This window comes from Kitasatospora sp. NPDC058115 (assembly GCF_042884635.1).
Taxonomy (GTDB): Bacteria; Actinomycetota; Actinomycetes; order Streptomycetales; family Streptomycetaceae; genus Kitasatospora.
In genome coordinates this window covers 41665-98601 of sequence record NZ_JBHVTL010000009.1, presented here as the reverse complement: position 1 = coordinate 98601, position 56937 = coordinate 41665, and the positions used below count along the sequence as shown (strand labels likewise).

47 protein-coding genes and 2 pseudogenes (1 of these 49 only partly in view) are annotated in these 56937 nt (G+C 73.4%); 28 read left to right on the top strand and 21 right to left on the bottom strand.

Annotation, left to right across the window (positions count from 1 at the left end; all coding sequences use genetic code 11):
* The 3 genes from ACFVVL_RS12040 to pepN form a co-directional block, all read left to right on the top strand.
* Nucleotides 1-290, top strand: partial view of a serine/threonine-protein kinase gene (locus tag ACFVVL_RS12040; RefSeq protein ID WP_387673755.1) — the end only. The gene continues 1597 nt to the left of window position 1, outside the view; 290 of the gene's 1887 nt are visible here — the last part of the coding sequence; its start codon lies beyond the left edge, outside the window; its stop codon occupies nt 288-290.
* A 232-nt stretch (nt 291-522) separates the two neighbouring features.
* On the top strand, nt 523-1008 hold the full coding sequence (locus tag ACFVVL_RS12035) for a histidine kinase (protein ID WP_380297223.1): 486 nt from the start codon (nt 523-525) through the stop codon (nt 1006-1008).
* Nucleotides 1009-1079: 71 nt separating this feature from the next.
* Entirely contained in the window at nt 1080-3566 is a 2487-nt protein-coding gene (gene pepN, locus ACFVVL_RS12030; protein ID WP_387673752.1) for an aminopeptidase N, read from the top strand.
* Between the two features lie 100 nt (nt 3567-3666).
* On the opposite strand, the gene ACFVVL_RS12025 is transcribed toward pepN, so the two are convergent.
* The gene (locus ACFVVL_RS12025; protein ID WP_387673750.1) at nt 3667-4701 is read right to left on the bottom strand and encodes an ArsR family transcriptional regulator; all 1035 of its coding nucleotides are present in this window, start codon (nt 4699-4701) and stop codon (nt 3667-3669) included.
* A gap of 77 nt (nt 4702-4778) precedes the next feature.
* On the opposite strand from ACFVVL_RS12025, the gene ACFVVL_RS12020 reads away from it, so the two are divergent.
* The 11 genes and pseudogenes from ACFVVL_RS12020 (at nt 4779) to ACFVVL_RS11970 (ending at nt 14865) form a co-directional block, all read left to right on the top strand.
* Nucleotides 4779-5963, top strand: a complete 1185-nt coding sequence (locus ACFVVL_RS12020; RefSeq protein ID WP_387673747.1) for an MFS transporter — start codon at nt 4779-4781, stop codon at nt 5961-5963.
* A gap of 57 nt (nt 5964-6020) precedes the next feature.
* Nucleotides 6021-6776, top strand: a complete 756-nt coding sequence (locus tag ACFVVL_RS12015) for a hypothetical protein (RefSeq protein ID WP_387673744.1) — start codon at nt 6021-6023, stop codon at nt 6774-6776.
* 120 nt (nt 6777-6896) lie between these two features.
* Nucleotides 6897-7205: a GNAT family N-acetyltransferase gene (locus tag ACFVVL_RS12010; protein WP_380298628.1), complete on the top strand. Its 309-nt coding sequence runs from the start codon at nt 6897-6899 to the stop codon at nt 7203-7205.
* The gene (locus tag ACFVVL_RS12005; RefSeq protein WP_380298626.1) at nt 7202-7696 is read left to right on the top strand and encodes an OsmC family protein; all 495 of its coding nucleotides are present in this window, start codon (nt 7202-7204) and stop codon (nt 7694-7696) included. The genes ACFVVL_RS12010 and ACFVVL_RS12005 overlap by 4 nt, the downstream gene beginning before the upstream one ends.
* Nucleotides 7689-8651, top strand: a complete 963-nt coding sequence (locus tag ACFVVL_RS12000) for a pirin family protein (RefSeq protein ID WP_387673741.1) — start codon at nt 7689-7691, stop codon at nt 8649-8651. Before ACFVVL_RS12005 ends, ACFVVL_RS12000 begins: the two co-directional genes overlap by 8 nt.
* Before the next feature lie 432 nt (nt 8652-9083).
* A pseudogene (locus ACFVVL_RS11995) lies at nt 9084-9449 on the top strand (major capsid protein); the annotation flags it as partial.
* A 113-nt stretch (nt 9450-9562) separates the two neighbouring features.
* Entirely contained in the window at nt 9563-9739 is a 177-nt protein-coding gene (locus ACFVVL_RS11990; protein WP_380292376.1) for a hypothetical protein, read from the top strand.
* Between the two features lie 592 nt (nt 9740-10331).
* Complete coding sequence (locus ACFVVL_RS11985) at nt 10332-10769, top strand: hypothetical protein (RefSeq protein ID WP_387673739.1); 438 nt, start codon at nt 10332-10334, stop codon at nt 10767-10769.
* On the top strand, nt 10766-12436 hold the full coding sequence (locus tag ACFVVL_RS11980; protein WP_387673736.1) for a transporter substrate-binding domain-containing protein: 1671 nt from the start codon (nt 10766-10768) through the stop codon (nt 12434-12436). The genes ACFVVL_RS11985 and ACFVVL_RS11980 overlap by 4 nt, the downstream gene beginning before the upstream one ends.
* Before the next feature lie 253 nt (nt 12437-12689).
* Nucleotides 12690-13127, top strand: a complete 438-nt coding sequence (locus ACFVVL_RS11975) for a hypothetical protein (protein ID WP_387673733.1) — start codon at nt 12690-12692, stop codon at nt 13125-13127.
* A 415-nt stretch (nt 13128-13542) separates the two neighbouring features.
* Nucleotides 13543-14865, top strand: a complete 1323-nt coding sequence (locus ACFVVL_RS11970) for a glycoside hydrolase family 18 protein (RefSeq protein ID WP_387673730.1) — start codon at nt 13543-13545, stop codon at nt 14863-14865.
* A 632-nt stretch (nt 14866-15497) separates the two neighbouring features.
* Here the strand turns inward: ACFVVL_RS11970 and ACFVVL_RS11965 are convergent.
* The 9 genes from ACFVVL_RS11965 to ACFVVL_RS11925 form a co-directional block, all read right to left on the bottom strand.
* Nucleotides 15498-16406, bottom strand: a complete 909-nt coding sequence (locus ACFVVL_RS11965; protein ID WP_387673727.1) for an MBL fold metallo-hydrolase — start codon at nt 16404-16406, stop codon at nt 15498-15500.
* An 11-nt stretch (nt 16407-16417) separates the two neighbouring features.
* Entirely contained in the window at nt 16418-16729 is a 312-nt protein-coding gene (locus ACFVVL_RS11960) for an alpha/beta fold hydrolase (protein WP_380292362.1), read from the bottom strand.
* A gap of 184 nt (nt 16730-16913) precedes the next feature.
* Nucleotides 16914-17897, bottom strand: a complete 984-nt coding sequence (locus ACFVVL_RS11955) for a GNAT family N-acetyltransferase (RefSeq protein WP_387673724.1) — start codon at nt 17895-17897, stop codon at nt 16914-16916.
* A 150-nt stretch (nt 17898-18047) separates the two neighbouring features.
* On the bottom strand, nt 18048-18272 hold the full coding sequence (locus ACFVVL_RS11950) for an NUDIX domain-containing protein (protein ID WP_387673721.1): 225 nt from the start codon (nt 18270-18272) through the stop codon (nt 18048-18050).
* Nucleotides 18273-18328: 56 nt separating this feature from the next.
* Nucleotides 18329-19732, bottom strand: a complete 1404-nt coding sequence (locus tag ACFVVL_RS11945; protein ID WP_387673719.1) for an MATE family efflux transporter — start codon at nt 19730-19732, stop codon at nt 18329-18331.
* Between the two features lie 8 nt (nt 19733-19740).
* Entirely contained in the window at nt 19741-20772 is a 1032-nt protein-coding gene (locus ACFVVL_RS11940; protein WP_387673716.1) for a cysteine synthase family protein, read from the bottom strand.
* Between the two features lie 79 nt (nt 20773-20851).
* The gene (locus tag ACFVVL_RS11935; RefSeq protein ID WP_387673713.1) at nt 20852-22186 is read right to left on the bottom strand and encodes a Y4yA family PLP-dependent enzyme; all 1335 of its coding nucleotides are present in this window, start codon (nt 22184-22186) and stop codon (nt 20852-20854) included.
* Complete coding sequence (locus ACFVVL_RS11930; RefSeq protein ID WP_387673710.1) at nt 22177-23166, bottom strand: ornithine cyclodeaminase family protein; 990 nt, start codon at nt 23164-23166, stop codon at nt 22177-22179. The genes ACFVVL_RS11935 and ACFVVL_RS11930 overlap by 10 nt, the downstream gene beginning before the upstream one ends.
* A gap of 45 nt (nt 23167-23211) precedes the next feature.
* Nucleotides 23212-24201 (bottom strand): TauD/TfdA family dioxygenase, encoded by a 990-nt coding sequence (locus ACFVVL_RS11925; protein ID WP_387673707.1) that lies wholly within the window; start codon nt 24199-24201, stop codon nt 23212-23214.
* A 377-nt stretch (nt 24202-24578) separates the two neighbouring features.
* Here ACFVVL_RS11925 and ACFVVL_RS11920 point away from each other — a divergent pair, with 377 nt between their 5' ends.
* The 4 genes from ACFVVL_RS11920 to ACFVVL_RS11905 are packed head-to-tail and all read left to right on the top strand — an operon-like array spanning nt 24579 to nt 29432.
* Nucleotides 24579-26138, top strand: coding sequence for an ABC transporter substrate-binding protein (locus ACFVVL_RS11920; protein ID WP_387673704.1), 1560 nt, complete (start codon nt 24579-24581; stop codon nt 26136-26138).
* The gene (locus ACFVVL_RS11915; RefSeq protein ID WP_387673701.1) at nt 26135-27133 is read left to right on the top strand and encodes an ABC transporter permease; all 999 of its coding nucleotides are present in this window, start codon (nt 26135-26137) and stop codon (nt 27131-27133) included. The genes ACFVVL_RS11920 and ACFVVL_RS11915 overlap by 4 nt, the downstream gene beginning before the upstream one ends.
* On the top strand, nt 27130-27975 hold the full coding sequence (locus ACFVVL_RS11910) for an ABC transporter permease (RefSeq protein ID WP_387673698.1): 846 nt from the start codon (nt 27130-27132) through the stop codon (nt 27973-27975). The genes ACFVVL_RS11915 and ACFVVL_RS11910 overlap by 4 nt, the downstream gene beginning before the upstream one ends.
* On the top strand, nt 27972-29432 hold the full coding sequence (locus tag ACFVVL_RS11905; protein ID WP_387673695.1) for an ABC transporter ATP-binding protein: 1461 nt from the start codon (nt 27972-27974) through the stop codon (nt 29430-29432). Before ACFVVL_RS11910 ends, ACFVVL_RS11905 begins: the two co-directional genes overlap by 4 nt.
* Nucleotides 29433-29446: 14 nt before the next feature.
* Here the strand turns inward: ACFVVL_RS11905 and ACFVVL_RS11900 are convergent, their stop codons facing one another.
* The 4 genes from ACFVVL_RS11900 to ACFVVL_RS11885 form a co-directional block, all read right to left on the bottom strand.
* On the bottom strand, nt 29447-30061 hold the full coding sequence (locus tag ACFVVL_RS11900) for a MarR family winged helix-turn-helix transcriptional regulator (protein ID WP_387673692.1): 615 nt from the start codon (nt 30059-30061) through the stop codon (nt 29447-29449).
* 110 nt (nt 30062-30171) lie between these two features.
* Nucleotides 30172-31113: a M56 family metallopeptidase gene (locus ACFVVL_RS11895; protein WP_387673689.1), complete on the bottom strand. Its 942-nt coding sequence runs from the start codon at nt 31111-31113 to the stop codon at nt 30172-30174.
* Nucleotides 31110-31532, bottom strand: coding sequence for a BlaI/MecI/CopY family transcriptional regulator (locus ACFVVL_RS11890; RefSeq protein WP_380292337.1), 423 nt, complete (start codon nt 31530-31532; stop codon nt 31110-31112). Before ACFVVL_RS11890 ends, ACFVVL_RS11895 begins: the two co-directional genes overlap by 4 nt.
* 436 nt (nt 31533-31968) lie before the next feature.
* The gene (locus tag ACFVVL_RS11885) at nt 31969-33159 is read right to left on the bottom strand and encodes a TetR/AcrR family transcriptional regulator (protein WP_387673685.1); all 1191 of its coding nucleotides are present in this window, start codon (nt 33157-33159) and stop codon (nt 31969-31971) included.
* 91 nt (nt 33160-33250) lie between these two features.
* Between ACFVVL_RS11885 and ACFVVL_RS11880 the strand changes: the two genes are divergently transcribed.
* The 4 genes from ACFVVL_RS11880 to ACFVVL_RS11865 all read left to right on the top strand — a co-directional run bounded on the left by ACFVVL_RS11880 (nt 33251) and on the right by ACFVVL_RS11865 (nt 40092).
* A complete protein-coding gene (locus tag ACFVVL_RS11880; protein WP_387673682.1) occupies nt 33251-34453 on the top strand; it encodes a glycoside hydrolase family 1 protein in 1203 nt (400 codons plus the stop codon).
* A 26-nt stretch (nt 34454-34479) separates the two neighbouring features.
* On the top strand, nt 34480-35787 hold the full coding sequence (locus ACFVVL_RS11875; protein WP_387673679.1) for an MFS transporter: 1308 nt from the start codon (nt 34480-34482) through the stop codon (nt 35785-35787).
* Between the two features lie 64 nt (nt 35788-35851).
* Nucleotides 35852-38308, top strand: a complete 2457-nt coding sequence (locus tag ACFVVL_RS11870) for a beta-glucosidase (RefSeq protein WP_387673676.1) — start codon at nt 35852-35854, stop codon at nt 38306-38308.
* A gap of 143 nt (nt 38309-38451) precedes the next feature.
* Nucleotides 38452-40092, top strand: coding sequence for a family 20 glycosylhydrolase (locus tag ACFVVL_RS11865; protein WP_387673673.1), 1641 nt, complete (start codon nt 38452-38454; stop codon nt 40090-40092).
* A gap of 560 nt (nt 40093-40652) precedes the next feature.
* Here ACFVVL_RS11865 and ACFVVL_RS11860 read toward each other — a convergent pair.
* Nucleotides 40653-41282, bottom strand: a complete 630-nt coding sequence (locus ACFVVL_RS11860; protein WP_387673670.1) for a hypothetical protein — start codon at nt 41280-41282, stop codon at nt 40653-40655.
* Between the two features lie 445 nt (nt 41283-41727).
* Here ACFVVL_RS11860 and ACFVVL_RS11855 point away from each other — a divergent pair, with 445 nt between their 5' ends.
* Nucleotides 41728-42423 carry a hypothetical protein gene (locus ACFVVL_RS11855; RefSeq protein ID WP_387673667.1) on the top strand — a complete coding sequence of 232 codons (696 nt, stop codon included), beginning with the start codon at nt 41728-41730 and terminating at the stop codon, nt 42421-42423.
* Between the two features lie 153 nt (nt 42424-42576).
* Here ACFVVL_RS11855 and ACFVVL_RS11850 read toward each other — a convergent pair whose 3' ends face one another.
* Complete coding sequence (locus ACFVVL_RS11850; protein WP_387673664.1) at nt 42577-42804, bottom strand: hypothetical protein; 228 nt, start codon at nt 42802-42804, stop codon at nt 42577-42579.
* Between the two features lie 454 nt (nt 42805-43258).
* Between ACFVVL_RS11850 and ACFVVL_RS11845 the strand changes: the two genes are divergently transcribed.
* Together ACFVVL_RS11845 and ACFVVL_RS11840 are read left to right on the top strand one after the other, a co-directional pair.
* Nucleotides 43259-43462 (top strand): cold-shock protein, encoded by a 204-nt coding sequence (locus ACFVVL_RS11845; RefSeq protein WP_045694210.1) that lies wholly within the window; start codon nt 43259-43261, stop codon nt 43460-43462.
* Between the two features lie 370 nt (nt 43463-43832).
* Nucleotides 43833-45329, top strand: coding sequence for a DEAD/DEAH box helicase (locus ACFVVL_RS11840; protein WP_387673661.1), 1497 nt, complete (start codon nt 43833-43835; stop codon nt 45327-45329).
* Between the two features lie 472 nt (nt 45330-45801).
* On the opposite strand, the gene ACFVVL_RS11835 is transcribed toward ACFVVL_RS11840, so the two are convergent.
* The 3 genes from ACFVVL_RS11835 to ACFVVL_RS11825 all read right to left on the bottom strand — a co-directional run bounded on the left by ACFVVL_RS11835 (nt 45802) and on the right by ACFVVL_RS11825 (nt 50214).
* Nucleotides 45802-47154 carry an MFS transporter gene (locus ACFVVL_RS11835; RefSeq protein WP_387673658.1) on the bottom strand — a complete coding sequence of 451 codons (1353 nt, stop codon included), beginning with the start codon at nt 47152-47154 and terminating at the stop codon, nt 45802-45804.
* A gap of 277 nt (nt 47155-47431) precedes the next feature.
* Nucleotides 47432-48601, bottom strand: coding sequence for an acyl-CoA dehydrogenase family protein (locus ACFVVL_RS11830; protein ID WP_387673655.1), 1170 nt, complete (start codon nt 48599-48601; stop codon nt 47432-47434).
* Between the two features lie 56 nt (nt 48602-48657).
* Nucleotides 48658-50214 (bottom strand): long-chain fatty acid--CoA ligase, encoded by a 1557-nt coding sequence (locus ACFVVL_RS11825; RefSeq protein ID WP_387673652.1) that lies wholly within the window; start codon nt 50212-50214, stop codon nt 48658-48660.
* Nucleotides 50215-50325: 111 nt separating this feature from the next.
* Between ACFVVL_RS11825 and ACFVVL_RS11820 the strand changes: the two genes are divergently transcribed.
* On the top strand, nt 50326-50958 hold the full coding sequence (locus ACFVVL_RS11820; protein ID WP_380294688.1) for a TetR/AcrR family transcriptional regulator: 633 nt from the start codon (nt 50326-50328) through the stop codon (nt 50956-50958).
* Nucleotides 50959-51062: 104 nt separating this feature from the next.
* A complete protein-coding gene (locus ACFVVL_RS11815; protein ID WP_387673649.1) occupies nt 51063-52250 on the top strand; it encodes a serine hydrolase domain-containing protein in 1188 nt (395 codons plus the stop codon).
* 125 nt (nt 52251-52375) lie between these two features.
* Here the strand turns inward: ACFVVL_RS11815 and ACFVVL_RS11810 are convergent, their stop codons facing one another.
* Nucleotides 52376-53779 (bottom strand): alpha/beta fold hydrolase, encoded by a 1404-nt coding sequence (locus ACFVVL_RS11810; protein ID WP_387673646.1) that lies wholly within the window; start codon nt 53777-53779, stop codon nt 52376-52378.
* A gap of 358 nt (nt 53780-54137) precedes the next feature.
* On the opposite strand from ACFVVL_RS11810, the gene ACFVVL_RS11805 reads away from it, so the two are divergent.
* On the top strand, nt 54138-54524 hold the full coding sequence (locus ACFVVL_RS11805; RefSeq protein WP_387673643.1) for a hypothetical protein: 387 nt from the start codon (nt 54138-54140) through the stop codon (nt 54522-54524).
* Between the two features lie 318 nt (nt 54525-54842).
* On the opposite strand, the pseudogene ACFVVL_RS11800 reads toward ACFVVL_RS11805, so the two are convergent.
* Nucleotides 54843-56937 (bottom strand): annotated as a pseudogene (locus ACFVVL_RS11800) (hypothetical protein); the annotation flags it as partial.

Here is a 56937-nt window from a genome sequence, read left to right as displayed (position 1 = left end):
GGTACGACTACCGGGACGGCAAGGTCACCAAGCGCGCCGGGGGGTCGATGGGCAAGGACAAGCCCGTGGACCTCGCCCAGTACGACTGGGACGTCGTCCCCGCGCTGCTGAAGAAGGCCGAGGAGACCCTCAACGTCAAGGACCCGACCAACCGTTACCTGGTCATCGACATGTTCCCGCTCGACAACGTGGCGACCATCCGGGTCTACCTCTCCAACGAGTACCACAACAGCGGGTACCTGGTGGCGGACACCAAGGGGAACCTCCGCCACACCTACCCCTCCGACTGAGCCGTGCCGCGGCGGTCCCGGACGCGGCCCGCGCGGCACGGACGGGGCACCACCGCAGGGCGGGCGCCCGCTCCCGGGCCCAAGCTGGACTGGTCCCGCGGCGGCGCCGACCCGCCCGGGACCGACCGGCCGCTCAGGCCGTCCGACCATCAGTCCGACCGACCGACCGACCGACCGACCGCCTGACCGCCTGGACCGGCCGGCCGGCCGACGAGCGAGGAGCCGTCACCAGATGAGCGAGAACCACCACGTCCTGCTGCTCGACTTCACCGACCTCGCCGCCTGCCGGGCCGCCTTCGACGAGGCCGCCCACCTGCCCGGCCTGCGCCAGTCCGCGATCGTCGAGCGCCTGGCCGACGGCACCCTGGACTTCCCGGCGTCCCAGGTGCGCGGGGCGGGCGCGCCGACCGTGGGCGCGGGCGTGGCCGGCGGCCTCGCCGGGCTGCTCGGCGGCCCGATCGGCGTCCTGCTGGGCTGGGCGGCCGGAACGGCGATCGGCAACGCCGCCGAGACCTGGCGCGACCACGAGGGCGGCGCCGCGCTGATCGTGCTGAGCGAGGAGGTCGACGAGGGCCACTGCCTGCTGGTGCTCGACCTCGCCGAGGCCTCGCCGGAACCCGCCGAGGAGCTGGCGGCCCGCCACGGCGTCACCCTCCGCCGCCTCCCGGCCGCCGAGCTGGCCGATCGCGTCAAGGCGGCCCGCCGCGCCGCCGGCTAGCGGAGGTCCCGCACTGCGGAGGTCCCGGAAAGCGGATGCCGCCCGCCCGCCGATGGCGCAGCATGATCCGTATGCCTGATTCCTCGGTCCTCACCCGCGCTGAGGCCGTCGAGCGCCGCCGGCTGCTCGACGTCCGCGCCGTCCGCCTCGACCTCGACCTGACCCGCGGCCCGGAGGTGTTCGGCTCCACGACGGTGATCCGCTTCGGCTGCACCGCCCCCGGCGCCGGGACGCACGTGGACGTCGAACCGTCGAGCCTCCGCCGGGTGGTGCTGAACGGCCGCGCGCTGGACGTCGGCGCGCTGCGGGCCGGGCGCTTCCCGCTGACCGGCCTGGCGGCCGAGAACGAACTCACCGTCGAGGCGGACATGGCCTACTCGCACACCGGCGAGGGCATGCACCGCTTCACCGACCCCGCCGACGGCGAGGACTACGTCTACACCCAGTCCTTCCTCGACGACGGCCCCCGGGTGTTCGCCTCCTTCGACCAGCCCGACCTCAAGGCGCCCTACACGGTGTCCGTCACCGCGCCGCCGCAGTGGACCGTGGTCGGCAACGGCGCGGGCCGCCAGGTCGCGCCCGGCCGCTGGGAGTTCACGCCCACCCCGGCGATCAGCAGCTACCTGGTCGCGGTGGTGGCCGGCCCGCTGCACTCCGTGCGCGCCGACCACGACGGGATCCCGCTCGGCCTGCACTGCCGCCGCTCGCTCGCCGCCCACCTGGACGCCGAGGCCGCCGAGCTGCTGGAGATCACCCGGCAGGGCTTCGACCACTACCACCGGATCTTCCGGCGCCGCTACGCCTTCGACAGCTACGACCAGTGCTTCGTCCCGGAGTTCAACCTCGGCGCGATGGAGAACCCGGGCTGCGTCACGCTGCGCGACGACTACGTCTTCCGCTCCGCCGTGACCGACACCCAGCGCGAGCACCGTGCCCTGGTGGTGGTGCACGAGATGGCGCACATGTGGTTCGGCGACCTCGTCACCATGACGTGGTGGGACGACCTGTGGCTCAACGAGTCCTTCGCCGAGTACATGGCCCACGAGGTCACGGCCGCCGCCACCCGCTTCACCGGCGCCTGGACCGCCTTCGCCGCCGACGGGAAGACCTGGGGCTACGACGCCGACCAGCGCCCCTCCACCCACCCGGTGGCACCGACCACGGTGGACGACACCGCCGAGGCGCTGCAGAACTTCGACGGCATCTCCTACGCCAAGGGCGCCGCCGCGCTGCGCCAGCTGGTCGCCTGGCTCGGCGAGGAGGCCTTCCTGGCGGGCGTCAACGACCACGTCGACGCGCACGCCTTCGGCAACGCCACCCTCGACGACCTGCTCCGGGCCCTGACGGCGGCCAGTGGGCGCGACGTCCACGGCTGGGCCGACCGCTGGCTGCGCACCACCGGCGTGGACACCCTGCGGGTGACCGACGGCCGGATCGCGCACACCTCCGCCGACGGCGTGCTGCGCCCGCACCGGCTGACCGTGGGCCACTACCGGCGCACCGCCGACGGCGCCCTGGAGCTGTCCGACCGCGTACCGCTCGACCTGCCCGCCGACGGCACCGGGGCACCGGTGAACGGCGCCGAGCTGACGCTGCCCAATGACACCGACCTCGGCTTTGCCAAGATCCGGCTCGACCCCGGCTCCTGGCGGACCGTGCGCTCCTCGCTCGGCGCCGTGCCCGAGGAGCTGGCCCGGGCCGTGCTCTGGGGCTCCGCCCGGGACCAGGTGCTGGACGGCGAGCTCGCGCCGGGCGCGTACCTGGAGCTGGTCGCGGCCCACCTGCCCGGCGAGACCTCGGTGCACCTGGTGGACGCGGTGCTCTCCTTCGCCCGCACCTTCGTCGCGGACCGCGCCGTGCCGCCCACCGGCCGTCCGGCGGCGCTGGCCGTACTGGCGCAGGTCTGCCGGGCCCTGCTGCGCCGCACCGGGGGCGAGCCCGACCGCACCGGCCTGCGTCTGGTGGCCGTCCGCGGGGCGATCGCCGCCGCCGACGCGTCGCAGGCCGCCGAACTCCGCGACTGGCTGGCGGCCGGGACGGTGCCCGGCGGACCGGCGCTCGACCCGGACCTGCGCTGGCACCTGCTGCTGCGGCTGTGCGTGCTCGGCGCGGCGGGCGAGCCGGAGATCGCCGCCGAGCTGGCCGCCGACCCCAGCGACACCAGCGAGGAGGGCGCCGCCCGCTGCCGCGCCGCGCTGCCCGACCCGGCGGCCAAGGAGGCCGCCTGGCGGGCGCTGTTCCACGGCGACCTCTCCAACTACCTGGCGTCCGCCACCGCCGCCGGTCTCTGGCAGCCCGAGCAGGCGCAGCTGCTGGACGGGCTGGTCGCGCGCTACTTCGAGGAACTGGGGCCGGCCGCCGCCCGCCGCGGCCCCGCCCTGGCCCGGGTGCTCACCAGGGAGGGCTTCCCCGCCTTCGCCGCGACCGGGCGGACGGCGCGGGCGGCCGAGGCCTGTCTGGCCGACCCGGACCTCACCGCGGCGACCCGGCGCGGGCTGGTGGACCAGCTGGACACGCTGCGCCGCGCGGTCCGGGCGCGGGCGCTGGGCGGGCAGTAGCCCCACCCGGGCGCGGGCGCGGGCGCGGGGTGCAGGGGAGGGCGCGCGGGGCGGGCGGCGGGCGCGCGGGTGGGCGGCCCGGCGCCCGGCGCGCGGGGGCTCAGTACCGCTCGCCCCGGCCCGTCCCCGCCTCCAGGAGGACCTGGCCCGCCGGGGTGCGGTGGTACAACACCGAACGGCCGGCCCGGCGGCGCAGCGCGAGCCCGGACTCGCGCAGGATCCGCAGGTGGCGGCCCACCGACCCGAGCGGCAGCCCGGTCAGGGCCACCAGCTGACTGGTGGTCTTCGGCGCCTCCAGCAGGGCGAGCAACTCGGCGCGGCCGGGCCCCAGCAGGGCGGCCAGCGCCTGCGGCACCGGGGGGCGGTCATCCTCGGCCAGCACCCCCGAGCACGGGTAGACCACCGCGTACCGGCGGCCCGGTGCCGCGCGCCGCCGCCCGTCGACCGGCGGCACGTCCCAGCAGAGCCAGCTCTGCTGCGGGGTGACCGGGACGAACAGCAGGTGCACGCCGGTGAGGTCCATCGGCTGCGGCCCGGCGTCCCGGAGACCGATCCCCAGCCGGTCGCCGCCGAGCCAGCCCATCCCGGGGCGCAGACCGCTCAGCGCGTCCGCCCAGCCGCCCGCCCCGAGCCGGGCGGTGCGGGCCAGCACGTCCGCCTCGATGACCCGCCGGCGCCGGGCCCACGTCGGCTCCACGGTCTCCGCCCACACCCAGGCCAGCAGGTCGGCGGCGCGCCCGGCCAGGTCGTCGCGCTCCAGCAGGGGCGGGGGCGCGGTGCCCAGGGTCTCGGCCAGGTCCGCCCGGGCGACGGCGGGCGGCGTCGCCCGGACCTCCGCCAGCTCCCGGGCGAACAGCGCCCCGTCCGCGCGGTGCTGCTCGGCGCCCGGCGTCGGAGTGAGGAAGGTGGCGTTCCAGCGCGGGCCGAGCGCGGCCCGGACCAGGGCGGCGGTCACCGGGTCGGCCGCCAGCCGCTCCCGGTAGCGGGGGAGTGCCGCATCCAGCCACCGCCGCTCGCCCGGGTGGGCGCCGCCGCCGCGGTGCAGGGTCTTCAGCGCGGCGACCGTCTCGGCCAGCGGGGAGAGCGCGAACCGGCTCCCCGCGAGGGTGTCCGCGTCCAGCCGCCACCACCCCATGCCCCCGCCCTCCGTCAGGTTTCGCCGCCGCGCGAAAACCTAACGCCGTGCCGATCGCGGCGGAAAGACTCCGTCGCATGCGCACCTACCGAGAGCTGTTCCGCGACCGCGGGTTCACCGCCCTGTTCCTGTACTCCGCCGCCCAGACGGCGGCCCAGACGGTCGCCGGACTGGCACTGGGCGTGCTGGTGTACCGGCGCACCGACTCGCCGCTGCTCGCCTCGCTCGCCATGTTCGGCCCGGCGTTCGCCCAACTGCTCGGCGCGGTCACTGTGCTCTCGGCCGCCGACCGGCTCCCGCCGCGCGCCGCGCTGACCGGGCTCGGCCTGCTGCTCGCCCTCGGCACCGGCCTCCAGGCGCTGCCCGGGCTGCCGGTGGCGGCGCTGTTCCCGGTGCTGCTCGCCCTCGGGGTGGCCGGCGCGGCGGGCGGGGGAGTGCGCTACGGGCTGCTCCAGGAACTCCTGGGCCGTGACGGCTACCTGCTGGGGCGCTCCGCCCTCGGCCTGGCGGCGGGCCTGGTCCAGATCGGCGGGTTCGCGCTCGGCGGCGCGCTGGTGGCCGCCCTCGCCCCGTCCGGCGCGCTGCTCACGGCCGCCGCCCTGCACCTGCTGTCCGCCGGCACGGCCCGCGCCGGCCTGCTCCGCCGCCCGCCCCGGGCGGCCGGACGGCCGTCGGTCGCCGGCACCTGGCGGGCCGACGTCCGGCTCTGGTCGTCCGCGCCGCGCCGGACCGTCTACCTGGCGCTGTGGGTGCCCAACGGCCTGGTCGTCGGCGTCGAGTCGCTCTACGTCCCGTACCGCCCGGACGCGGCCGGCCTGCTGTTCGCCACCGGGGCGCTCGGCATGCTGGCCGGGGACGTGCTCGCCGGACGGCTGCTGCCGGCCCGCCGTCGGGAGCAGGTGGTGGTGCCGCTCTGCGCGCTGCTCGCCGCGCCGTACCTGGGCTTCGCGCTGGAGCCCGCGCTGCCGCTCGCGGCGGCACTGGTCGCGGTGGCCACCGTCGGGTACGGGGCGGGACTGCTGCTCCAGGAGCGGCTGGTGGCGCTGACGCCGCCCGAGTTGAGCGGGCAGGCGTTCGGCCTGCACGGCTCCGGGATGCTCGCACTGCAGGGCGTCGGCGCGGCGGCCGCGGGCGCGCTGGCGGAGGCGACCTCGGCCGCCACCGCCATGGCGGGGACCGCCGCCGCCTCACTGGCCGTCACCGCGCTGCTCGCGCCGGGACTGCGGCGCGGGTCCGGCGCCGCCCCGGGGCCGGGGGACTGACGGTGCGTGGTGCTAGCATCCGCGCCATCCGAACGAAGATCGAACAGGGTGGGCGCGGTGCAGGACGACCAGCTGCGGAAGCAGGAGCACGAGCAGGAGCAGGAGCAGGATCCGGAGGGGAGAGCCGGGGCCCGGCGCCGCCGCATCGCCATCGGCGTCGCGGCGGGCGTGTGCACCCTGGCGCTGGTGGGCGCGGGCGGCTGGGCGATGACCGGGTCGGACGCCGCGGAGCCGGCACCGGCCCCGTCGGGCTCGCCGTCCGCGTCGCCGTCCGCCGCGCCGTCCCCGACGGCGGAGAGCCCGACGCCCTCCGCTCCGGTGGAGACCCCGGCGCCGTCGGACACCCCGGCCGCCCCGGCGCCGTCCGACATCCCGGCCGCCCCTCCCGCCCTGCCCGCCCTGCCCGCCCTGCCCGTCCCCGAGCCGCAGACCCCGGCGGCCGCCGAGCCGACGCCGGCCCGCCCGGCCTCGCGGGCCCCGGCCCCGGCGACCCCGCGCCCGACCACTCCGCCGAAGGCCGCCCCGACCGTGCCCCCCGAGGCCGCCCAGCCCACCCCGCCACCGGCTGCCCCACCGGCCGCGCCCGCCCAGCCGCCTGCCGCTCCACCCGCCCAGCCGGCGCCCCCGCCCGCCGCCCCCAAGCCGGCTCCCGCACCGACCGACTACCCGCCCGAGGGCCCCGGCCCGGACCAGGGGCCCGTGCCGCCGCGCCCGGTCCCCACCCTGCCGTCGCGCCCCACCTCCTGCCCGCCCGGCCAGAGCGCGTCCTGGGGCGGCTGCCACCCGCTCCCGCCCCCGATCACCCTCTCCTGACCTCCCGGAACCCCCGTCCCCACCCCCACCGCCCGGTTCGCGCCGGGCGGTCCTTGATCCACGGTTAGTTGAATGCTAAATTACCTCTGACGCCAGGGCCCGACACCCCAGGAGGACGAGATGACGACGACCGCCGTTGCCGACAACCCCGAGAAGTCCCGCTACGAGATCACCTCCGACGGTGAACTCGCCGGCTTTGCCGAGTATCACCGCCACGAGGGCGAAATCGCCTTCATCCACACCGAGATCGACCCGCGCTTCGGCGGCCAGGGCCTCGGCGGCATCCTCGCCCGCGCCGTGCTCGACGACGCCCGCGCCCACGACCTCGCCGTGCTCCCGTACTGCCCCTTCATCCGCGGCTGGCTGACCAAGCACCCGGAGTACCACGACCTCGTCCCGGCCGCCCAGCACGAGCGGTTCGGCCTGTGACCGCCGCGACGACCGGCGGAGCCCCGGACACGACGGGCACCGGCGCCGACACCGGCTTCGTCCGCGCCGCGGCCGCCGTCGCCACCAGCACCGCCGACGACTACCGCGTCGACATCCGCTCCGGCCGCCACCAGCTGTCCGCCGACGAGCCCGAATCGGCCGGCGGCGCCGACACCGCCACCACCCCGGTCGGCCTGCTGCTCTCCGCCCTCGGCTCCTGCACCGCGATCACCCTGCGGATGTACGCCCAGCGCAAGCAGTGGCCGCTGACCACCGTGCGCGTCCACCTCGGCTACGAGAAGGGCCCGGAGAAGGCCGTCCGCATCACCCGCCGGATCGACCTCGTCGGCGACCTCGACGACGCCCAGCGCGCCCGCCTGCTCGACATCGCCGAACGGACCCCGGTCACCCGCGCCGTCTCCGCCGGCACCCCCATCGTCCCGGCCGCCCCGCGCGCCTCGACCTCCGGAAACGGGGCCCACCATGGCTGAACCCGAGCTCGCCACCCCGACCGTGCGCGGCGGCCGCGCCGACACCCCGGGCGGCCCCGTCCACGAACTCCTCGCCCCGCGCGAGACCGCCCTCGGCGGCAGCACCGTCGTCCGCCGTCTCCTCCCGAACCTGGGGCGGCGGATGGTGGGGGCGTGGTGCTTCGTGGACCACTACGGCCCGGACGACGTCGCGGACGAGCCGGGCATGCAGGTGCCCCCGCACCCGCACATGGGCCTGCAGACGGTCAGCTGGCTGCACGCGGGCGAGGTCCTGCACCGCGACAGCCTCGGCAGCCTGCAGACCGTGCGCCCGCGCGAACTGGGCCTGATGACCTCCGGCCGGGCGATCTCCCACTCCGAGGAGTCCCCCCGCCCGCACGCCCGCTACCTGCACGGCGCCCAGCTCTGGGTCGCCCTCCCCGACGCCCACCGCCACCGCGCCCCCGCCTTCGAGCACCACCCCGACCTGCCCACCGTCACCGCCCCCGGTCTCACCGCCACCGTCATCCTCGGCACCCTCGACGGCACCACCTCCCCCGGCACCACCCACACCCCCCTCGTCGGCGCCGACCTCACCCTCACCGCCGGCACCACCCTCGACCTCCCCCTCGACCCCGACTTCGAATACGCCGTCCTCACCATGTCCGGCCAGACCGACGTCGACGGCGTCCGCCTCGACCCGGGCTCCATGCTCTACCTCGGCACCGGCCGCCCCCACCTCCCCCTCCACGCCCCCACCGACGCCACCTTCCTCCTCCTCGGCGGCGAACCCTTCGACGAGAAGCTCGTCATGTGGTGGAACTTCATCGGCCGCACCGGCGACGAGATCCTCCAGGCCCGCAACGACTGGGAGCAGGGCACCCGCTTCGGCCAGGTCCACGGCTACGACGGCGCCCGCCTCCACGCCCCAGCCCTCCCCGACATCCCCCTGAAGGCGCGTGGACGGGTGCGCTGAGCTGCGAAGATGAATCGATGGTCGCCTTCGTGCTCGCCGTTGCCGACAGGACTGTGTGGGCATCTGAAGGTCCATGGCAGAACGATTTCCGCTTCGCGTACTCGCCCCCTTGGGAGGCAAAGTGCAGGGCCTGTTGATTCTCAGGTCCACGCGTCTGTCGCAAGGTTTGCCCGTATCGATGCTGACCTGTTGCTGACTCTTCTGATGACTCACCAGCTTGAATTTGATTGCGGAGGAGAGGGGCAGGGCCTCCGGCGGTTGGTGCTCGGCGAAGGGCCCCACCAGGCGGCGCCGACCGGCTGATCAGGACAGGGCCGGGGCCGCTCGGATTGCCGGCGGCCGGTATCGGTGTCCTACTTCCTCACCGCCAGGCGTCAGGTCCACGCCGCGCCGCGACACGCTGCCGGACAGCCGCAGCGCCGTGCACCATCAATGGGTGCACGGCGCGCGTATCAAGAGCAACGGCCACCGGGTCAACACCGCGAAGTATCGCGCCTTCGACGCCAGTGTGGAGTTGGCCGAGCGGACCGCGTGGGAGACACCCGCGAGGGTCTGCTGCCTGCCCTGGGACAGAAGCTCATCGTCGGCGAGCAGCAGCAGATCCTGCTGGAGCAGTCGCACGGCGCCGACCAGGACCGGCTGGTCGAGTTGCTGTTCGATGATGCCGAGCGGCACATCGAGGCGATCCGTTCCCGCCTCGAACTCGCCGCCGGCGACGTCCTGCTGGACGGCCGCTTCACCCTTGACGCGGCCACCGAGAACGGCCTGAGCATCGAGGTGGACTTCGGCGTTCCCTCCGGGAACATGCCGATGGCGCCGAAGCCATGGTCCGACCCGACCTCGGACCCGCTCGCCGACGAACTCGGCAGGCTCCAGCACACCTGGATGACCTCGGCGCCCCCGAGTCGGAGATGGTTCTCACCTCCAAGCGCGCGTTCTCCCAGCTGGCCCGTAACAACGCCTACCGGGCCGCGTACTACCGCTCCGTCAACCCGTCCACCACCCCGACCCGTACCCTCACCCTGTCCGAGGTCACCGCGGTGCCCAACGACTACGGTCTGCCGTCGGTGACCCCGTACAAGGCGTAGGTCAGCGTCGACGGAACGGCGACCAAGTTCCTTCCCGCCGACCGGTGGCCGGCGCGCTCGCCGTCGCCCGCGAGCACGGCATCAGCCACGTCGAGGTGTCGGACGGGTACGACTGCGGGTGGACCAGCCACCCCGATCCCGACAGGCCGCGCGCACCCTGCGGAGCGTGGACGAAGCCGCGGACTGGCCGATCTCCCACCCCAGACGCAGTCGCACCTTCAACCTCCACCGCGCCCCGAGAGAGTAGGCCGTCGGCCAGGGAGCATTGGCCGGAGTCCACGGCGGGAGCCCGGCCAGGCTAGGCCGCCCCCTGAGGATCATCTGATTGTTGGTTGGTGTGTCGTTGACCGATGCGCCGTGGGCGCGGACAGAGTCGTTGTTGCCGGACCGGACGCCGAGGAGGGGCGGGCGATGGCGTGATCACCGGCGGGTACTTCGATGCGGGCGTCGACGTACCGTACGGCGGCGCCGTGGATGGCAGTGCCACCGGAGTTCGGGTCGCGGAAGGGCGTCCAGAACCGGTTGTGGACATGGGCGGCGGACGGGACCTGGGAGGTGGAGTATCTTGGGGCCGGCGCGACTCCTGCGTGCCATGACGACTCGGTCAAGTGCCATCAATTTTAGGGGGGTTGCGGTGCCAGGAATGCCCGCTGGAGCGGAACTGAGAGTGGCTTTCGAGGGTTTGGGGGAGTCGGGAGCCGAGCCGCACGTGATCGCGCTGCGCGACTGGCTGGCTTCTGAGGATGATCTGCGCGGCCGGGTGCGGCTCCAGCGACAGCCTCCCCTCCCTGGCCACATGGGTTCCGCCATGGAACTGCTGACGGTGACCCTCGGCTCCGGCGGCATCCTGGCCGTGCTCATCCAATCGGTGTGCTCCTGGCTCACCTCTCGCGGCACCGACATCAAAATCACGATCAGTGCTGAGGACGGGCGTCGGATCGAGGTGGACGTTCGGCGCGCAGCCGACCCGCAGGCACTCCTGCGGGAGATCGCGGAACAGTTTCCGGCGCCAGGGTCACAGTCTCGGTGACTGGCCCACGTTTCCCGGAGCGTGCGACGAGCCGGGCGGTACTCATCGGGGCTGGTACGTTCCGCGACCCCGAGTTGCCTGACATCCCCGCCGTGCAGGCAAACCTGGACGCGCTGCGGCGAACCCTCACCGACCCGGTTCATGGTGCGCTCGCGCCCGAACACTGCTTGGTGGTGGCCGACCCGAAGGACCAGGCCACCGTCGGCACCGCGCTGTCCCAAGCGGTTCGGGAGGCCGAGGACCTGCTGCTCGTCTACTACTGCGGACACGGCCTGCTCGACGAAGCCGGGATGCTCCACTTCGCCCTTACCGGAACCGACAACCAGAACGTCAGCTGGTCCGCGATCCATCTCGACCTTGTGAAACGGATGGTCGGCGGAGCTCGCGCCAAGGCCCGGGTGCTCGTGCTGGATTGCTGCTTTGCCGGCAAGGCGATCTCCGCCATGGCCGGACCAAGTGGACTTACCTTGGGGCAGCTGAACCTGACTGGTACCTACACCCTGACTTCCACCACGGCCACCGCCCCCTCCCACGCGCCGCCCGACGCCGCCCACACGTCGTTCACCGGGTCGATGCTCCAAGCCCTGACAGTTCCCGGCCCACTCACCCTGGACGAGGTACACCACCACATCGACCAAGAGCTGGCCGGGCTCGGGCTCCCCCGCCCGCAGCGGCGCTCCGTCGGCGCCGTAGGAAGACTCTCCCTCGTCCGAGGGCCGGCCAGAGAGCCGGAGGCGCCATCCACGCCTGACGCGCAGACCTCGACTGGCGCGGACAATAGCTCAACAGCAACTCCAGCCTCCATCCGCCGAAAATGGGCATGGAGAACCGTCCCGGCCGTAGCAGTGCTGTCCGCCATGGCGGTATTGGGGAATCAACTGTGGGGCGGCCCGCATGCCAGTCCAAGCCTTTTCAGTGGCGACAGTGTGCGGGTCGGGCTGGAGACCAACACAGACAAATCCCTCTTCCCAATCCCCGCGTGGGGAAGATTCTCGGCCTTCGCCATGGAGACGGTAAAGGGGGTGCTGGAAGAGGCGAACATCAAATCGAGACCGACCCGCGTCGAGGTCCCGATGCTAGATCGACTTTCATCTGTGGAGCGCCATGAGGTCGACCTGAATGCCGCTCTCACCATCACGTCGGAGCGCATGGAACATGTCGAATTCGTGGGGCCTGTCGCTTCCGATGTGCTGGGCATATTGGTCCGAGGTGAGGACATGGCGCAGATCCGGACGATAGCCGACCTCAAAGGCAAGACGGTCTGCATGCCGGCGGGTTCAACGGCGAAAGAAACCATTGCGAGCGTAACATCTGAACCAATCCGCATGCTGGAGGAGTCGGACTTCCCTTCCTGTATCGAAGCCCTGAAGGGTGGGCGCGCCGATGCGACTACCGGAGGCATTTTGCCGCTCTCCGCATTTACGCTGGAGAACGTTGAACTCGCGGTTGTCCCGGGTCTCGAGATCGGTAGTCGCAGCCAATACGGAATCGCCCTGCCTAAGGGGTACGGCAAGGATTGCACACGCCTTCGTGACGCCCTGGTGAAGTACGTTGAGAGTGGTAAGTGGAAAGAAGAGTTCCGTTTCTGGCTATCCCACTCATCCCAGCCGGCGGAAAGGCTCCAGCCCGACACGGCCGAAATTGCCAGGTTGTCCTGCCGCGGTTGAGAACGGTCGCCCATGCTCCCCTCCTTCGAGGAGGAAGAGCACGCCTGGAGTGATTCGATGCTACCGGCGATGGTTCAGGCCGGTCCGATCCGGCACCCGTGCGGTGTTGCCGAACGGGCGCGCCCGAACGTTTGAAGCTCAGCCGAGTGGACGCGCGACTGTGGACTCGGCCGGCACGCCGTAGAGGGTGAATTGTGCGGGGGGCTTCACGGACGCCGTGTCTGCCGGATCCATGCCGGTAATCGTCAGAGGCATGAAGAAGCCCCTTCCGGCCGCCCTGGTCGCCATGGCTGTTGTTCTGGCTCTGCCGTCCCCGGCCGCGGCCTTTCCGACCTCCCCCGCCGACACGCCGGCGCTGGCGTGCAGCAGAGGCACGGTCGACCTGGCGCACCCGCCGGTCGACGTACCGGTCGACCAGCTCTACGAGGTTGCCAGGAGGCTGGGGATGACCGAGACGCCTGACCATGCCGGATACGGATGTGACCAGGCCATTCGGGTCTACCCGGACGGTCCCGTCCACGACTACCCCGGGTACGGCCCGGTCGTGCTCCGCAGCAACGAGAAGTCCCCGTCCCAGGTGTACTGCACCAACTCGGTCAGCGCCGTCGGCCTTCTCGACCCCGTCACGCCGGTGCGTGTCGTGATCGGAGCAGGGTGCGTCGTGGAGACCAACCCGTTCGTCATCGATTGACCGCACATACCACCAGACGTACCGCGCTGTTCGAGGGCTCGGACGCCGGCGTCACAGCTGCCGGCGTCCGAGCCCTTCCCGGTTCTCGGTCGCAGGCTCCGGCCGGCGAGCGCCGCTCCCGCGCCGGTCCGTCCCGCAGGCCTCACCGGCGGCCAGTGGTTGCCCGCCCGGCCGGCCGGTAGGGCTCGGCGGCTGCCACTGTGTCAGCAGACCGCTGCCACCTGGCCGGTGAGAATCGCGTCACGCGTTCTCCACCGCGTGCTGCGCCGCCTGATCAGCTGATGACCCACCAGTTCCCGGGAGGACTGGGCCACTTCACGCGATCGGACCCTCTTGTGCGCGCCCCCGGCATGGACTAGATCTCTACTCGCGATTGGTACAGACCATCTGACCCCACTCGGACAAGGCCACCAGCATGTTCAGACGCACCTCCGCGTTCCTGGCGACGGCTCTGCTCGCCTCGCTCGTCGCGGGCCCCGCGACCGCTCACGCCGATGACGACGACAGCCGCCGGCTGCCCGGCCACCGGGTGGCCTACTTCACCGCGTGGAGTGCCTACAGCGGCTTCTCCGCCAAGAAGGTCCAGGATTCGGGCCAGGCGGCGAAGCTGACCGTGATCAACTACGCCTTCGGCAACATCTCCCCCGAGGGCACCTGCTTCGAGGAGAACCTGGCCGACCAGGCCGACGCCTGGGCCGACTACCAGCGCCCGATCGCCGCGGCCGACTCGGTGGACGGCGTCGCCGACACCGAGGACCAGCCGCTGAAGGGCAGCTTCAACCAGCTGCGGAAGCTGAAGGCCAAGAACCCCCACCTGAAGGCCGTCATCTCGATCGGCGGCTGGGGCTGGTCCAAGTACTTCTCGGACGTGGCCGCCACCGACGCCGCCCGCAAGAAGTTCGTGGCCTCCTGCGTCGACCTCTACATCAAGGGCAACCTGCCGCAGCTGGGCTCGCCGGAGGGCGGCCCGGGCAGCGGTGCGGGCGTCTTCGACGGCATCGACCTCGACTGGGAGCACCCGGGCGGCGACGGTCTGCCGGACAACTCGGTGCGCCCCGAGGACGGCCGCAACTTCACCCTGCTGCTGGCCGAGTTCCGGCGGCAGCTGGACGCGCTGGGCAACGGCGGGCGCGGGCGCCACCTGCTGACGGCCGCCGTCGCCGCCAACACCGACATCGCGGACCGGCTGGAGCTGAAGAAGGTCGCCCGCCACGTGGACTACCTGAACCTGATGACCTACACCATGCACGGCTCCTGGGAGCCGCAGGGCCCGACCAACCACCAGGCCAACCTCTACACCGACCCGGCCGACCCCTCCGGCCCCGGCAGCAGCTACAGCGCGGACCGGGTGGTGCAGCACTATCTGGCCGGCGGCCTGCCGGCCCGCAAGGCGGTGCTCGGGGTGCCGTCCTGGGGCTACGGCTGGACGGGAGTGCCCGCCGGTGCGAAGTACGGCCTCTACCAGCCCGCCACCGGCATGTCCCCGCGCGGCGGCGGCCAGCTGCCCTACAAGGCCATCAAGGACCTTCCGGGCGCCGCGTACACCGACCGCCAGTACGGCGCGGCCTGGAAGTACGACGGCACCGAGTTCTGGACGTACGACAACCCGGCCACCGCCGCCCAGAAGGCCCGCTACGCCCGGCTGAACGGTCTCGGCGGCGTGATGGTCTGGTCCCTGGACGGGGACGACGCCCAGGGCTCGCTGATCGCCGCACTGGACCGCGGTCTGCGGCGCTGACCTGCGGTGATGACCCGGCGGCGGGCGGGGCGACCCGGCCGCCGCCAGGCGCGGCGGCCGAAATACGCAGGCTCCCCACCGCCCGCGCGGGCACTGTCCCCGCCGCCCGCAACGCTGTCCGGCCGCGGTGGCCGGCTGCAGGCCGAACCCGGCCCCCAGGACGGCCGGGGGCAGGTCCTGGGCGAGAGCGATCAGCGCGGTGGTACGGCCCCGGCCGGACGGGGACGTGCTGGGCGGGAACGCGGCCGCCGAGTGTGGCGGCGGAGATGCGCTGTCCGGGGCGGGCACCGGGGAAGGGCCGACGGCGCGGGGCGTTCGCGGTTCAGCCGGCATTCGACGCAACTCCGCATACTCGACAGCGCAGCCGTCACCGTGCAGCACAAAAATGCGATCGCCGCCGGGCACAACGCCGCACCGTGGCAGCCTGCCCCCGCACGGCGGTCGGCCCCCGGCCCACGGACGCTGCCCCTCCCCGCCATGACCGGCGCCCGGCGCCTGGAGCAGGACCCCCCAACCATGCACCTCCGCCTCAGCGCGGACGAGACCGACGCCATCACCGCCTTCCCCTCTCCGAGGAGCGCCGGACGGGGGAGCGGTCGCCGGCCCCGGCGCCCCGGCCCCGCCCGGTGCGCCTATTGCCGCCAGGCCGCGATGAGGTTCTGGACGGGGTCGCCGCCCTCGCGGGCGAGGTAGAGGGCGCGGGCGCCGACCCACAGGACGGTGGGGCCGAGGTGGTCGGGGTACTGGCGGAGCATCGCGTGGAAGTACGCGGTCGGGGTGTCGTGGGCGGCGAGGGTGGCCTCGGCGGTGTCGAGGTAGCGGCGGGTCTCGGCGATGAGGCGCTGGGCGTCGTCGTCGAGGTGTTTGTTCTGGTGGCTCGCGACGATGTGGCGCGGTCGTAGTGCGGCGACGGTGTCGATGGCCTTGCGCCAGGGGGCGAGGTCGTCGTCGGGGGATTCGGCGAGGTACATGTGCACGCCGTTGTAGAGGACATCTCCGGCCACCACGAGGTCGAGGTCCGGTACGTGGAGCACGGCGCTGTCGGCGCTGTCCGCGTGGCCCACCTCGACGAGGTGGAGGGCGTGTCCTTCGAGGGTGAGGCGGTTGCCGGGCGCCGTGACGGCGGTGACGGGGGAGGGCGGGATCCGGTCCGGCCAGATCGCGTCCCAGAGCACCTCGCGGGCGTGGACGTTGGTGTGCATCCGGGGGATGGCGCCGGCGGTGGTGACCACCTGGGCGCCGAAGTGTTCGGCGAGCAGGCCGGCGGTGAACCAGTGGTCGCCGTGTCCGTGGGTGGCGACGATGTGGGTGAGGCGTTTCCCGCTCGCCTCGACCCAGTCGCCGACGTCCCGGGCCTGCTCGCGGGTCAGCGGCGGGTCGACGAGCACGGCGTCGTGCCGGCCGTGGACGAGGGTGACCGCGAGGGGCTGGAAGGCACGGGGCCGTCCGTCGGGCAGCGGCCCGGGCCCGTGCATCGGCAGCGGGTCCGCGACGTACACGTCGTAGCCGAGGCCGATGGCGGCGGTGGTGGAGGAGGACATGGCTTCTCCTGTCAGCGGGGGCGATGGGGCGGGTGGTTCACGTGCGGGGCCACGAAGGAGCCCAGGGAGAAGCCGAGGAGGTCGACCCGGGTCAGCTCCAGGGCGTCGAGGAAGGCGAGGGCGTCCACGGCCATCTGCGCGACGGTGCCCGGCGTAGTGCCGCTGGTACCGCCGACACCGGCGTTGTCGAAGGCGATGACGCGCCGGCCCCGGGCCAGGGCGTCGACCAGCGCCGGGTCCCAGTTGTCGAGGTTGCCCCGGAAATGCATCAGCAGGACGAGCGGCACCCCGCCCTCGCTGAACCGGCGGACGTCGGACGGCAACGGTCCGACGCGTCGGCGGCACCACCTCAGTTGTCGACTGTCGGTGCCCAGCTGGGCTGCGAGGTGCCGCGTACGCCAAGAAGCCGGTCGGCGAAGACACGCTCAACGCCGCACGCCGTGTCGAAGATGACGTGGAGCCATTGTCGAATGCTGTGAATGACCGGACAATCCGACGGCCGGGCGATCAAGCAAGCGGCTTGCGGTAACGGACGTACTCGTTCCGCCGCCGGAACCCGACACTCTCGTAGAGGTCGTAGGACCGGTGCGGGTTTTCCGTGCCCGTGAACAGCCGGGCGGTCGTTGCGCCCTGCTCGCGAAGGCTCCGCAGCCCGTCCAGCAGGAGGACCCGGCCGATTCCGAGGCGTCGCCGGTCCGTCCGGACACTCAGCTCCTCCACCTCGCCCACGGTGCGGTCGTGACGGCGGATCGAGCAGAGGGCGACGCCGACCAGGTCCTGCCCCGTCCAGGCGGCCCTCCAGCATGCCGGGTCGGCGGTGTCGACGAAGTCCTGGAAAGGCCATCTCCGAGTGAAGCCTGTGTCCGCGTACGAATCGACGACCGTCCTCCAGGCTGCACGGTAGTGGCTCGTGCCGATCGGCCCCGTTCGTATCCCGGCCGGCAGTTCGCTGCCCGGGTCGGGCACCTGCTGCAGGTCGCCCAGCTCCAGCTCGACCAGGCTGAAGACACGTCGGTAGCCGGCTGCGCGCAGCAGCGCCGTGGCGTCCTGCTCGGAGGCCATGGCGTTCGCGCCGATCACTGCCGTCCGCGCCGTTCCGTGCTGGCGGACGAGCCGGCGGATCCGCTCTTCGGCCCAGCGCAGCATGGCTGAGCCGATGCCCTGGCCGCGGTGTGCGGGCAAGAGATAGCCGCGGTGCAGGTACAGCCACGTATCGTCGCGCTCCTGCCACCACCGGATCGTCGAGTAGCCGACGACGCGCCCGTCGAGCACCACCAGGATCTGGTTCTCGGACGGCTCCTCCACCTTGGCGGAAGCTTCGGCGATCTCGGCCGCGGTCGGGAGCCCTTCCACAACCGAACGGACATCGATCCGGTCCCGTTCCACACATCCCAGCCGCACCGCAGCCATGGCGCCGTGGTCTTCGTCGCCACGATACGGCCGGAACCCGAAGCCGACCGGAAGGCCCTGTCCTGCCATGCCGTCCAACATGACCGGATGCTCTCGAACTTCGAGGCAGGCCCGCCACCCTACTCACGCCGCGGTCGTCTGCGGCCGTTCAATGAGCCTGCCGCGTTCGAAGCGGGCCCCGGCGCGGGACGAGGCAACGAGACGGTGCATTCACGGCCCGCCAGCCGGGGGTCATTTTGGCGGACTCGACGAGCTTGAAGACCATCGCCAGGGCGGTGACGGGAGTCCAGGCTGAAGCTCTGGATGGCATCGGTGCCGCTGGTCGGTCGGATGGTGCGGTTCGGTGGTGCGGTGCATCGGCTGCCTCTCTTGTCCGGTTTCCTCCCGGGCTTCCCGCAGCGCGGCGGCCTCCGGGACCTCGCCCGGCCGGATGCTGCCGGCCGGGACCTGGCACATGTCGCGCGTGAGACCCTCCTCCGGTCCGGCTCCACTGAGTCTGGACCAGCCGCGATTCAGCCGGTGATGGCCGGCTCGTGGACGCCGGCTGCCTTGGCGGTGAGGGCGAGGCCGTAGCGGCGCAGCAGGAGGACGGCGGTGGTGGCAAGGCCGATGAGCAGGCCGAGCCACAGGCCGCGGGTCTCGCCGCCGAGTGGGTAGGCGAGGAGCCAGGCGGCGGGCAGGCCGACGAGCCAGTAGCCGATGAGGGTGATGCGGAAGCCGCTCTTGGTGTCGTCGAGGCCGCGCAGCAGGCCGACGCCGATGTTCTGCGCGCAGTCGAAGAACTGGAGGACGGCGACGACGGCGAGGAGGCTGGTGGCGATGTGCAGGCCTTGCTGGTCGGCGGCCGTGCCGGCGTCGAAGTAGGGCCGCAGGACGAGGTCGGGGACGGCGAGATAGGCGATGCCGACCAGGGTGGTGACGACGGCGCCGCACGCGAGGGCGGTGTTCTTGATCCGTCGGGCGGCCGCGTACTCGCCGAGGGCGAGTTCGCGGCTGACGTTGATGGAGGCGGCGTGGGAGAGGCCGACGGCGACCTGGAAGACGATGTAGATGAGCTGGTTGACGGCGGTGTGGGCGGCGAGGGCGGCGGCGCCGAAGCTGCCGGCGAGCAGGGCGGTGACGGAGAAGAAGCCGGCTTCGGAGCCGTAGGTGGCGGCGATCGGGGTGCCGAGGCCGAGCAGGCGCCGCACGGTGGGCGGGTCGGCACGCCAGAAGTCCAGGCTGAGCAGTGGTGCCAGCCGGGGGTCGCGGCGGGCGGAGGCGTAGAGGGCGAGGAAGGAGAGCAGGTAGACGCTGCTGGTGGCCACTCCGATGCCGGTGAGGCCGAGCTCGGGCAGGCCCCAGGTGCCGTGGATGAAGGCCCAGTTGAGGGCGGCGTTGATCGCCACGGAGGCGATGGTTATGCGCAGCAGGGCCTGGGGGCGGCGCATGCCGACGGTGAACTGGCGGATCGCCTGGAACCAGAGGCAGGGCACCAGGCCGGGCGCCAGGGCGGCGAGCATGCCCTGCGCGCGGTGGGCGACGTCGGCGTCCTGGCCGAGGAGGGTGGCGGCCTGCCCGATGAGGACCATGAGGGCGGCGCCCGCGAGGCCGGCGAGGGTGGCGACGGCCATGGCCGCCCTCACCAGGCCGCGTACCTCGTCGCCGTCTCCGGCCTCACCGGACTTCTCGGTGCGGGCGGCGGCGGCCGCGACCTGGTTGCCGACGGAGGTGACGAGGCCGACGCCCATGGTGCGCAGCTGGTTGAAGATGACCAGGGCGAGGCCGCCGGCGGCGAGGGCCTCGGTGCCGAGGGCGCCCATCATGATGGTGTCGGTGGTGGTGAGGGCGACCTGGGCGAGCTGGGTGAGGGCGAGCGGGACGGCGAGGGCGGCGAGGGCGCGGCCGTCGCGGGCGAGGGTGGTCAACTGCTGCATGGTGAGGCTCAGTTCCTGCGGAGTTTGGTGAGGACCTCGTCGATCCCGGCTTCGACCTCGGGGACGAGGAGGCCACGGGCGGTCATCCAGTCGTCGTTGAAGACGGTGTCCATGTACTTCTCACCGCCGTCGTTGATGAAGGCGACCATAACGGTGTCGGGGGCGAGCCGGGGCAGCCGGTCCAGCGCCTCGTGCACGACGCCGCCGGCGGAGCCGCCGATGAGCAGGCCGGTGCGGCGGGCGACGACGCGGGCGGTGGCGAAGGCCTCGACGTCACCGACCTTGACGCCTTCGTCGATGAGGTCGTAGTCGACGAGCAGTCCGATGGTGGCGCCTTCGGGGGTGCCGGTGCCGGACTGGTAGTAGTCGTGGGCGGGAGGGCCGAAGGCGATGGAACCCTTGGGTTCGACGCCGACGACGGCGACGTCCGGGACGCTCTTCTTCAGCTCCCGGGCGGTGCCGCACAGTCCGCCGCCGGTGCCGACGGCGCCGATGAGCACGTCGACGCGGTTGTCGAGGGCCTGGGCGATCTCGCGGCCGACGGCGTAGTAGCCGACGGCGTTGCTGGGGTTGTTGTGCTGCTCGGTGAAGAAGGTGTTGTCCTTGCCGCGGGCCATGTCCTCGGCGAGTTCCTCGCGGGCGGCGGTGTGGAGTTCCTCGCCGTCGGTGTCGGCGTCGACGTAGACCAGTTCGGTGCCCATGGCCTTCATGCCGCGCAGTTTGTCGGCGGCGGCGTGGTTGTCGACGACGGCGGTGAAGCGGTAGCCGCGTTCGGCGGCGACGACGGCCAGGCCGAGGCCGGTGTTGCCGGAGGTGGACTCGATGATGTGGCCGCCCTCGCGCAGTTCGCCGCGCTGTTCGGCGTCGAGGACCATCTGACGGGCCATACGGATCTTCGCGCTGCCGGTGGGGTTGAACATCTCCAGCTTCAGCAGCAGGCGGGCGCCGTTGTCGGCCCGGGCGAGTTCGAACAGCGGGGTGTAGCCGATGAGGTCGGAGATCCGGCTGACCACCGGGGGACGGGTCAGGGCGTCGGTCATGGCGTGTGGCTCCGTGGGGCAGTGCGGACGGGGCAGGCGTGGCGGTCGGGCGTGGCGGGCGGGCGGGTCAACCGGCGGGTCAGCGGTCGAGACGCCAGCGGGGCCGGCCGTTCGCGTAGGGGTGGTCGATGACGACCTTCGGCGGCAGCGGCAGCTCGTGGAAGGGGGATTCGTTGGAGTCCATCTGGTAGCCGGCGGTGTTGGGGTAGACGAGGAGGTCGCCGAACCGGGGGCGGGTGGGGAAGCGGATCCTCCGCCAGGTCAGCAGGTCGGAGTCCAGACAGCTGGCGCCGCCCACGCACGCTTCGTACGGGCCGACCTCGCGGTCCCCTTGGGGCAGCAGGGCAGGTTCGGGCAGGTACTCGCTGTTGAACCACTGCTCGGACAGGCTCAGGCTGGTGCCGTCGACGGTGACGATGCCGTACCCGGTGCGGTCCTTGACGCCCTGGACGTGGAAGACCGAGGATCCGGCCCGGTCGAGCAGGGCGCGGCCGGGCTCCAGCAGCAGCATCACCCCGGCCTGGCGCAGGCGCTCGGCCAAGCTCGCCCCTGATCCGCCCGGGTGGGTGGCGAGGATCGCGCGCAGCGCGTCGGCGCCCGCGACGGGGGAGTGGTAGGGGTAGAAGTCGCCTGCGGTGAAGGCCTTGCGGCCGTGGTAGTGCTCCGGGTCGTTCTCGGCGAGGAAGGTGTCCCAGGCGTCGGCCGGGACGTAGTCGACGGGGAAGCCGCCGCCGATGCTGATCCGGTCCGCCCGCAGGCCCAGCGCCCGGGCCTTGAGGCAGCGGTCGACGAGCTCGCCGGCGAGGTCGGCGCGTTCCTGGATCTCGTAGCCGGAGAGGTGGAAGCTGAATCCCTCCATCCGGACGGCGTCGCCGGCGTCGGCGCACCGCTGTAGTGCCTCGTGCAGTTGGGCGTCGTCGAGGCCGAAGCGGCTGCGGCGCTGGGAGGGTGGGTGGCGGCGCAGGAGCACCCGCGCGGGCCGGTGGCCCGCGAGGGCGAGGAGCCGTTCCAGTTCGTCGGGGGCGTCGACGGCGATCAGCGCGCCCTGCCGGACGGCTACGTCCAGCAGCTGCCCGGACTTGGCGGGGCCGGTGATGACGAGGTCCTCGCCGCGCACCCCGTACCCCAGTGCCTCGCGCAGTTCGCCGAGGGAGGCGACGTCGACTCCGGCGCCCGCGGCGGCGCAGCGGTCGATGAACACCGCGGCCTTGTTGGCTTTCTTGGCGTAGTAGACGCGGCCTTCGACGCCGGCCTCGGTGAGGGCGGCGCGGAAGTCGGCCAGGTTGGCGTCGAAGCGTTCGGGCAGCAGGTAGTGGAAGGGGCCGCCGAGGCCGTGGGCGAGTTCGTGGAGCAGGCCGCTGGTGTGGAGGCGGTCGGCGAGCGGGTCGGGGTGTGCGGGCAGGGTCAGCGCCACAGGGCCACCTCGGTGCCGAGATCCTGGTCGGTGGCGAGCTGGGCGAAGCGGTGGCCGAGGGCGATGTCGGTGACGACGAGTCCGCTGTTGTAGGCGAAGATCCGCTGCTCGGGGGCGGTACGGGCCTTGGAGACGCCGGAGATGACGACGGGCAGCTCCAGGTCGACGGCGGGGAGGTTGCCGTCGGTGTCCGCCATGTCGGTGCCGGTGACGTGCATCTGGGCCTCGCTGGTCGCGATCACCCGGTCCGCGCGGTGGAGGGTGGAGGGCGCGAGGCCGTGGCCGACGAGTATCGACACCGTGCCCGGCCTCAGCCAGTCGGCCTCGACGGCGGCCGGGGTGTGGGCGCCGGCGGTGGCGACGATGACGTCGGCGTCGCGGGCCGCGGCCTTGAGGTCGGTGACCAGCTCGATCGCGCGGTCGGGGAAGTGGCGGGCGAGTTCGGCGCGGACGGCGGCGATGCCGTCGGGGTGGGTGCCGGACAGCAGCAGCCGTTCCAGCTTCGGCAGGGTGGTGAGCAGGAACGGCAACGCGAGGCGCCCCTGGGTGCCGGTGCCGATGACCAGCGCGGTCGAGGAGCCGGGGGCGGCGCACTCGCGGGCCAGCAGCGCGGAGACGGCCGGGGTGCGCAGCGAGCCGATGCGGGAGCAGTCCATCATCGCCACGGGCAGGCCGGTGACGTCGTCGTAGATGGTCAGCGTCGTGTAGTAGTGCTGGTTGTCGCGGCTCTCGTGCAGGCCATGCTTGTACGAGGTCTTGATCGCGACGACGTTGCGCACGCCGTCACGGCCGAGCATGGCGTAGGAGACGGAGTGGCCGTCGGCGGGTTTGACGGTGAGCTTGCGGGGGTTGTCGGACTCGCCGGCGGCCAGGGTGCGGTAGGCCTGTTCGACGGTGTCGACGACATCGGCGAGGGCGATGTCCAGGCCGGCGAGGTCGCTGGTGGACAGCACGCGCAAGGTGGTGTCGTCCCGGTTCATGACGGTGCCCTTTCGAGGTGGTGAGGCGGCGTCGGTGGGGGTGGTTCAGGCGGCCCAGGCGGTGAGGGCGGCCTGGCCGTAGCCGTGTTCGTCGTGCTCGGCGAGCGGGCGGGTGGGGCGGCCCTCGACGCGGACCGAGGCGCGCTTGAGCCAGCGGTCGGTGCCGTCGTAGCGGGCCTGGAAGGGGACGCGGCCGTGGACGACGAGGTCGTTGTCGACGACCAGGACGTCTCCGGGCTCAAGGCTCACCGCGACCGATACCCGGGCCAGCTCCTGGCCCAGACGTTCGTACGCCTGGCGCCACGCCGGGTCGGCCTTCTCCAGCGGGGTGTAGGCGGGGTCGTAGCGCATGGTCAGGCCTTCGGGCGAGTCGAAGAGCGTGGGCACCGGCGCGGGCCGGCCGCCGAACTTCCGGGCCTGCTCGTAGGCGTCGTCGGGAAGGATCGGTGCGACGGGCCGCCGCAGTTGCTCCAGGTCGGCCTGCGCGAGCTCGGTCAGGCGCACGCTGGCGGTGGTGGTGGCGATGCTGTCGTGGTTGCGCATGCAGCACAGCAGCAGCAGGTGCGCGCGCCCGGGGTGGAAGGCGTCCTCGGTGTGCGGGGTGAGCAGCACCGCGCTGGAGGCGCCGGTCTGCTCGCTCTCGTGGCCGGGCGAGGGAACGATGTTGTGCACGAAGCGGCCGTCCTGCTGGCCGTCCCAGGCGATCGGGGTGCCCATCAGGGCGGAGACGAGCAGCAGGGCGACGTCCCACACCGCACCGGCGTCGGCGACGGTCGACCAGTGGCCCGGGGTCGGGCCGAGCCCCGTGTCGTCGATGACCAGGCCGCGCAGGACGAACAGGCCGTCGGCGGTGTCGACCGGGCGCAGCTGACGGCGCAGCGGCTCGCTGAACCGGGCACACGCGAGGGGCAGGTCGGCCAGCAGGGCCGGGCTGGTCGCCGAGCCGTGGAAGGCCAGCAGTTCGGCGGCGGTGGTGGTGAGTTCCTCAGCGGCGGCGGTGTCGAGGCGGCGTACCGGGGCAGGGCAGGTGGGCACGGTGGGGCCTTCCGGGGACGGGAGAGGAAGTGCGGGGTGCGGGCAGGTGGCATCACCGCGCCGGTGCGGGACGGCGGCGGGAGCTTCGCGGGGGCGTGGTCCGGGACGGCTCGAACGGCCCGGAGGCAGGAACGTAACAACGACTTCGAAGTAAGGCAAGCCTTACTCGGCTGGATGTCTACATTTACGTAGTCTCAGTTTCGGGTGGCGGCGCACGTGCCGCGCGGAGTCAATTCGCCTGCTCAAGAGCCGCTTTGCGGGGTAGGGGGCGCAGGGTCCGGAGGGAGTTGCGCTCCGCCCGGCGGCTTGCATCCTGGCCGAAACTTAGGGTAGGTAAACCTAAGCAAATCGAGCGAGACCCGAAACGAGGATCGAACGTGGGCGTCACCAGACGACAGCTGCTGTGGGCCGGTGCCGGCATCGGGGCGGTCGGCGCACTCGCCGCCTGCGGCAGCGGCACGGGAGGATCCAAGGACACCGCCCCCTCCGGCGGGGCCTCCCAGCAGCCCCGCGCCGGAGGCACGTTGAAGGTCGGTGCGCTCGGCAAGGCCTCCGCCGTCACCCGCGACCCGCACGGCACCCAGGCCAACGAGAGCGACTACCTCATCATCAGCCTGGTCTACGACACGCTCGCGATACCCGGGGCCACGGCCAACACGGCCCCCCGCCTCGCCGCCTCCTGGAAGCCGTCGGACGACCTCAAGACCTGGCGCTTCACCCTCGCCGACGGCGCCACCTTCCACGACGGAACTCCTGTCACCGCCGACGACGTCGTCTGGTCGCTCAAGCGCCTGCGCAACACCCCCGCCGGCAAGAGCCGACTGCCGGGCATCCAGCCCGAGGGCATCACGGCCGAGGACGCCAGGACCGTCGTCCTGGTCTCCGACTACCCCAACGCCGACCTGCCGCTGCTCACCCGCCTGACCACCTTCGTCCTCAAGAAGGACACCAAGGACGACGCCATCGCCGGCGCCCCCGGCACCGGCCCGTTCAAGCTCGACTGGTACCGCGACGGCAACGCCCGCCTGGTGCGCAACGACCACTGGTACGGCGGCACGGTCCTCCTCGACGCCGTCGAGGTCCGCCTGTTCGAGAGCCCCCAGGCCATGGCCAACGCCCTGCTCGCCGGGCAGATCGACGTCGCCTCCAACGTCGGCGCCGTCGCCGCCCGAACCGCCGAGGCCCGCAAGGACGTCCAGATCGTGCGCCGTCCCAACGACATGGCGATGCCCATCGTCATGCGCACCGCCGACGGCCCGTTCGCCGACGCCCGGGTGCGCGAGGCCCTCAAGCTCGCCGTCGACCGCGACGCCATGGTCAAGCAGGTCCTCTCCGGCTACGGCAGCGTCGCCAACGACATCCTCGGCACCGGCGACCCCGCCTTCGCCAAGGACATCCCCCAGCGCACCCGCGACCTCGCCAAGGCCAAGCAACTGCTCGCCGACGCAGGGTTCGACACCGCCAAGACCTACGACCTGATCACCACCGAGGACATCGCCGGCCTCGCCGAGTCCGCGACCCTGTTCGCCACCCAGGCCCGCGAGGCCGGAGTGAAGATCAACGTCGTGAAGCAGGACTCCAAGGTCTTCTGGGACGACACCTGGCTCAAGGGCACCCTCTACACCACCTACTGGGGCACCAACGACTCCGTCGTCTTCTTCGCCTCCAAGACGATGCTCTCCGACGCCGGCCAGAACGAGTCCGGCTGGAACGAGCCCACCTTCGACGAGACCTACCGCAAGGCCATGGGCACCGTCGACGCCACCGAGCGCGGCAAGCTGCTGCACCAGCTCCAGGAGACCGAGTTCGCCAAGTCCGGCTACCTGCTGTGGGGCATGGCCGACGGCATCGACCTCGCCGGCGCGGCCGTCCGCGACCTGCCCAAGCTCCCCGGCTACGGCCGCGTCCAGCTCGAAAAGACCTGGCTGGCGCGTTGACCACCCTTCACCCCGCGGACGCGTCGGCGTCCCGAAGCCTCCCGGCCCGCATCCTCCCCGGTGCGGGCCGGGTCGCCCGGCAGGCCGTCCGACGCCTGGTGCTGCTCGTCGTCCTGCTCGCCGCGGTCTTCGCCGCCATCGAACTGCTGCCGGGCGACGCCGCCGGCGCGACCTCCGACCGGGGCGTCACCGCCGCGGACCTCGCCGCCCGCCGCACCGCCATGGGCCTCGACCGCCCGGTCGCCGAACGCTTCTGGGACTGGATGACCGGCCTGCCCACCGGCGACCTCGGCACCACCGCCCGCGGCCGGCACGTCACCGACGTCCTGGCCGGCCCCTTCCCCAACACCCTCCTGCTCGGCACCCTCGCCCTCGCGCTCAGCACCGCCGGCGCCCTCGCCCTCGGCGGCTGGGCCACTCTGCGCCCGGGCGGACGCACCGACCGCGCCGTCGACGCCCTGTCCACCGCCGCGTTCGCCCTGCCGGAGTTCGTCGTCTCCGTGGCCCTGCTCCTGCTGCTGTCCCAGTGGACCGGCTGGCTGCCCGCCGTCACCATCACCGGCCCGCACGGCAGACCCGAGTCGTGGACGATGATCGTCCTACCGCTGCTCTCCCTGGCCGTCCCCCAGATCGGCTGGAACACCCGTATCGTGCGCGGCGCCCTCGCCGACCAGGCCGCCCTGCCACACGTCCAGGCCGCGATCCTCGACGGCCTGCCTCGTCGGCGCATCCTCAGCCACCACATGCTCCCCGGCGTCCTGCCCGCCATCGCGGTCGGCATCGCCACCTCCGCGGGCATGCTGCTGGGCGGCACCGTCGTCGTCGAGACCCTCTTCAACTACCCCGGCATCGGCGCCGTCCTCGCCGGAGCCATCAGCGACCGCGACACCCCTCTCGTCGCCGGAGTCGTGGCCGCCGCCGGCGCCTCCATCAGCCTGCTTCTGCTCCTCGCCGACACCGTCCGCACCACCGCCCTCGGAGACGAGCGCCGATGACCGTCCCCACCAAGCCCGCAGCACCCGCGCCCACCCGACGGGCGCGGCGCGTGCTCCTGCCCGCCGTTCCGGCCCTGCTGCTCGTCGCCCTCGCCCTCGCCGGCCCACTCCTGGCCCCGCACCCGATCGACGCGCCGGTCGCCTTCCCCTACGCCGAAGCGGGCGGTGACGCACCACTGGGCGGAGACCAGCTCGGCCGCGACGTCCTCAGCCGCCTCCTGAGCGGCGGCGCACCCCTGATCGCCACCGCCCTGGCCATCGCCCTCATCGTCACCGCGGCCGCCACCGCCACCGGCATCATCGCCGCCCTGCGCCCGGCCCTCGGCCGGTGGATCGAACGCGCCGCCGACCTGACGATCCTGCTGCCCTCCGTCCTCGCCATCATGCTCATCGCGCTGGCCTGGCCCGCCGGCGGACGCCTGGCCGTCGCCGCGGCCGCCACCCTGCTCGGCATCCCCTACGCGGTACGGATCGTCTCCGCCGCGGCCGCACCCATCGCCACCACCGGCTACGTCGAAGCCGCCGCGGCAGGCGGCGAGAACCTGTGGCACCTCACCGTGCGCGAGGTCCTGCCCAACCTGCGCTCCACCGTCATCGCCCTGTTCGGCCTGCGCTTCGTCGAGGGCATCTACATCGTCTCCGTCGCCGCCTTCCTCCAGCTCGGACCCCAGCCCCCGGAAGCCGACTGGGCACTGATGATCCGCGAGAACGCCGCCGGCATCACCCTCAACCCCTGGGCCGTCGGCGCGCCCTGCCTGGCCATCGGCCTGCTCGCCATCAGCGTCAACCTCGCCGCCGAAGCCCTCGCCCCCGCCCGGCCCACCCCGGAGACCCCGCTGTGAGCACCCCCGCCCCTGCCGCCCACGCCACCGCACTGTCCATCACCCTGCACGGCGCGCACCTGCTCACCGACGCCGGCCTCACCCTCACCCCCGGCCGGATCACCGCCATCACCGGGCCCTCCGGCGCCGGAAAGACCACCCTCCTGCGCGCCCTCACCGGCGCCCTCCCGCCCGGCGCGCACGTCACCGCCGGACACCTCACCGTCCTCGGCCACGACATCCTCACCCTCCCACCCGAGGAACTGCGCCGCCTGCGCCGCCACCAGCTCGCCTTCGTGGGCCAGGACCCCGGCTCCGGACTCAACCCCCGCATGCGCGTTGCACACCTCATCACCGAAACCGCCGCCGACCGCCGCAGCACCTCCGTACCGGACCTGCTGCGCGCGGTCCACCTCCCGCTCGGCGAGGGAATCGAACGCCGCCGCCCGGCAGCCCTGTCTGGCGGACAGCAACGGCGCGTCGCCCTCGCCCGAGCCCTCGCCCGACGCCCGGCGATCCTCCTCCTCGACGAACCCACCGCCGGCCTCGACCCCGCCCTGCGCGACGACATCGCCGACCTCCTGCGCGACATCGCCACCACCGGCACCATCGCCATCGCCCTCACCAGCCACGACCCCGACTTCGTCGCCCGCTGCGCCGACGACGTCCTCGCCCTGCGGCCCGCCCGCCCCACCATCGCCCCGACCGCAGCTCCGGCCCCGGCCGGGCGTCGTCACACCGACACCCCCGCGACCGAGCCCGTCGTCGAGGTGACGGCGCTCCACGCCACCGTCGGCACGGGCCGCGACCGCCACCACGTCCTGACCGGCCTCGACCTCACACTGCGGCCCGGCACGCTCACCGGCATCACCGGCCCGTCCGGCTGCGGAAAGACCACCCTGCTGCGCACCCTCGCAGGCCTCCACCGGCCCGACGCCGGCAGCGTCACCCTCGGCGGTGGAGCTCTGGCCCCCTCCTACCGGCGCCGCGGCCGGGACCAGCGCCGCCGCATCCAGCTCGTCCCCCAGAACCCGCTCGGCGCCCTCAACCCCGCCCACACCGTCGGCGCCACCCTCGCCCGCCCGCTGCGCCTCCACTTCGCCCTGCCCGCCGACCGCTGCGCCGCGCGCGTCGCCGAACTGCTCACCGCGGTCGGCCTCACCCCCGACCACGCCGCCCGCTACCCCCACGAACTCTCCGGCGGGCAGCGCCAGCGCGTCTCAATCGCCCGGGCGCTGGCCGCCGAACCCGACGTCCTGCTCTGCGACGAGATCACTTCCGCCCTCGACGCCGACACCGCCGACGGCATCATGGACCTCCTGCGCGACATACGGGACAGCAGGGGCCTCGCCGTGGTCCTCGTCAGCCACGACCTTCCCCTGGTGTCCGCCCACGCCGACACCGTGCTGCCACTCGGGCTCTGCAAGCCGGCGTCGCCCACCGACCAGGACCCGGATCCGAGCCCGGTCCCGAACTGAACGCGGCCGTCGCGTCAGGGCCGGGCGGATGTCCGGTGGCCGGGGGCCGTGTCCGCCTCCCCGGCCACACCGGCGCTCCCGCCCACACCGGCGGTCCCGCCCACCGGAGCCCACGTCCGGCGGCCGCCTGCTGTCAGTACCCAACCATTCCCGGCCCCCTGGGGCTGCGCGGGTCGCTCGGCCGCACGGGCGGCGGCCGCGCACACCCGCCGGAGCAGGGAGTTCAGCTCGGCGCGCTGCCCTTTCGTCAAGGACGTCAGGAGATCCTCCTGCACCGCCGACGCGTCGCCGTGGAGCACCTCCAGAGCGGCCCGGCCGGGCGCGGTGATCGCCAGGACCTCCTGCCGCCCACCGACGTGGACGACCATCGACTGCAGCAGGCGTGCCGACAGCAGGTCGTCGAGCGCCTGATCCGCCTCCGGCCCGGGAGCGCTCACGCGGCTGGTGAGGTCGTGGCGGCCGTGCGGCCCCAGTTGGGCCAGCACCGACAGCAGCGTGTGGTGGACCGGGGTCAGCCCCCGCACGTCCAGCCGTGCCGCCAACAGCCGGTCGACCGCCCTGCCGGCCTCGGCGAGAAGGTAGACGGACTGCTCGAACGGACTCGACGACGCGTTCCGCCCGTCGTACACACCATGTCCCCATCATCGGAAAACTCGGCGCTCCGGGCGCCGAAGGGTAAGCCGAGGCTCACCATACCCACGCCTCCGACAGTTGGTCTACATTAATGTCGTCACACCGGTCATCGGCCGGTGATCTGCTCCGCGGCATACTCCACGTGCTCGTGCAGGCCGTAGGCGAGACCGGCGGCCAGCAGGGCGGAGAACACGATGACGGCGAGGAGCCCGACGGCGGCTGCGCGCGGTCCGCGGCCCCTCGGCGCGGCAGGCTCCGGTGCCAGCAGAGCCTCGACCCGGCGAGGAACCGGCCCCGTCCGCACGGAGAAGACCCCGCCCCCGTACTGCCCGGTGCCGACGGGGCCGGCCAGTGCGGCACGGGCGATGGCGGTCGCGGCCGTGCGCCGGTCGTCCACCGCCCGGGCCGCGGACTCGTCCGCCCACCGCTCCAACTGGAACTCCAGAGCGGCGCGCAGCCGCCCGATCGCCGGATGGACGGCGGCGGTCAGGTCGAGGATTCCCGACAGCAGGTGGTGCCGACCGCTCAGATGGGCTCGCTCGTGCGCGAACAGCACCGCTCGTTCCGATGGCCCCAGCGCCCTGAGCATGCCCTCCGTCACGACGACCCGGCCGGCGCGCCCGCGGTGACCGGGCAGGGCGAACGCCTCCGCCTCCGCACCCGGGACGACGAGGAGGTCGCCGTCCGCCACTGCGTCGCCGGTCAGCCTCCACGCGCGCGACAGCAGCGCCCGCTGGCGACGCGCCGCCAGCCAGACCCGGATCGCCTGCGCGGCGAGCACAGCCCCGGCCGCACAGGAGACCGGCACCACCGCCGGCCAGTGGGTGACGACCCGGCCCAGGCTCATGTGCTCCAGTCCCGCCAGGAACGGCACGTGGAAGAGGCCGGCCAACGCCGCGACGGTGCCGCCCGCGAGCACCGCCGCCGCCCCGGTGAGCGCGAAGGCCGCCCCGCGGGGCGGAAGAAGTCGGGCCAGACGGTGCGCCGCGGGCACCGCCGCCCAGGGGAGCACCAGAGCGAGCGCGACGACCACGAGGAACAGTGTCATGCTCCGCCTCCGGGATCCTCCTGGCCCGCTGCGGTCGAGGGGCGTTCGCTCTGGGCCTCCAGGATGAGACGCCGCAGAGCGTCCCCGTCATCGGCGGACAGCGAGGACACGAACCGCTTGAGCACGAGATCCCGCTGCGGCTCCTTCTCCAGCTCCCGGCGCATCCGGCCGGCGGCCAGGCCGGCGGCGTCCGAGACGGGCGCGTACGCGAAGGAACGCCCCGGCCGACTACGGGACAGGGTCCCGTTCTCGTGCAGGCGGGTGAGGATCGTCGCCACCGTCGTACGCGCGAGGTCCTGACGCAGGGCACCCTTGACCTGCTGGGCGGTCAGCGGCTCCCCGGCCGCCCACAGCACCGCCATCACATCCGCCACGAGCTCCCCGTGCGGGCGCCTGGCCTCCTGGCCGTCCCTCGCCATCTCTCTCCCTGTTCCCCTGCCGCCCAACAGGCACATCCCGGACGCCCCCGCCTGGCGTAGGCGAGAAAAGGGACGGTCTGCATAAGTTAGGCGTGCCTCATCTCACTTTACGGGACCGTGTTGGCAGACCGACGAGGCCCGCAGGAGGTGGTGGCTGAGAAGGTGCGGCCGCCGGCGTGGGCGTGCGACCTCCTCGGAGCCGAGTGAGTCTTCGGGCCGGCGATCGGGCCCGCCGCGCTACGCCGCAGGCCCGGTCTCCGATCTGTACCGTCCAAGCGCTCGGCGAGGGCCCTGCCGTGCAGACTGGCACGGTGGAGCGCTCCGCGCGCACTCTGTCCGCGTTCCAGCTGATCCGGTGAAGGCCTCGACGACCTTGTGGTCGAAGGTGCCCGTGCGGCGGCTGCTGCGCGGCATGCTCGACGTCGCCCGCCGGCCGTCAGCCCGAGGACGGCGCAGTCCCGACCGGACCGCCCTGCCGGGCGGCGGGCAGTGCGCTCCCGATCAGGGTCCCCAAGTCGATGGCATCGGGTTCGTAGAGCCAGGCGATCAGCCCCCCGAGCGCGAGCGCGACCAGCCACTGCGCGCTCGTGCGCGCTTCCTCCTCGCCCAGCGGCTGCGCCGCCGCGAGGTCGTCCGCCGTGCTGGCGAGGCTGTGGGCGAGCCGCTTGGCCATCCGGGCGTGTGCAGGGTGGGAGGGCACGGTGGCTTCGCACATGAGCACGATCTCCGCAGCGGCCTGCCAGCGGGGACGGTCCAGCAGCACCCGGAGCCGGCCGTAGGGATCCGGTTCGTCCTCCACGGGGGCGATCAGGTCCGCGAGGACCAGGTCCAGGAGTGCGCGCTTGGTGGGGGCGACGTGCACGAGCGCGGCCTTGGTGAGTCCGGCCTCCTCCGCGACGGCCTGCATGGAGGTGTCGTGGTAGCCGTGGCGCGCGTACAGGCGCGCCGCGGCCTCGACGGCCCGTGCGCGTGAGGTCCGCTCCGGCGGCGTGTCTGCGTTCGCGGTGTCCGCCGGCCGAGGTGCGGGCCACGGCAGGGCGGGCGCGGGCGGAAGCCCGTTCGCCTTCATCTCCTCTTCGTGGGTGGCGAGTTGGGCGGGGATGTCGATGAGGCCGGGGAAGTAGAGCGAGAGGATCTGCAGGCCGTCCCACGCGGCGCCGAGTTGCTGGACGGCCAGCCTGGCCGAGCGTTCGTCGCCCCCGGAGCCGCTGAGCATCTGCACGCCCAGGCGGGTGCCGACCCGTTGGCGCGTGCGCATGAGGTCGTGGCCGGGGTGCTCGGGGCTGGTCGCCTCGCCGAGCAGCGCGGTGAACAGGGGGATCCAGCCGCGCGCGTCGGCGTTGCGTCGCGCCGTCTCGGCCGCGGAGGGGGACGTGCCCGCGGCGTCCGCGCCGGCCGCGATCCAGTCGCGGTGCTCGCGGTCGAGGCGGTCGACGAGGGCGGTGAGGATCTCCTGCTTCGTGGCGAAGTGGCGCAGCAGCGCCGGGTGGGAGATCCCCGAGGCCGCGGCGATGTCGCGCAGCGACGTGGCCCGGTAGCCGGAGCTGATGAACAGCTCGTGGGAGGCGTCGAGGACGCGTTCGACGCGCTCTCGTCCGGTCCGGTAACTGCCCCGTTTCATTGCCATCGCTCCAGTATCGCCGCTGTGTTAACCTTCCCAAAACTTACCACCTCGCTGGTAACTTTTCGTTTCACCGGGACGAACGAAGGAGTGCGACATGGCCGGCCTGCGCAAGGACTTCCTCTGGGGTGCCTCCACCTCCCCGCACCAGGTGGAGGGCAACAACCTCAACTCGGACTGGTGGGCACTGGAGACCGCCCCCGCCTCCCCGTTCCCGGACCGCAGCGGCGACGCGGTCGACAGCTACCACCGCTACGGCGAGGACATGGCCCTGCTGGCCGGGGCCGGGCTGAACGCCTACCGCTTCGGCTTCGAGTGGGCCCGGATCGAGCCGGCCGAAGGTCAGTTCTCGTACGCCGAGCGCGACCACTACCGGCGCATGGTCGACACGGCACTGCGGCTCGGTCTCAAGCCCGTGGTGACGCTGCAGCACTTCACCCTGCCGCGCTGGTTCGCGGAGTCCGGCGGCTGGCGCCGGCCGGACGCGGCGGACCGCTTCACCCGCTACATCGAGTTCATCGCCCCGGCGCTGCAGGACGTGGACTGGATCTGCACGATCAACGAGCCGAACATGCTCGCGGTGTTCGCGACCATCCAGGAGGCCCTCTTCAAGGTGGCGGACAGCCAGGGCGCCGCCGCGACGGAACTCGCGACGGCGATGGCCCGGGTCGTCCCCGACCAGGCGCTCGGGGACACGCTCGCCCAGGTGCACCGCCGCGCCGTCGAGGTGGTGCGCGCGACCACGAACGCGAAGGCGGGCTGGACCGTCGCCCAGCAGGCGTTCACCCCCACCGAGGGCAACGAGGACGTCTTCGAGCGCGTCCACCACGAGTGGGAGGGCTTCTACCTCGACGTCGCCCGCGACGACGACTTCCTCGGCGTGCAGGCCTACACCAGCCAGCCGGTCGACGCGAACGGCCCCGTGCCGCACCCGCAGCACCCCGACAACTCCCTGACCGGGTGGGCGTACCGGCCCGACGCGCTGGGCACGGCGCTGCGCCGTGCGTGGGAGGAGAGCGGCGGCGTTCCCCTGCTGGTCACCGAGAACGGCATCGCCACCGACGACGACACCCGGCGGATCGCCTACACCACCGAGGCGCTCGGCCACCTGGAGAAGGCGGTCGAGGACGGCATCGACGTGCGCGGCTACCTGCACTGGTCGGCGCTCGACAACTACGAATGGGGCCGCTACGCGGCCACGTTCGGCCTGATCGCGGTGGACCGGGAGACCTTCGTGCGCACCCCGAAGCCCAGCCTGGCCTGGCTCGGGGCCTGCGCCCGCCGCAACGGCCTGCACTGACCCCGGCGACGGAACGGAGACCCCGGATGCCCAAGCACGCCGACCCCGGGCCCGCCCACGACCTCTCCACGACGGCCGCCGCCGCGCCGACCGACCCGCAGGCCGCGCAGCCCTCCCGCAAGGTGCCGCCGGCACTGCGGCGACTGTTCCGCACCGCCCCGTTCGCCGCCCCGATGGCCCCGATCGCCTACTCCGTCACGGTCTTCTACGTCGCCATCCAGGTCGAGCACATGGACCCGGACGCGAAGACCTCGAACCTCGCGCTCATCAACGCGCTCGCCGCCGTGGCCGCGATGCTCGCCCAGCCGATCGTGGGCGTGCTGTCGGACCGCACCCGCAGCCGCTACGGCGCGCGAAGACCCTGGATGCTCGCCGGCGCCTGCCTCGGCGCCACCGCTCTGCTCACCTGCGGACTCGCACCGAACGTGGCCGCGCTGACCGTGTGCGTCATGCTGGTGCAGTTCGGGTTCAACGCCTTCCAGGGACCCTTCTCCGCGCTGCTGCCCGACCGGGTCCCCGACCACCTGCGCGGCCGCTACTCCACCGGCGTCGGGCTGGGCATGCTGCTCGGCGCCGTCCTCGGCCCGGTCCTCGGCTCGCTGTTCACCGACGACATCCCGCTCGGCTACGCGGTCACCGCCGGTGCCACGCTCCTCGTGATCGTGCTCTTCGTGGTCCTCGTACCCGACCGCGACAACCGCGGTGAACCGCGCCGGCCGTTCTCGCCGCGCGCCTTCCTCGCCGCCTTCTGGGTCAACCCGGTGCGCAACCCCGACTTCTTCTGGGGCTTCGCGGGACGCTTCCTGCTGTTCGGCGGCTACGCGATGCTGAACACCTACCAGCTCTACCTGGCCCAGGACTACGTCGGCCTGACCCTGGAGGAGGCGACACGCACCGTGCCGCTGCTCAGCCTGGTCGCCCTGCCCGGGATCCTGGTGGCGACCACGGTCGCCGGACCGCTGTCCGACCGCCTCGGGCGACGCAAGCCGGTCGTGCTCGTCTCGGGACTGGTCATCTCCGCCGGCGCCGCGATTCCACTCGCCCTGCCCTCGGTCCCCGGACTCGCGCTGTCCAGCTTCGTCGTCGCGTCGGGCTTCGGCGCGTTCGCCGCCGTCGACCAGGCCCTGATGAGCTCCGTGCTGCCCGACCCGGACGACTTCGGCAAGGACCTCGGGGTCCTCAACCTCGCCGCCACCCTGCCCAACACCATCGCGCCCGTAGCGGCCGCGGGCATCGTGCACACCTTCGGCGGCTACGCCGCGCTCTACCCGGTCGTCGGAGTGGTCGGGTTCCTCGGCGCCCTCGCCGTCCTCCCCATCCGCAGCGTTCGCTGACCCGGATCCTCCCCCCTTCGCACCCGCACCTCCACCCTCACCCCATCCACCGAAAGGAGCGGCGATGCTCGCCTCCCCGCTCGTCACGGCGCTGCTGGAGCGCCTCACCCTCGAACAGAAGGTGCGCCTGCTCACCGGCGCCTCCCTGTGGACGCTGCACGACGAACCCGCCGTCGGCCTGCGCCCCATCGTCGTCTCCGACGGCCCCACCGGAGTGCGCGGCGCGGCCCTGGACGACCGCGACCCCTCGGCGAGCCTGCCGTCCGCCGGCTGCGTCTGCGCCACCTGGGACCTGGATCAGGTCCGCCGGCTCGGCGCCCTGATCGCGGCCGAGGCCCGCGCCAAGGGCGTCGACGTCGTGCTCGGCCCCACCGTCAACCTGCACCGCTCGCCGCGCGGCGGCCGCCACTTCGAGGCCTACAGCGAGGACCCCCACCTCACCGGCGAGTTCGGCGCCGCCTACGTCACCGCCGTGCAGGCACACGGCGTGGCGACCACGGCCAAGCACTACGTCGCCAACGACTCCGAGACCGACCGCTTCACCGTCGACGCCCGGATCGACGAGCGGACCCTGCGCGAGGTCTACCTGGCCCCCTTCGAGCGGATGGTGAAGGAGGGCGCCTGGCTGGTGATGTCCGCCTACAACTCCGTCAACGGCACCACCATGACCGCCAACCCGCTGCTGCGCGACCCGCTGAAGGACGAGTGGGGCTTCGACGGCGTCGTCGTCTCCGACTGGATGGCGGTGCGCGACACCGAGCCGTCCGCCACCTCCGGCCAGGACCTGGCCATGCCCGGCCCGGACGGGGCGTGGGGCGACGCGCTCGTCGAGGCCGTCAAGGCCGGACGCGTCCCCGAGGACGCGATCGACGAGAAGGTCGCCCGGCTGCTGCTGCTCGCCTCGCGCGTCGGCGCCCTGGAGAGCGGTCCGGCGACCGTCCCGGTCGAGCCCTGGGACGACACCGCGATCGCAGGCCTGCTGCGCGAGGCCGCCGCGGACGGCATGGTCCTGGCCCGCAACAACGGGACCCTGCCCGTCCCGCCCCGGGAAGGACTGATCGTCGGCGTGATCGGGCAGCACGCGCTGCGTGCCCGCGCCCAGGGCGGCGGATCGGCGTCCGTGTTCCCGCGCCGCGTCGTCACGCCGCTCGACGGTCTGCGCGAGGCCTACGGCGCGGACGCCATCGGCTTCGCCCCCGGCCTGCCCCCGGTCGACGAACTGCACCCGTTGGCGGGCGGCACGGTTCATGACCCGCTGACGGGCGCCCAGGGCGTCCGCGTCCGCTACCTCGACGAGGACGGCGAGACGTTCAGCGAGGAGGTCATCCCCTCCGGGAGCTTCTCCTCGTTCGGCGACGCGCGGCTGGCCCGGGCCGCCCGCATCGAACTGACCACCCGCTTCACCCCGGACCGCGACGGCCGCCACGACCTCGGCTTCGCGGGACTGGGCGGCTTCACCTTCGAGGTCGACGGCGTCGCCGCCGGCGCCGGCTCGCTCGGGGTCCCCGAGGGCGGCGACTTCATGGCCGCCCTCCTCAACCCTCCGTCGCGCGTGGCCTCCCACGACCTCAGCCGCGGCCGGACCGTGGAGCTGCGCCTGACCTACACCCCGGAGCTCCTCGGCGTCCCCTTCGCCAGCGTCAAGCTCGGCTTCAAGGACCTCTTCGGCGACCCGGAGCAGGAGTTCCGGCGTGCCGTCGAGCTGGCGGCCGCGAGCGATGTCGCCGTCGTGGTCGTCGGCACCACCGAGGCCATCGAGTCCGAAGGCTTCGACCGCCCGGGCCTCGCCCTCCCCGACGGGCAGGACGAGCTCGTGCGCCGCGTCGCCGAGGTCAACCCCCGCACCGTCGTGGTCGTCAACTCCGGTGCCCCGGTGCTGATGCCCTGGCTCGACGAGGCCGCCGCCGTCGTCCTGGCCTGGTTCCCCGGCCAGGAGTTCGGCGCGGCCCTCGCCGACGTCCTGACCGGCGCCCGCGAGCCGGGCGGCCGCCTGCCCACCACCTGGCCCACCCGCGAGGAGGACGTCCCGGTCTGGGAGGTCACGCCCGACAACGGCCGGCTCGCCTACACCGAAGGCCTCCACCTCGGCTACCGCGCCTGGCTCAAGCGCGAGGCCGACGGCGGCAACCCGCCCGCGCTGCCCTTCGGGTCCGGCCTCGGCTACACCACCTGGCAGATCGGCGCACCGACCCTCACCACCGAGGGCGACCGCGTCGTCGTCCTGGCCGAGGTCACCAACACCGGTGCCCGGCACGGCAAGCAGGTCCTTCAGGCCTACCTGTCCCGTCCGGGCTCGACCGTCGAGCGGCCCGTCGCCTGGCTGGCCGGGTTCACCACCGTGCGGGCGGACGCCGGCGAGCGGGTGCGGGCGCGGATCGCGATCGCCCCGCGGGCGTTCCAGCACTGGGACACCGAGGCGCACGCCTGGGTGACCGAACCCGGCGCCTTCACGCTCCGGATCGCGACCTCTGTCGCCGACCCCGGCCACAGCGTGCCCGTCGACCCGGCCGCCCGGGGCTGACACCCACCACCGACCCCTCGTCCCGCCCTCGTCCCGCCCCCGTCCCGTCGTGCCCGGGGGCGGGACGAGGCACCACCACCGCTGCGGGACCGGAACCCGACGCCGGTCCCGCAGCAACCCTGCTGACTGACCAGGAGTTCCCCATGACGACGTCCCCGGAGACGGCGCTGCTCCGCCTCCTCCCCGTTCCCCGCACGGCCGCCCCGGGCGAGCGCGGCTTCCCCCTCCGCGCGGGCACCCCCGTCGTGGTCGCCGACGCCGAGCTGCTGACGAGCGCCGCCCTCTTCGCAGAGCGCCTCGCGGCGGAGACCGGGCTGGTGCTCGGCCGGGTCGAGGCCGGTGCTCCGCGGCCCGGCGCGATCAGCGCCCGCGTGGATCCCGCCGACCCGGCGATCGCCGCGATCCCCGTGGCGCGCGGCGTATCCGCGTCCGGGGACGACCTCGGCGCGGAACGCCACGCCCTCACCGTGGACGGCGACGGCATCCGCGTCGTGGGCGCGTCCGCGGCCGGCGTGCACCGCGCGCTGACCACCTTGGTCGCGCTCGCCGAACAGCTCCCGGCCGACCCGGCGGGCATCGGGCTGCCCGCCCTGGCCCTCGCCGACGGCCCGGCCCTCGCCTGGCGCGGTCTCTCACTGGACGTGGCCCGCGCCAGGTTCTCGGTCGCCGAGGTGTGCCGGGTGATCGACCTGCTCGACCGCTACAAGCTCAACGTGCTGCACCTGCACCTGACCGACGACCAGGCCTGGCGCCTGGAGATCGGCTCCCGGCCGGAGCTCACGCACGGCCAGGAGCCCGGCGCCTTCTTCACGCAGGCGCAGTACCGCGAGGTCGTCGCCCACGCAGCCGCGCGCCACATCACCGTGGTGCCCGAGATCGACATGCCCGGCCACAGCACCGCCGCGATCGCCGCCTGCCCGGAGCTGAGCTCGGCGGAAGCGACGGCCCTGCCGGGCTCGACCGAGGAGATGTGGGCCAGGCTCGTCGCGGGCGAGCTCCGGCCGCTGTGGCTGGAGCCCGGACGCCCGGAGGTGTGGCGGTTCGTCGAGGAGGTGATCGCCGAGCTCGCGGCGCTCACGCCCGGGCGTTTCCTCCACATCGGCGGGGACGAGGCCTTCGGCATGCCGGTGGCGGACCACCGGGCGTTCGTGACCCGTGCACGCGCACTGGTCCGCGCCCACGGCAAGGAGCCGATCGGCTGGCAGGAGTCGATCCGGGTGGCGGCCGCTCCCGGCGAGCTCGTCCAGCTCTGGATCGACGAGGAGCTGGCCCCCGACCCGGCGCACCCGTTCCTGACCGTGCTCCCGCCGCAGCTGGCGGACATGCTCCTGTCGTCCTCCCGCGAGGCCACCGAGGACACCGCCCTGATGGCCGAGCAGCAGGCGCGGGTCCTGGTCTCCTCCGGCGGACGCGCCTACCTCGACCGCCCCTACGCGGAGGCCGTCACCGGCGAGGCCGAGGAGCGCCGCGCCCGCCTCGGCCACCCGCTCTACCCGCCGGTGACGCTGCGCGACGTCTGCACCGCGCCGATCGCGGGCCTGGACGCCGAGACCGCCTTCGAGGTCGCGGGCTTCGAGGCGGTGGTCTGGTGCGAGTCCGTGAACGACGCCGACGACCTGTTCTTCCTGCTGCTCCCTCGCCTTCCCGCCCTCGCCGCCCGCGCCTGGTCCCCGGGCCCCGCCCCCAGCTGGGACGACCTGCGCACCCGCCTCGCCGCCCAGGCCCCCGCCTGGCGCCGCCACGGGCTCACCTGGTTCCCGGCACCGTCGGTCGACTGGACCTAGCGACCGGGCCGACCGGCCGTCACTGGACCGCGATCCGGTCAAGTCTCCGCCATGGAACGGGTCTTCGCACGTACACCGGCCGCCCCGCTGCCGCTGCCGGTCGGACAGGAGGTCGCCGTTGCGGCACGGGGCGCCCGCAGCGGTGGACTCATGGATCGCCCGCCTGCTCATCGCGGGCCTGCCACGGGTCCTCGTACGCCACCGTCGCGGCGGCGTTCCTCGCCGACGGCGGACTGCGCCATGCGGGGGAGACGTTTCCCGATGAGTCCGGTCGAGCGGCGGCCCCATGGCTGCTTGAGCAAGGTGACCGCCTTCCGGCGGCGCTGACTCGCCGGCGGGCGGACGGCGTGGCACAGACGACCGGCCGTACGGCTCCCGAGGCCAGGCGCACGGGGCCCGGTGGCTCCGGCCGGAAGGCCGGCCGGTGCCACCGGGCAGGGGTGTGAGGGGGTCAGTACGCGGGGAGTGGCGGCGGATCGTCTGCGGCACGTCGACCGGGCCCGGAGGCGGCCGGCCGTTCCGGCCCGTCCGACCCGACGGCCGGACCGCCCGGGCGGTGGTCAGCGCAGGCGGGGGGCGGCGGTGCGGGCGATCTCGGTGAGGGCCTGGTAGGCGGTGGCGGTCTGGTCCGGGGTGAGGGCCTGGTCGGTCTGGGCCTTCAGCTCGCAGTCGAGGTTGCTGTCCCGGACGGTGAGCCGCAGGTCGGCGTGCCAGGGGACGCTGTCCGGGGCCCGGTACCGGAACGCCTGCCGCCCGAGGTCGGGGACGTCGGTGACGCCGCCCACCGCGTCCTTGGCGGCGGTCTCGCGCGCGTACTTGTGCATCTCGATCGCCTTGGCCACGCCCGACCAGGCGCTGCAGTGCACGACCGCGCGCGCGAACACCCCGGTGCCGCCCAGGTACTGCCGGCACTGGGCGCCGCTGGAGACCTTGGGGTCGGCGCCCGTGACGGTGTTCTCCGGGGCGTTGCTCAACGGGCCGAGCACGGGGGTCAACGGGGAGAAGTCCACGACGCCGCACACGTCCCGGGGCGGCCGGTAGTCCCCCGGGCCGTCGGTGGTCTCCGGGGGCGGGGCCGGGGGCGCCGCGGTCGGTGCGGAGCCGCCGTCGCAGCCGGCCGTGCCGAGCAGTGCGAGGGCCAGTACCCCGAGTGCGAGGATCGAGCAACGGCCGTGGCCGACACGCAACATGATGCTCCGTCTAATAGTCCGGAACTGCCCATGTCAGGCTAGCCCACCCTCCCCGCGCGGCGTCCGGACTTTTCCGGGACCCGTGCCCTCGGCCCCCGTACCGGTGCCCGGCGTGCGCCGCGCGCCGGCCGGGCCGCTCCGGGTGCGCCCGCCCGGCAGTCGGTGCGGGCGAAGGCGATCACGATGGCGTCGTGACCGTGCTGGGTGACGGGGCACCAGCCGGTGCCGGTGCGGCCTTCGGGGCGGGTGACCTGGCAGGTGTTCCGGTCGGCGCGGAACGCGGCCCGCAGGAACTCCGGAGCCGCGGTGGCTCATGCGGCGGAACCGCTGAGGCCAGGAGTCGGTCAGGACTCTTGACAGCCCGGTGGCCCGGACCACCAGTATTGGTCCAGGCCAGAGTGCTTCAGGTCGCCGAAGTCCCCCACCTTCGAAGGGAGCGCGGTCCATGCCCGGACCCGTTCGCGTACCACTCCGAGCCCTGGTCGCCGCCGCCGTCACCGCCACCGCCATCGGCGGCGTGGTGCTCGCCGGTGCCGGCACCGTCACTGCCCGCGCGGCGGGCAGCCCATTGCCCGCCCAGGCCTTCACCCCGTACGCCGAGGCCCGGGCCGCCGCCACCGCCTCCTCCCTGTCGGCCTCCGCGTCGCCCTCCGCGTCGAGTGTGCCCGCCATCCTGGTGCAGCTCAGCCCGTCCTCGGGCACGGTCACCGCCGGCTCGTCGACCACCGCGACCGTGAGCACGGCCATCATCAACAACGGCTCGAACACGTCCATCGCGATGACGGTCAGCGGCGTTCCTGCGGGGGTCACCGCCGCGGTCAGCCCGTCCTCGGTCAGCGGGGGCTCCAGCGCCGCCCTGTCGGTGTCGACCGTGTCCACGGTCGTCCCCGGCACCTACCCGCTGACGGTCAAGGGCACGTTGACCGGCACCTCGGCGACGTCCTCCGCGACCTACACGCTCACCGTGACCGGCACCGCCCCGGCGTGCTCCACCGACCCCTGGGTCGGCACGCAGGTCTACACCGGCGGCACCACCGTCGCGTGGAAGGGCCACCGGTGGAGCGCCAAGTGGTGGACGCTGGGTGAGGAGCCCGGCACCACCGGCGAGTGGGGCGTCTGGCAGGACCTCGGTCCCTGCTGATCGGCAGGCATCGCCGGGCCGTGCATCGGGCGGCTACCCGCCCGTGCCGGGGCCGTCGGCGGGGCCGCACCGGCACGGTGTGTCACCGTCGTGCGCGGCGTTCCCCGCACGTGAGCCGCGCGGCACGATCGGCCGCGCGGCGGGTGTCGGTGGTCAGAGTTTGAACATCGCGGTGTACGGGTGGGTGATGCGTTCCTGTCGCGACCCGAAGTCGACGAGGACCGCGGCGTCGGTGTCTCCTTCGGTATCGATGACCCGGCCGAGGCCGAACGCGTCATGGGTGACCCGGTCACCGACGGCGAAGTGCTTGGGCGGTGCCTTCACGCGCGGTTTGAAGGGGCTGGTGGGCAGAGGGCGGCGACCTGCTGCAAATTTCGTCATTGCGGCCAGTATGCGCCTGGAAGTGCGGGAGTGGGGCCCTCCGGGTGCAGGAATTCGGCTCCGGCCGAAAATGCCGCACGCCGCGCCCGAGTGGCCGGCGGCGGTGCGCGGGGCATGCCGCGCCGGGAATCCCGGGGCGCCGGCGGCCCCGGCCGGGGCCCCGCCGCACGGCCAAGGGTCCTGCCCCGCAGGCGTGTTCACGGTTCCCCGGGCTCGGGGTGGCCGTTCGGCGGGACGGTGCCCGCGAAACCGGCGACGGAGCATCCCGCCGCAGCGGGTGGGGGCCTGCTACAGTCGACTCAGTTGCAGTTGTGGTTCCCATGAACTTTGTGTGCGCCTGCTGATGTGTTGCAGGCGCATTTTTTGTTCCCCGGTCTTTCCCGGTGGGCGCTCCATGCGGTGACTCGAAGCCCGCGCTGTGCGTGCTTCGGACAGTCCCTTGAAGGAGATTTTGATGGCTAATGGCACCGTGAAGTGGTTCAACTCGGAGAAGGGCTTCGGCTTCATCGAGCAGGAGGGTGGCGGCCCGGACGTCTTCGCCCACTACTCGAACATCAACGCCAACGGCTTCCGTGAGCTGCTTGAGGGCCAGAAGGTCGAGTTCGACGTCACGCAGGGCCAGAAGGGCCCGCAGGCCGAGAACATTCGCCCGCTGTAGTTCTTCTGCCACGGCACCCGCCCAGGCAGCGAGGGGCCCGCACCGTGCACATGCCCGGTGCGGGCCCCTCGGCCATTGCGCCACGGCGCACCCCCCGGCCGTTCGGACTCCTGGCTCCGCCGACGGCGGCTGTTCCCACCCGGGACGCACGGCGCCGCGCCCCTGATCGATGCCCCGCCGCGACGGCCCGCGGTTCGAGGCTCTCCGCTTCCGCCCGGCGGTGAGCACCGACGTCGGCGACGCGCCGCACCGGTTCCGTCGCCCGCGTCCTGTTCGTCACACTTCCGGCCCGTTCCCTTGCGGTCTCCGCCCGGCGTCCCGCGCCGCGGGGTCTTCCTCGTGACGTGTCGCCCCGAGGAAGGTCCTCCGCATGGCCCGCACCAGTCGCTCCTCGCACCACGACGCCGACGTCCGTTCCAGCACCGGCCGGCCCGCCGCAGGCCGACGGTCCTCCGGCCGGAGCGCTCCTCGGCGGTCCTCCGCGCAGGGGGAGTTCGCGATGCCGGTGAGCACCACCCCGGCGTTGCCGGCCGTCGGGTCCTTCGACGAGCTGGACCTGCCGAAGGCGCTGCTGTCGGTGCTGACCCGCCAGGGCGTCACCGCGCCGTTCCCGATCCAGGCCGCGACGCTGCCGAACTCGCTGGCCGGCCGCGACCTCCTCGGGCGGGGCCGCACCGGCTCCGGCAAGACCATCGCGTTCGGCCTCGCCGTGCTGGCCCGCACGGCCGGGCAGCGGGCCGAGCCGCGCTGCCCGCTGGCCGTGGTGCTGGTCCCCACCCGTGAGCTCGCGCAGCAGGTCACCGAGGCGCTCACCCCCTACGCCCGCGCCGTGCGCCTGCGGATGGTCTCCGTGATGGGCGGGACGTCGATCAGCCGCCAGGCATGGATGCTGAACCGCGGGGCCGAGGTCGTGGTGGCCACTCCGGGCCGGCTCAAGGACCTGGTCCAGCGTGGCGACTGCCGACTGGACCGGGTCGGCATCACGGTGCTCGACGAGGCCGACCAGATGACCGACATGGGTTTCCTGCCGCAGGTCACCGAACTCCTCGACCAGGTCGCCGAGGGCGGCCAGACGATGCTGTTCTCCGCCACCCTGGACCGCAACGTCGACCGCCTGGTGCGGCGCTTCCTCAGGGACCCGGTCACGCACTCGGTGGACCCGTCCGCGGGCGCGGTCAGCACCATGGAGCACCACGTGCTGCACGTCCAGAACTCCGACAAGAGCGCCACGATCGCCCACATCGCGTCCCGCGACGGCAGGGTGATCATGTTCACCGACACCAAGCACGGGGCGGACCGCCTGGTGGAGGACCTGCTCGCGAACGGAGTGAAGGCCGCGGCCCTGCACGGCGAGAAGTCCCAGCAGCAGCGCACCCGCACCCTGGAGCAGTTCCGCACCGGCGAGGTGACCGCGCTGATCGCGACCAACGTCGCCGCCCGGGGCATCCACGTCGACGGGCTCGACCTCGTCGTCAACGTGGACCCGCCGGTCGACCACAAGGACTACCTCCACCGGGGCGGGCGCACCGCCCGGGCGGGGGAGTCCGGCACCGTCGTGACGCTGGTGCTGTCCAGTCAGCGCCGCACGACGGCCCGCATGATGACCACGGCCGGCATCACTGCCGTCAACACGAGGGTCAGCGCGGGCGGCGAGGACCTGGCCCGCATCACCGGGGCCCGCGTGCCCACCGGCGTTCCCACCGTGATCCCCAACCCCGTCGTCGAACGGCCGCGCCGCCACGGGTCCGCGAGCCGCCTCGGCCGTTCCGCCCGCGCCACCGCCGAAACCCGGGCCGCCGCCGGCCGCGGCGACCAGGGCTCCTCCGGCCGGCGCCGGCCGCCCAGGCGCGCCGCGCCCGCCGCGTAGCGGACGTACGGCCGTGGGGTGGGCGCTGCTGCCAGGTGACCCGGTCGCCCTCCGGCGAACGAGCCACCGCCCGAGTGCGCGGTGCGGAGGTGGTAGCCGGCGGACTGGGCCACGGGGTGCCCTCCCTGCCGGTGCGCGGCACCGGCCCCCTGTGCCCCGGCTGCCGGACAGCCCGTGGTCGGGCCACGCGTGCGACCTTCCGCGTGTCGGGCGACGTCGCCCGGTCCGGTGGGGACGGCGGATGCCCGCTGCCGACCGCACATCGCCGACGCCCGCCGCAGTCCGGCGGACAGCCGCCGGCCCTCACCTGCGGCTCCCCGCGCCGGGGGTGCCGGCCGGGGCGAGCCGGCCGGGGTGAGCCGGCAGGACTCGCGCGGGAACGGACGCAGCTGTCGGTGAGCGGGCGGGTCGGCCGTCGGCCTCCTCGCCGTGGGGTGCGAGGAGGCCTCGGCGGGGCCGGGGCGGGCGGCCGTCAGGGGCGTCCGGGAGCGGCCGGTTCCCGGTCCGGTCGCAGGCCCAGCCGTCGGGCATCGTGTTCGGGGCGGATGGTGATGATCGCGAGCGCTCCCGCCGTCGTCATCACGAGGGCGGCGAGGAGGAAGGCGGTGCGGTAGCCCGTGCCGGGATCGGGCGCGGTGTCGAGGAGGCGGCCGGTGAGGAAGGGGGCGAGGAGCCCGGGGAGGGTCCCGGTGGCGGCGACGATGCCGAACAGGGCGCCGCGCTGGGCGCTCGGGACGACCTCGGCGGTGGTCATGTAGTGCAGGGGGATGGCGAGGCCGACGCTGCCGAAGGCGAGCGCGATCAGGAGCAGCCGGGGTACGGCGGCGTCGGTGAGGGGGAAGGCCGCCATGGCGCAGCCGGCCACGCAGACCGCGATGCCCTGGGTGGCGCCGGTCGACCAACGGCTCGACACCCGGCGGGACTTGAGCGCGTCCATGAGCGGGGAGACGGTCAGCAGCAGGACGAGGCTGAAGGCGGAGACGGCGCTGATGGTGGTGGCGGCGGCGTTCGGGGTCATGCCGAGTTCGGTGCGCAGGTAGGCGGGGAGCCAGGCCTGGCTGAGGGAGAGCGCCCAGGCGGCGCCGAAGGCGCTGGAAATGCTGCCGAGCACGGTGCCGGTGGTGAGCAGCCGGCGGTAGGGCAGGTGGTGCGGGCCGGTTCCCGGCGTGCCGTCCGCAGGGGCGGCCCGGGCGTGGTCGAAGGGGCCGTCGTGGCCGACGCGCCACCAGAGCAGGCCCCAGAGCGCGCTGACGGCGGCGAGGGCGGCGAAGGCCGAGCGCCAGCCGTACCCGGTGATCAGCCAGGTGAGGACGGGGGCGGCGATGAGGGTGCCGAGGGCCGCGCCGCCGATCTGCAGGGCGGAGGGCAGGCCGCGGCGGTGCGGGGGGAACCACTTGTACAGCGCGTGCATGGACATGGAGGCGGCGGGCCCCTCGGCGGCGCCGAGCAGGGCGCGGCCGGCGATCAGCGCGGGCACGGTGGCGGAGAGGAGGACGGGCAGTTGGGCGACGGCCCACAACAGGGTCATGGCGAACAGGAGGATCCGGGTGGACAGCCGCGTGGAGAGGAAGCCGACGAGGAGGCCGGAGAGGCTGAAGAGCAGGGAGAAGGCGCTGGAGACCAGGCCGTAGGTGCTGTTGTCGATGGCGAGTTCGTCCATGATCGGGACGGCGGCGAGGCCCAGGACGGACTTGTCGGCGAAGTTGACGACCATGAAGGCGACGATCATGGCGGTGATCAGCCAGGCGCGGCGGCGGTCGTACGGGGGGTCCGGGACCGGGGTGCCGGTCCGGTCGAGCGGGGGCGCGAGGGGGCGGGGTGCCATGGGTGACTCCTGCGGGTGGGGGTGGGGCAGGGGGTCGTGACATCGGAGGAGGGCCCGGTGCGGTGCGGGGGTGGGGGCGCCGGAGGAGGCGGGACGGTCGCACCGCGGCGGCGGCGGCGGCGGCCCGGCCGCGGTCGTGCGGCGGGCCGCGGTGCCGCGGTGCGACCGCGGCCGGGACGGACGGCGGTCAGGCGTACGGGCCGCGCTCCCGGGCAGCGGGCGCGGTGCGGGTCGCCCGGTCGCCCGGTCGCCCGGTCGGCGGGGTCGGCGGGGTCGGTCAGACGAGGGCCTTGACGATGGCGTTCTTGTGGATCTCGGTGGTCCCGGTGACGATCCGGAACATCCGCAGGGTGCGGAAGATCTGCTCGACCTCGTGGCCGCGGGTCAGGCCGTCCTTGCCGTGGATCTGGACGGCCTGGTCCGCCACCCGGAAGCACGCCTCGGAGGTGAACAGCTTGCACATGTTGGCCTCCACCGCGATGTTCGCGCCGCTGTCGGCCCGGGCGGCGGTGGCCGTCACCATGGAGCGGGCCGCGTAGACGTCGGTGGCCATCTCGGCGATCTTGTGCTGGATGGCCTGGAGCCCGAGCAGCGGCCGGCCGAACGCGATCCGGCTCTTGGAATGGGCCACCGAGAGGTCCCAGGCGCGCCGGGCGGCGCCGATCAGCGAAGGGCAGTGGAGCAGCCGGTTGAGGGTGACCCGGCCGATGCCGATGCGCAGGCCCTCGCCGACCTCGCCGAGCAGGTTGGCGGCCGGGACGCGGCAGTCCTCCAGGAGCAGGTCGCCCTCCATCTGCTGGCCGGACATCGGGACCTCGCCGTCCAGGACCCGGCAGCCGGGGGTGTCGAGGTCGACCAGGAAGGCGCTGTAGGCCTCGTCGGTGCCGGCCATCCGGGCGACGACGATCGCGAAGTCGGCGAAGGGCGCGGCGGAGCTGAAGACCTTGTGCCCGTTGAGGAGGTAGCCGTCGCCGTCGGGGGTGGCGGTGGTGCTCATGCGCCGGACGTCGGAGCCGGCGTCCTGCTCGGTGAGGGAGAAGCAGCAGGCGCGTTCGCCGCGGATCACCGGCAGGAGGTAGCGCTCCAGCTGGTACTCGGTGGCGTACTTGACGATCGCGCCCACCCGCAGCGGCCCGCCCAGGTCGCCGAGGACGGAGTGCGACAGGGCGGCCCCGGAGGCGGTCAGCTCCTCCTTCAGGGCGCACAGCTCGGTGAAGGTCAGGCCCTGGCCGCCGAGTTCCGGCGGCAGGCTGATGCCGTAGAAGCCGAGTTCGGTGCTGCGCTTCCAGACGCGTTCGAGGGTGGCGCGGTCGAGCCTGCTCTCCGGGGTGATGCCGTGCTCGCGCTCGAAGGGGATCAGCTCGTCCGCGAGGTAGCCGCGCAGCCGCACGACCAGGTCCTGGAGGCGGGGGTTGTCGTCGTAGGAGGGGGTGAGGGTGTAGGGCATGGGGCGGTTCCTGTTCCTGGTGCTTTCCTGCTGCTGGTGCCGTCGCAGCAGGCGGGTCAGTGGACGCGGCGCTCGGCACCCGCCCAGTACGGCTCGCGGATCGCGCGGCGGTCGATCTTGCCGTTGGGGTTGTGCGGCAGGGCGGTGACGAAGTCGACGGAGCGGGGCTTCTTCATCCGGGCGAGGCGCTCGGAGCAGAACGCGATGAGCCGCTCCTCGGTGAGTTCGGCGCCGTCGCGCAGGACGACGACCGCCTTGACGGCCTCGCCCCACTGCTCGTCGGGGACGCCGACGACGGCGGCCTCGTGGACGTCCGGGTGCTGGTGGAGGACGGCCTCCACCTCCACCGCGTAGATGTTGAACCCGCCGGAGATGATCATGTCCTTGCGGCGGTCGACGATGAAGACGTAGCCGTCCGGCCGGCGACGGGCGAGGTCCCCGGTGAGGAACCAGCCGTCGCGGAAGGACTCGGCGGTCAGCGCGGGCTCGTTGTGGTAGCCCGGGACGACGTCGGGGCCGCGGACGGCGATCTCGCCGATCGCGCCGTCCGGCACCCGGGCACCGGTCTCGTCGACGATCCGCACGTCCGCCTCGGCGAGCGGGCGCCCGCAGGACAGCAGCAGTTCCTCGTCCTCGCCCTCGATCGCGCGCCGGTGGTCCTCGGTGGACAGGAACAGGACGCCGGAGGTGGTCTCCCCGCACCCGTATCCCTGGGAGAGCACGGGACCGAACAGCTCCCAGGCGGCGCGGATGCGGGCCGGGGACATCGGCGCGGCGCCGTAGATCAGCTGGCGCAGGCTGGAGAGGTCGTAGTCGCGGGCGTGGGGGAGTGCCAGCACCGTGTTGACCATGGTCGGTACGACGAAGGCGTGGGTGGCGCGCTCCCGCTGGACGGTTGCGAGGAACTCCTCGGCGTCCCAGCGCGGCAGGACGATCGCGCGGCCCCCGGCGAAGAAGACGCCCATCAGGGGCATGCCGGAGGCGTGGGTCACGGGGCCGGCGAGGATCTGGCTCTCTCCCGGGCCGATCCGGGTGTCCGCGTTCATCACCGACTTGCGCAGCAGGGCCAGCCGGTTGCCGTAGGTCTGGACCGCGGCCTTCAGCCGGCCGGTGGAGCCGGAGGTGAAGTGGAGCACGGCGGTGTCCCGCTCGTCGCACTCGACGTCGACGGCCTCGGGGGCGGTGTCGGCCAGCGTCTGCGGGTAGCCCGGGCCGAGCTCCCCGGGGCCGTCATAGCACACGACCGTCTTCACGTTCGTCCCGGGAAGCGCCGCGCGGACGGTGTCCAGGTGGCCGGCGTCGGTCAGCAGGACCCGGGCCTCGGACTCGCGCAGCAGGTGCGCCACCTCGGCCTCGCCCAGACGGGCGTTGACGGGGACGCGGGCCAGCCCCGCCTTGTACAGCGCCACTTCGGTGACGACCAGTTCGGCGCGGTTGGCCGCGAGCGTCGCGACCCGGTCGCCCCGGTCCAGCCCCATCCCGCGCAGCGCGGTCGCCAGCCGGTCGCTCCGGTCGTCGAGTTCCGCGTAGGTCAACCGGACCGGGCCGCAGACCAGCGCCTCCGCGTCCGGGTGATGGCCGGCCGTCCGGCGCACGTACCGCCCGAGGTTCATGGGCACCTCCACAGAGATTCCGAACACTTAGTTCGGAAAGTAGTTTGGTGTCCGGCAACCTAAGGGCAGCGCTAGGGTCAGGTCAACGGTCCGGAGCAGAAGGAAGACAACGTGGAAACGAAGCCCGCAGGAGACCGCCGCGTCCGCCGCACGCGCGCCGCGCTGCGCCGGGCCCTGGTGGAGCTCACCCTGGAGAAGGGGTTCCAGGCGATCACGGTCGAGGACATCACCGAGCGCGCGGACGTCGGCCGCGCCACCTTCTACGCGCACTGCCGCGACAAGGAGGACCTGCTCGTCGGCATCGTCCGCGACCTCGCCGAGGACCGCGAGCGCCTGCTGCCGGCGGTGCGCCAGGCGCACGCCCAGGGCTTCACCGGGCTGCCGGTGAAGTACATCTTCGAGCACGCCGAGCAGGAACGGCCGGTCTACCGGGTGATCCTGCGGGGGGAGGGCGACGGGCGGGCCCTGCGGGAGTTCACCGAGCTGATCCGCGCCCGCGCCGAGGCCGCGTTCCGCGACCGGGCCGCGCAGCTCGGGGCGACGCCGCGGATCCCGCTCGACCTCGTCGCGCGGGCCTGGACCGGCGAACTCGTCGGCCTGCTGTCCTGGTGGGTGGAGGGCGACACCGGCTACAGCGCCGCCGAGATCACCGCCCACCTGCGCGACCTGTCCGTCTACGGCCGGGTGTGGGCCACCGGACTGGCCCCCTCGGACGCCCCGGGAGCCCTGGACCTGACGCCGTAGCCGCCCGTCCGCGCCTCCCGATCCGGGCAGCTCTGGTCGATTTACCGAACACAATGTACGGTAACGGCCTCTGGAAGCCACGCCTGAGTGAGTGGAGCTGCCGCATGACCACCATGCCGCCCCTGTCCGACCTGACGTGGGCCCGCGGATTCACCGATCCGGCCTGGGCCCGCCGCCACACCACCTCGGGCCGGGAGACCGTTCCGAGCCGCGCCGTCTGGCGAGGCGGCGACGGCCCCCGGGACCTGCCCGCCGCCCCGCCCGGGGCCCTCGACGGCCTCTCCTTCACCGGCCCCGGCGGCCGCACGCTCGGCCTCGATCAGCTGCTCGCCGAGGCCGAGACCGACGCCCTGCTCGTCCTGCACCGGGGCAGGCTCGTCCACGAGCAGTACCTGCACGGCTGCCGGCCCCACGAGCCCCACTTCAACGCCTCCGCCGCCAAGTCCTACCTGGGCCTGCTCGCGGCCGCCCTCATCCACGAAGGACACCTCGACCGTGACGCCGAGGTGGTGACGTACGTCCCCGAACTCGCGGGCACCGCCTTCGGCGAGGCCACCGTCGACCACCTCCTCCACATGGGCACCCGGATGAGCTACGCCGGCCGCCGCTACGACAAGGCGCTGGAGGCCCAGCGCTACTTCGCCGTCCTGGCGCCGCAGTTGCGGCCCTTCGGCTACAGCGGGCCCGCCACCATCCGCGAGCACCTCGCGACGGCCCGGTCCACCGGCGCGCCCGGCGTCGAGTTCCGCTACGAGAACGGCAACGTCGAGGCCCTCGCCGAAGTCCTGCGCCGCGTCACCGGCGTCACCACCTCGGCGCACCTGTCCGACACGGTCTGGTCCCGGATCGGCGCGCAGGAGGACGCCTACTACAGCGTCGACGCCGAGGGGACGGAGGCCGCCTGCGGCGGGTTCAGCGCCACCGCGCGCGACGTCGCCAGGCTCGGCGAGATGATCCGTTGCGGCGGAGCCGTCGGCGACCGGCAGGTGATCCCCGAGGCCGTCGCCTCGACCATCGTCTCGGGCGTCCCCGACGGCTACCCCCGCCACGTCCGCTTCCCTGCCGCACCCGCCGCCGCGCCGGCCACCCTCTCGTACCACGACCTGTGGTGGATCCCCAACGACCCGTACGGCTCGTTCATGGCGAGCGGCATCCACGGCCAGCGGCTCTTCATCTGCCCCGCGCTGGACCTGGTCGTCGTCCACTACGCCTCGCAGATCGTCTCGCCCGCCGTCCCCCAGGTCCCCCTCGTCCAGGCCTTCCTGACGATCGGGAACCACCTGAACACCTAGGCCGGCCGCTCCTCTCCGTTCCCGCCGGTCAAGGCTCCGGGAACGTCGGAGCGTGCCCACGGGACATCTCGGCGGCGGTCGTGCGGAACCCTGGGGCCGTCGCGGCTCCCCGTCGCGGGCTTGCGCTACTGCAGCAGGAAGGCGTGGACGGCCTGGCGTCCGGCCGGGTTCTCGGCCCGGTTCTGCACCGAGTGGGCGGCCCCGGGGACGATCACTCTCCGCGGGTGGTGCGCGAACCCGGTGTACTCGTCCATCAGTTCGTAGGGTGTGGCGAGGTCGCGGTCGCCGCCGAGCAGCAGGACCGGCACGTCGGGCAGCCCGAGGTGGTCTGGCGGCGTCGGCGGGACCGGCCGGCGCGGCCAGTCGAGGCAGACCAGGAGGCTGCCGAGGCCGGTCGCGGTCCGCGGGTCGTAGGGCCAGGTCTGTTCGGGGGTGAGGTGCTCGCGGGTGTGCTCCAGTGCGGCGGCGCGGCCTTCGACGGGGGTGTCGGTGGTGCCCCAGGGGAAGTGCGAGTCGGCGCAGACGGTGGCGGAGTGCAGGCCCTGGCTGAGTTCCTCGGCCGTGGCCGTGTCGACCTCCCGGTGGACGAGGTCGAAGAAGTCCTGGAGCTGCGCGGGCCGCCCGGCGGCGGCCTCGTGCAGGATCTCCGGGACGCCGCCGTAGTCGGGGTCGACGAATTCGTAGCCGGTGAGCGCGCTGAGGATCCGGGCGCCGTTGCCGTAGCGGCGGACGGTGGCGGCGAGGTCGGCGGCCGGGTCGGTGGTGCAGCCGGTGGCGCGGCAGGCCGTGCGCAGGATCCGGGCGGTGGCGGGCAGTGCGGTCAGGTCGAGGGGGTCCATGCCCCGTCGTGGCGTCACCGAGTCGAGGACCAGCCGGGCCACGCGGGTGGGGTGCGCGAGTGCGTAGCGCTGGGCGGTGAAGGTGCCGTAGGAGACGCCGTCCAGGGTCAGGCGCCGGGCACCGAGGGCGCGGCGCAGCAGCTCGATGTCGGCGACGGTGTCGGCGGTGCTGTGGTGGCGGGCGTCGGGGCCGAGGGCGGCGGCGCAGTCGGTGACGGACTGCCGGCGCGGGACGGCGAGGTCGGAGGAGCCCATGTCCTCCTGGAGACCGGGGCACCGGAGAGCACCCTGGCCGGTGCCGCGCTGGTCGAACATCACCAGGCGGTAGTCCTTGAGGACGGGCTCCAGGCTGCCTGCCGTCCGCCTCATCGCCGGGACGCCGGGCTGGCCGGGGCCACCGGTGAGGAACAGCAGGTCGCCCCTGGGCGCCGTGGTGGTGCCGGTGACGGCCACCCGCAGGTCGAGGGTGCCGGGGGTGGCGCCGCTGTGGTCGAGGGGGACGGTGAGGGTCCCGCAGAGGAACTCGGGTGCCTCCGGGCAGGGCGCCTGTCCCGTGATCCCGCCGCCGGCCCCGGCCGCTTCGGCCGCTTCGGCCGCTTCGGCCGCTGCGGCCGGGGCGGCGAGGGCGGTGGCGGCGAGCACTGCGGCGGCACCGGCCAGAGCGGCGGCGCGGCCGCGCGTGCGTGTCATGTGCGTCCTCCCGGTCGCGCCGCGCTCCTGCCGACGCGGTCACGCAAGCAGCGTGCGCCCCGGGACACGTCGGCGCCCCGCGTCCACGACGGGACTCGCCCGGGAACCACCCGACCGAACCCGGCCGGTCCCGCAGGGGCGGGCGGGACCGCCCTGCCCGTGACCCCTGGCATGCCGCCATGCCCTCCGAGCAGGGCACCCGGGCCCCCTGCGGCAGCCGGCCGGACGGACGGTGGGCCTTGTTCGGGGGCGCGCTGCGGGATCGGTCGGCATGCCTGATCACGACGACTGGCGTCCACGGAAGTGCATGGGACGGGGTCCCGAGCCCGGGATGCGGCTCGGGGACAGGGGCCTCCGCGTGGTCGCCGGTGCGAGGCAGCAGCAGGGTGACCGCGGCGCCGACGGCTCCCTCGCCGGCCTGGCCCTGTCCCCGGACGACCCGCGGCTCTTGGGCGTGAACGGCGGGGGCCGGGGCTTCACCGTCGACCTCGCCGCCGACACCGTCACCGCGAGCTACGACATCACCCCGCACCGGTGGCTGCGGACCTTGTCGGTGAACACGGCGGGCACCCGGCTGTACACGCTCTCCCAGGACGCCTCGCTCCTCGCGATCGACACCGCGGCCAACGCCGTCGCCCCCGGCGAGGGCGTCGCGGGCCTGAGCGCCTCGGACGTGGAGCTGGGCCCGGACCGGCACACCTTCTACGCCGTGTCCGGCGCCGACCTGCGGATCATCGGCTTCTGAGCGTCCTCGGGCCGCGCGGGTCGCTCCTCATCGGGACACTCCGCGCGGCCCGCGCCGAGCGGCGAACCAGAACCCCAATGCCTTTTCCTCCCTCACGGTCGGCAGTATCGGGGACTGACAGCCCGCTTCGGCTCGCAGCGGCGGGCACGGCAGGCGTTGCCGCCTGAGGGAGTGTCCCCGCACCGCACAGCCTGGGCGGCCGGCACCCGCACAACACGCGACGGATGAGGAGGAGGGGGCCGTCGGCGTGCGCCGACGGCCCCCTTGCACTGCTCGCGGGGTACCGGTCACATGGCCGGGTCGGCCTGGTCGGCCCGGTCAGTGGTTGCGCTGCCGGCGCCTGCTGAAGCCGAGGGTGAGTGCGCCGAGGATCAGCAGCAGGCCGCTGATGCCGGTCACGGTGAGGGCGATGGTGCCGGTGCGGGCGAGGATGCCGGTCGGTCCGGTCGGTCCGGTCGGTCCGGTCGGTCCGGTCGGCTCGGGGACCGCGGGGCCGCCGGGTGCTGCGGGGGTGTTCTGCTCGACCTTCACCGTGGCGGTGGCCTCGGGGGAGGTGAGCGGGGTGGTGCCTGCCTTTCCGGTGGCGGTGGCGGTGTTGACGACCTTTCCGTGCTCGGCGTCCTGGGCGGTGACGGTGTGCGGCTTGGTGGTGCACGTCATCGACTCGCCCGGGGCGAGGCTGGTCCGCGGGCAGGTCACCTCGCCGGCGGTGGGGTCGTCGACCTTGATGTCGGTGACGGTGAGGGTGCCCTGGTTGGCGACGGTGAGCTTCCAGTCGATGCGGTCGCCGGTGTCGGTCCTTCCGCTCTTGTCGGTGTCGGTGACGTCGGCGGTCTTGGTGAGGCCGAGGACGCCCTGGCCGTCGGAGGGGATGGTCACGTCGGACGGCGGCGAGACCGGCGGTTCGCCGCGCGGCGGGGTGCCGGTGGCGGTGGCGGTGTTCTTCACCGTGCCCGCGTCCACGTCGGCCTGGGTGACGGTGTAGTCGGCGGTGCAGGTGACGGTGGCGCCCGGAGCCAGCGAGGCGGCGCCGCTCGGGCAGGTCACGGCGGAGAGCCTGCCGTGCCCGGTGAACCCGCCCTCCTTGATCGTGACGTCCTCCAGCGTCACGTTGCCGGTGTTGGTGACGGCGAAGGTGTAGGCGACCTTCTCACCGGCGACCAGTCGGCCGGGCTTCTCGGTCTGGGCCGACTTGACGAGGGCCACGGCCGGCTTGGGTGCCTGCGGCAGTTCCACCTCCGACGGCGGGGAGACCGGGGGTTCGCCGCGCGGCGGGGTGCCGGTGGCGGTGGCGGTGTTCTTCACCGTGCCGGCGTCCACGTCGGCCTGGGCGACGGTGTAGCCGGCGGTGCAGGTGACGGTGGTGCCGGGCGCGAGGGCGGCGGCCTCCTTGGGGCAGGTGATCGGGTCGAGCTTGCCGTGGCCGGTGAACCGGACCTCGTCGATCGTGACGTCCTTCAGCGTCACATTGCCGGTGTTGCGGACGGTGAAGCTGTAGGTGATCTTCTCGCCGGTGACGAGCTTGTCGTCCTGGGTGGTGGTGGCGGACTTGAGCAGGGTCAGGCCGGGCTGGTCGGTGGTGGTCGCCGTCGTGTCGGACGGCGGGGACACCGGCGGCTGCCCCTTGGGCGGGGTACCGGTGGCGGTCGCGGTGTTCTTCACCGAGCCCGCGTCCACGTCCGCCTGGGTGACGGTGTAGCCGGCGGTGCAGAGCACGGCGGCGCCGGGTGCCAGGGCGGCGGCCTCCTTCGGGCAGGTGACGGGGGAGACCTTGCCGCTGCCGGTGAACGCGGTCTCGTTGACCTTGACGTCCTTGAGGGTGACGTTCCCGGTGTTGGTGACGGCGAACGTGTAGGTGATCTGCTCACCGGCGACCAGGGTTCCGGTGGAGGAGGACTTCACCAGTGCCACGGCCGGCTGTTCCGGTGCCGGGAGGAGCGCGTCGGCCGGCGGGGAGACCGGGGGTTCGCCGCGCGGCGGGGTGCCGGTGCTGGTGGCGGTGTTCTTGATCGACCCGGCGTCGACGTCGGCCTGCGTCACGGTGTAGGTGGCGGTGCAGGCGACTGTGGCGCCCGGCACCAGCGATGCGGCCTCGGCGGGCGGGCAGGTGACCGCCGACAGCGTGCCGCTGCCGGTGAAGGCGGTCTCGGTGACCTTCACGTCCTTCAGTGTGAGGTTGCCGGTGTTGGTGACGGTGAAGTCGTAGCGGACGGTCTCGCCGACGACGAGCTCGTTCGGCTTGCTGCTGTGCCCGGTCTTGACCAGGGACAGGGCGGGCTTGTCGGCCGTCGTCGCCACGGTCTGGGACGGCGGGGAGGCCGGGGGTTCGCCGCGCGGCGGGGTGCCGGTGCTGGTGGCGGTGTTCTTGATCGACCCGGCGTCGACGTCGGCCTGCGTCACGGTGTAGGTGGCG

What these genes read in the sequence shown, in the direction of transcription:
- ACFVVL_RS12035 (WP_380297223.1), top strand. Translation starts at nt 523, where the DNA reads ATGAGCGAGAACCACCACGTCCTGCTGCTCGACTTCACCGACCTCGCC.
- pepN (WP_387673752.1), top strand. Translation starts at nt 1,080, where the DNA reads ATGCCTGATTCCTCGGTCCTCACCCGCGCTGAGGCCGTCGAGCGCCGC.
- ACFVVL_RS12025 (WP_387673750.1), bottom strand. Translation starts at nt 4,701, where the DNA reads ATGGGGTGGTGGCGGCTGGACGCGGACACCCTCGCGGGGAGCCGGTTC.
- ACFVVL_RS12020 (WP_387673747.1), top strand. Translation starts at nt 4,779, where the DNA reads ATGCGCACCTACCGAGAGCTGTTCCGCGACCGCGGGTTCACCGCCCTG.
- ACFVVL_RS12010 (WP_380298628.1), top strand. Translation starts at nt 6,897, where the DNA reads ATGACGACGACCGCCGTTGCCGACAACCCCGAGAAGTCCCGCTACGAG.
- ACFVVL_RS12000 (WP_387673741.1), top strand. Translation starts at nt 7,689, where the DNA reads ATGGCTGAACCCGAGCTCGCCACCCCGACCGTGCGCGGCGGCCGCGCC.
- ACFVVL_RS11990 (WP_380292376.1), top strand. Translation starts at nt 9,563, where the DNA reads ATGGTTCTCACCTCCAAGCGCGCGTTCTCCCAGCTGGCCCGTAACAAC.
- ACFVVL_RS11985 (WP_387673739.1), top strand. Translation starts at nt 10,332, where the DNA reads ATGACGACTCGGTCAAGTGCCATCAATTTTAGGGGGGTTGCGGTGCCA.
- ACFVVL_RS11975 (WP_387673733.1), top strand. Translation starts at nt 12,690, where the DNA reads ATGAAGAAGCCCCTTCCGGCCGCCCTGGTCGCCATGGCTGTTGTTCTG.
- ACFVVL_RS11970 (WP_387673730.1), top strand. Translation starts at nt 13,543, where the DNA reads ATGTTCAGACGCACCTCCGCGTTCCTGGCGACGGCTCTGCTCGCCTCG.
- ACFVVL_RS11965 (WP_387673727.1), bottom strand. Translation starts at nt 16,406, where the DNA reads ATGTCCTCCTCCACCACCGCCGCCATCGGCCTCGGCTACGACGTGTAC.
- ACFVVL_RS11955 (WP_387673724.1), bottom strand. Translation starts at nt 17,897, where the DNA reads ATGTTGGACGGCATGGCAGGACAGGGCCTTCCGGTCGGCTTCGGGTTC.
- ACFVVL_RS11950 (WP_387673721.1), bottom strand. Translation starts at nt 18,272, where the DNA reads ATGTGCCAGGTCCCGGCCGGCAGCATCCGGCCGGGCGAGGTCCCGGAG.
- ACFVVL_RS11945 (WP_387673719.1), bottom strand. Translation starts at nt 19,732, where the DNA reads ATGCAGCAGTTGACCACCCTCGCCCGCGACGGCCGCGCCCTCGCCGCC.
- ACFVVL_RS11940 (WP_387673716.1), bottom strand. Translation starts at nt 20,772, where the DNA reads ATGACCGACGCCCTGACCCGTCCCCCGGTGGTCAGCCGGATCTCCGAC.
- ACFVVL_RS11930 (WP_387673710.1), bottom strand. Translation starts at nt 23,166, where the DNA reads ATGAACCGGGACGACACCACCTTGCGCGTGCTGTCCACCAGCGACCTC.
- ACFVVL_RS11910 (WP_387673698.1), top strand. Translation starts at nt 27,130, where the DNA reads ATGACCGTCCCCACCAAGCCCGCAGCACCCGCGCCCACCCGACGGGCG.
- ACFVVL_RS11895 (WP_387673689.1), bottom strand. Translation starts at nt 31,113, where the DNA reads ATGACACTGTTCCTCGTGGTCGTCGCGCTCGCTCTGGTGCTCCCCTGG.
- ACFVVL_RS11890 (WP_380292337.1), bottom strand. Translation starts at nt 31,532, where the DNA reads ATGGCGAGGGACGGCCAGGAGGCCAGGCGCCCGCACGGGGAGCTCGTG.
- ACFVVL_RS11885 (WP_387673685.1), bottom strand. Translation starts at nt 33,159, where the DNA reads ATGGCAATGAAACGGGGCAGTTACCGGACCGGACGAGAGCGCGTCGAA.
- ACFVVL_RS11880 (WP_387673682.1), top strand. Translation starts at nt 33,251, where the DNA reads ATGGCCGGCCTGCGCAAGGACTTCCTCTGGGGTGCCTCCACCTCCCCG.
- ACFVVL_RS11875 (WP_387673679.1), top strand. Translation starts at nt 34,480, where the DNA reads ATGCCCAAGCACGCCGACCCCGGGCCCGCCCACGACCTCTCCACGACG.
- ACFVVL_RS11870 (WP_387673676.1), top strand. Translation starts at nt 35,852, where the DNA reads ATGCTCGCCTCCCCGCTCGTCACGGCGCTGCTGGAGCGCCTCACCCTC.
- ACFVVL_RS11865 (WP_387673673.1), top strand. Translation starts at nt 38,452, where the DNA reads ATGACGACGTCCCCGGAGACGGCGCTGCTCCGCCTCCTCCCCGTTCCC.
- ACFVVL_RS11860 (WP_387673670.1), bottom strand. Translation starts at nt 41,282, where the DNA reads ATGTTGCGTGTCGGCCACGGCCGTTGCTCGATCCTCGCACTCGGGGTA.
- ACFVVL_RS11855 (WP_387673667.1), top strand. Translation starts at nt 41,728, where the DNA reads ATGCCCGGACCCGTTCGCGTACCACTCCGAGCCCTGGTCGCCGCCGCC.
- ACFVVL_RS11850 (WP_387673664.1), bottom strand. Translation starts at nt 42,804, where the DNA reads ATGACGAAATTTGCAGCAGGTCGCCGCCCTCTGCCCACCAGCCCCTTC.
- ACFVVL_RS11845 (WP_045694210.1), top strand. Translation starts at nt 43,259, where the DNA reads ATGGCTAATGGCACCGTGAAGTGGTTCAACTCGGAGAAGGGCTTCGGC.
- ACFVVL_RS11840 (WP_387673661.1), top strand. Translation starts at nt 43,833, where the DNA reads ATGGCCCGCACCAGTCGCTCCTCGCACCACGACGCCGACGTCCGTTCC.
- ACFVVL_RS11835 (WP_387673658.1), bottom strand. Translation starts at nt 47,154, where the DNA reads ATGGCACCCCGCCCCCTCGCGCCCCCGCTCGACCGGACCGGCACCCCG.
- ACFVVL_RS11830 (WP_387673655.1), bottom strand. Translation starts at nt 48,601, where the DNA reads ATGCCCTACACCCTCACCCCCTCCTACGACGACAACCCCCGCCTCCAG.
- ACFVVL_RS11825 (WP_387673652.1), bottom strand. Translation starts at nt 50,214, where the DNA reads ATGAACCTCGGGCGGTACGTGCGCCGGACGGCCGGCCATCACCCGGAC.
- ACFVVL_RS11815 (WP_387673649.1), top strand. Translation starts at nt 51,063, where the DNA reads ATGACCACCATGCCGCCCCTGTCCGACCTGACGTGGGCCCGCGGATTC.
- ACFVVL_RS11810 (WP_387673646.1), bottom strand. Translation starts at nt 53,779, where the DNA reads ATGACACGCACGCGCGGCCGCGCCGCCGCTCTGGCCGGTGCCGCCGCA.